The organism is Streptomyces sp. NPDC001606, from assembly GCF_053596835.1.
Window position 1 is genome coordinate 57,672 of the sequence record NZ_JBSFHC010000005.1, and the last position, 57,671, is coordinate 115,342.

At 69.9% G+C, this 57,671-nt stretch carries 46 protein-coding genes, 4 pseudogenes and 1 riboswitch (2 of these 51 cut by a window edge); of the genes and pseudogenes, 16 read left to right on the forward strand and 34 right to left on the reverse strand.

Annotated elements, in window-relative coordinates; all coding sequences use genetic code 11:
* The 4 genes from ACWCV9_RS11840 to ACWCV9_RS11855 form a co-directional block, all read right to left on the reverse strand.
* Positions 1 to 1,043, reverse strand: partial view of a hypothetical protein gene (locus tag ACWCV9_RS11840; protein ID WP_450785842.1) — the 5' portion only. It extends 34 nt beyond the left edge of the window; only the first 1,043 of its 1,077 coding nucleotides appear in the window; the start codon lies at positions 1,041 to 1,043; its stop codon lies off the left edge, out of view.
* Entirely contained in the window at positions 1,040 to 2,053 is a 1,014-nt protein-coding gene (locus ACWCV9_RS11845; RefSeq protein WP_450785844.1) for a hypothetical protein, read from the reverse strand. Before ACWCV9_RS11845 ends, ACWCV9_RS11840 begins: the two co-directional genes overlap by 4 nt.
* 997 nt (positions 2,054 to 3,050) lie before the next feature.
* On the reverse strand, positions 3,051 to 3,809 hold the full coding sequence (locus tag ACWCV9_RS11850; RefSeq protein WP_450785846.1) for a toll/interleukin-1 receptor domain-containing protein: 759 nt from the start codon (positions 3,807 to 3,809) through the stop codon (positions 3,051 to 3,053).
* 13 nt (positions 3,810 to 3,822) lie between these two features.
* On the reverse strand, positions 3,823 to 5,115 hold the full coding sequence (locus tag ACWCV9_RS11855) for a helix-turn-helix domain-containing protein (protein WP_450785847.1): 1,293 nt from the start codon (positions 5,113 to 5,115) through the stop codon (positions 3,823 to 3,825).
* Positions 5,116 to 5,657: 542 nt separating this feature from the next.
* On the opposite strand from ACWCV9_RS11855, the gene ACWCV9_RS11860 reads away from it, so the two are divergent.
* Entirely contained in the window at positions 5,658 to 6,182 is a 525-nt protein-coding gene (locus tag ACWCV9_RS11860; RefSeq protein WP_450785848.1) for a peptidylprolyl isomerase, read from the forward strand.
* 81 nt (positions 6,183 to 6,263) lie between these two features.
* Here the strand turns inward: ACWCV9_RS11860 and ACWCV9_RS11865 are convergent, their stop codons facing one another.
* The 5 genes from ACWCV9_RS11865 to ACWCV9_RS11885 all read right to left on the reverse strand — a co-directional run bounded on the left by ACWCV9_RS11865 (position 6,264) and on the right by ACWCV9_RS11885 (position 13,681).
* Positions 6,264 to 7,142 (reverse strand): carbohydrate ABC transporter permease, encoded by an 879-nt coding sequence (locus tag ACWCV9_RS11865; RefSeq protein ID WP_385845958.1) that lies wholly within the window; start codon positions 7,140 to 7,142, stop codon positions 6,264 to 6,266.
* Entirely contained in the window at positions 7,139 to 8,122 is a 984-nt protein-coding gene (locus ACWCV9_RS11870) for a carbohydrate ABC transporter permease (RefSeq protein ID WP_450785849.1), read from the reverse strand. The genes ACWCV9_RS11865 and ACWCV9_RS11870 overlap by 4 nt, the downstream gene beginning before the upstream one ends.
* 99 nt (positions 8,123 to 8,221) lie before the next feature.
* Positions 8,222 to 9,532, reverse strand: a complete 1,311-nt coding sequence (locus tag ACWCV9_RS11875) for an ABC transporter substrate-binding protein (RefSeq protein WP_450785850.1) — start codon at positions 9,530 to 9,532, stop codon at positions 8,222 to 8,224.
* Between the two features lie 79 nt (positions 9,533 to 9,611).
* Entirely contained in the window at positions 9,612 to 12,578 is a 2,967-nt protein-coding gene (locus tag ACWCV9_RS11880; RefSeq protein WP_450785851.1) for a glycoside hydrolase family 2 TIM barrel-domain containing protein, read from the reverse strand.
* A 92-nt stretch (positions 12,579 to 12,670) separates the two neighbouring features.
* Positions 12,671 to 13,681, reverse strand: coding sequence for a LacI family DNA-binding transcriptional regulator (locus ACWCV9_RS11885; RefSeq protein ID WP_385845954.1), 1,011 nt, complete (start codon positions 13,679 to 13,681; stop codon positions 12,671 to 12,673).
* 338 nt (positions 13,682 to 14,019) lie between these two features.
* On the opposite strand from ACWCV9_RS11885, the gene ACWCV9_RS11890 reads away from it, so the two are divergent.
* From ACWCV9_RS11890 to ACWCV9_RS11900, 3 genes are all read left to right on the forward strand, one after another.
* Entirely contained in the window at positions 14,020 to 16,812 is a 2,793-nt protein-coding gene (locus ACWCV9_RS11890; RefSeq protein WP_450785853.1) for a DNRLRE domain-containing protein, read from the forward strand.
* 175 nt (positions 16,813 to 16,987) lie between these two features.
* Positions 16,988 to 19,885 carry a glycosyl hydrolase family 95 catalytic domain-containing protein gene (locus ACWCV9_RS11895; RefSeq protein ID WP_450785855.1) on the forward strand — a complete coding sequence of 966 codons (2,898 nt, stop codon included), beginning with the start codon at positions 16,988 to 16,990 and terminating at the stop codon, positions 19,883 to 19,885.
* A 96-nt stretch (positions 19,886 to 19,981) separates the two neighbouring features.
* A complete protein-coding gene (locus ACWCV9_RS11900) occupies positions 19,982 to 21,538 on the forward strand; it encodes an alpha-L-arabinofuranosidase B (RefSeq protein ID WP_450785857.1) in 1,557 nt (518 codons plus the stop codon).
* Between the two features lie 51 nt (positions 21,539 to 21,589).
* On the opposite strand, the gene ACWCV9_RS11905 is transcribed toward ACWCV9_RS11900, so the two are convergent.
* The 9 genes from ACWCV9_RS11905 to ACWCV9_RS11945 all read right to left on the reverse strand — a co-directional run bounded on the left by ACWCV9_RS11905 (position 21,590) and on the right by ACWCV9_RS11945 (position 33,412).
* Entirely contained in the window at positions 21,590 to 23,455 is a 1,866-nt protein-coding gene (locus ACWCV9_RS11905) for a family 43 glycosylhydrolase (RefSeq protein WP_450786246.1), read from the reverse strand.
* Positions 23,456 to 23,663: 208 nt separating this feature from the next.
* On the reverse strand, positions 23,664 to 23,819 hold the full coding sequence (locus ACWCV9_RS11910; RefSeq protein WP_450785859.1) for an RICIN domain-containing protein: 156 nt from the start codon (positions 23,817 to 23,819) through the stop codon (positions 23,664 to 23,666).
* Entirely contained in the window at positions 23,780 to 26,776 is a 2,997-nt protein-coding gene (locus tag ACWCV9_RS11915) for an RICIN domain-containing protein (protein WP_450785860.1), read from the reverse strand. The genes ACWCV9_RS11910 and ACWCV9_RS11915 overlap by 40 nt, the downstream gene beginning before the upstream one ends.
* A gap of 111 nt (positions 26,777 to 26,887) precedes the next feature.
* Positions 26,888 to 27,772: an amidohydrolase family protein gene (locus ACWCV9_RS11920; protein WP_450785862.1), complete on the reverse strand. Its 885-nt coding sequence runs from the start codon at positions 27,770 to 27,772 to the stop codon at positions 26,888 to 26,890.
* Complete coding sequence (locus tag ACWCV9_RS11925) at positions 27,769 to 28,113, reverse strand: L-rhamnose mutarotase (protein WP_450785864.1); 345 nt, start codon at positions 28,111 to 28,113, stop codon at positions 27,769 to 27,771. The genes ACWCV9_RS11920 and ACWCV9_RS11925 overlap by 4 nt, the downstream gene beginning before the upstream one ends.
* Positions 28,113 to 30,098 (reverse strand): hypothetical protein, encoded by a 1,986-nt coding sequence (locus ACWCV9_RS11930; protein WP_450785866.1) that lies wholly within the window; start codon positions 30,096 to 30,098, stop codon positions 28,113 to 28,115. Before ACWCV9_RS11930 ends, ACWCV9_RS11925 begins: the two co-directional genes overlap by 1 nt.
* Positions 30,099 to 30,172: 74 nt before the next feature.
* Complete coding sequence (locus ACWCV9_RS11935; RefSeq protein WP_450786247.1) at positions 30,173 to 31,027, reverse strand: carbohydrate ABC transporter permease; 855 nt, start codon at positions 31,025 to 31,027, stop codon at positions 30,173 to 30,175.
* 112 nt (positions 31,028 to 31,139) lie between these two features.
* Complete coding sequence (locus ACWCV9_RS11940) at positions 31,140 to 32,054, reverse strand: carbohydrate ABC transporter permease (RefSeq protein WP_450785868.1); 915 nt, start codon at positions 32,052 to 32,054, stop codon at positions 31,140 to 31,142.
* Positions 32,051 to 33,412: an ABC transporter substrate-binding protein gene (locus tag ACWCV9_RS11945; RefSeq protein ID WP_450785869.1), complete on the reverse strand. Its 1,362-nt coding sequence runs from the start codon at positions 33,410 to 33,412 to the stop codon at positions 32,051 to 32,053. Before ACWCV9_RS11945 ends, ACWCV9_RS11940 begins: the two co-directional genes overlap by 4 nt.
* A 343-nt stretch (positions 33,413 to 33,755) precedes the next feature.
* Between ACWCV9_RS11945 and ACWCV9_RS11950 the strand changes: the two genes are divergently transcribed.
* Complete coding sequence (locus tag ACWCV9_RS11950; protein ID WP_450785870.1) at positions 33,756 to 34,523, forward strand: FadR/GntR family transcriptional regulator; 768 nt, start codon at positions 33,756 to 33,758, stop codon at positions 34,521 to 34,523.
* A gap of 25 nt (positions 34,524 to 34,548) precedes the next feature.
* Here ACWCV9_RS11950 and ACWCV9_RS11955 read toward each other — a convergent pair whose 3' ends face one another.
* The 7 genes and pseudogenes from ACWCV9_RS11955 to ACWCV9_RS11985 form a co-directional block, all read right to left on the reverse strand.
* Positions 34,549 to 37,557: a hypothetical protein gene (locus ACWCV9_RS11955; protein WP_450785871.1), complete on the reverse strand. Its 3,009-nt coding sequence runs from the start codon at positions 37,555 to 37,557 to the stop codon at positions 34,549 to 34,551.
* 43 nt (positions 37,558 to 37,600) lie between these two features.
* The gene (locus tag ACWCV9_RS11960) at positions 37,601 to 37,849 is read right to left on the reverse strand and encodes an LUD domain-containing protein (protein ID WP_450786248.1); all 249 of its coding nucleotides are present in this window, start codon (positions 37,847 to 37,849) and stop codon (positions 37,601 to 37,603) included.
* A pseudogene (locus tag ACWCV9_RS11965) lies at positions 37,838 to 38,326 on the reverse strand (LUD domain-containing protein); the annotation flags it as partial. The gene ACWCV9_RS11960 and the pseudogene ACWCV9_RS11965, both read right to left, overlap by 12 nt.
* A gap of 52 nt (positions 38,327 to 38,378) precedes the next feature.
* A pseudogene (locus tag ACWCV9_RS11970) lies at positions 38,379 to 38,762 on the reverse strand (heterodisulfide reductase-related iron-sulfur binding cluster); the annotation flags it as partial.
* A gap of 52 nt (positions 38,763 to 38,814) precedes the next feature.
* Positions 38,815 to 39,819, reverse strand: a complete 1,005-nt coding sequence (locus ACWCV9_RS11975) for an aldo/keto reductase (protein WP_450785873.1) — start codon at positions 39,817 to 39,819, stop codon at positions 38,815 to 38,817.
* Positions 39,816 to 40,574: an SDR family NAD(P)-dependent oxidoreductase gene (locus ACWCV9_RS11980; RefSeq protein ID WP_450785874.1), complete on the reverse strand. Its 759-nt coding sequence runs from the start codon at positions 40,572 to 40,574 to the stop codon at positions 39,816 to 39,818. Before ACWCV9_RS11980 ends, ACWCV9_RS11975 begins: the two co-directional genes overlap by 4 nt.
* Positions 40,575 to 40,910: 336 nt before the next feature.
* Entirely contained in the window at positions 40,911 to 41,762 is an 852-nt protein-coding gene (locus tag ACWCV9_RS11985; protein ID WP_450785875.1) for a fumarylacetoacetate hydrolase family protein, read from the reverse strand.
* Positions 41,763 to 42,041: 279 nt separating this feature from the next.
* Between ACWCV9_RS11985 and ACWCV9_RS11990 the strand changes: the two genes are divergently transcribed.
* The gene (locus tag ACWCV9_RS11990; protein ID WP_450785877.1) at positions 42,042 to 42,743 is read left to right on the forward strand and encodes a FadR/GntR family transcriptional regulator; all 702 of its coding nucleotides are present in this window, start codon (positions 42,042 to 42,044) and stop codon (positions 42,741 to 42,743) included.
* 57 nt (positions 42,744 to 42,800) lie between these two features.
* Here ACWCV9_RS11990 and ACWCV9_RS11995 read toward each other — a convergent pair whose 3' ends face one another.
* The 5 genes from ACWCV9_RS11995 to ACWCV9_RS12015 form a co-directional block, all read right to left on the reverse strand.
* Complete coding sequence (locus tag ACWCV9_RS11995; RefSeq protein ID WP_450785879.1) at positions 42,801 to 44,075, reverse strand: COG4705 family protein; 1,275 nt, start codon at positions 44,073 to 44,075, stop codon at positions 42,801 to 42,803.
* 38 nt (positions 44,076 to 44,113) lie between these two features.
* The gene (locus tag ACWCV9_RS12000) at positions 44,114 to 45,382 is read right to left on the reverse strand and encodes a sensor histidine kinase (RefSeq protein WP_450785881.1); all 1,269 of its coding nucleotides are present in this window, start codon (positions 45,380 to 45,382) and stop codon (positions 44,114 to 44,116) included.
* The gene (locus ACWCV9_RS12005) at positions 45,373 to 46,026 is read right to left on the reverse strand and encodes a response regulator transcription factor (RefSeq protein ID WP_385845932.1); all 654 of its coding nucleotides are present in this window, start codon (positions 46,024 to 46,026) and stop codon (positions 45,373 to 45,375) included. The genes ACWCV9_RS12000 and ACWCV9_RS12005 overlap by 10 nt, the downstream gene beginning before the upstream one ends.
* 68 nt (positions 46,027 to 46,094) lie before the next feature.
* Positions 46,095 to 47,171, reverse strand: coding sequence for a sodium-dependent transporter (locus ACWCV9_RS12010; protein WP_450785883.1), 1,077 nt, complete (start codon positions 47,169 to 47,171; stop codon positions 46,095 to 46,097).
* A 196-nt stretch (positions 47,172 to 47,367) separates the two neighbouring features.
* A complete protein-coding gene (locus ACWCV9_RS12015; RefSeq protein ID WP_450785885.1) occupies positions 47,368 to 49,017 on the reverse strand; it encodes a purine-cytosine permease family protein in 1,650 nt (549 codons plus the stop codon).
* Between the two features lie 289 nt (positions 49,018 to 49,306).
* Between ACWCV9_RS12015 and ACWCV9_RS12020 the strand changes: the two genes are divergently transcribed.
* The 3 genes from ACWCV9_RS12020 (at position 49,307) to ACWCV9_RS12030 (ending at position 50,863) form a co-directional block, all read left to right on the forward strand.
* Positions 49,307 to 49,597, forward strand: a complete 291-nt coding sequence (locus ACWCV9_RS12020; RefSeq protein ID WP_450785886.1) for a hypothetical protein — start codon at positions 49,307 to 49,309, stop codon at positions 49,595 to 49,597.
* A gap of 89 nt (positions 49,598 to 49,686) precedes the next feature.
* Positions 49,687 to 49,831, forward strand: a riboswitch (cobalamin riboswitch).
* 35 nt (positions 49,832 to 49,866) lie between these two features.
* Entirely contained in the window at positions 49,867 to 50,088 is a 222-nt protein-coding gene (locus ACWCV9_RS12025) for a CbtB domain-containing protein (protein ID WP_385845928.1), read from the forward strand.
* Positions 50,089 to 50,110: 22 nt separating this feature from the next.
* A complete protein-coding gene (locus ACWCV9_RS12030) occupies positions 50,111 to 50,863 on the forward strand; it encodes a CbtA family protein (RefSeq protein ID WP_450785888.1) in 753 nt (250 codons plus the stop codon).
* 180 nt (positions 50,864 to 51,043) lie between these two features.
* On the opposite strand, the gene ACWCV9_RS12035 is transcribed toward ACWCV9_RS12030, so the two are convergent.
* Both ACWCV9_RS12035 and ACWCV9_RS12040 read right to left on the reverse strand, forming a co-directional pair.
* Positions 51,044 to 51,304, reverse strand: coding sequence for a hypothetical protein (locus ACWCV9_RS12035; RefSeq protein ID WP_450786263.1), 261 nt, complete (start codon positions 51,302 to 51,304; stop codon positions 51,044 to 51,046).
* 30 nt (positions 51,305 to 51,334) lie between these two features.
* Entirely contained in the window at positions 51,335 to 52,198 is an 864-nt protein-coding gene (locus tag ACWCV9_RS12040; RefSeq protein ID WP_450785889.1) for an SDR family oxidoreductase, read from the reverse strand.
* 152 nt (positions 52,199 to 52,350) lie between these two features.
* Here ACWCV9_RS12040 and ACWCV9_RS12045 point away from each other — a divergent pair, with 152 nt between their 5' ends.
* From ACWCV9_RS12045 to ACWCV9_RS12070, 6 genes and pseudogenes are all read left to right on the forward strand, one after another.
* Positions 52,351 to 52,728, forward strand: coding sequence for a winged helix-turn-helix transcriptional regulator (locus tag ACWCV9_RS12045; RefSeq protein ID WP_450785891.1), 378 nt, complete (start codon positions 52,351 to 52,353; stop codon positions 52,726 to 52,728).
* A gap of 74 nt (positions 52,729 to 52,802) precedes the next feature.
* Positions 52,803 to 53,080, forward strand: a pseudogene (locus tag ACWCV9_RS12050) (hypothetical protein); the annotation flags it as partial.
* Positions 53,077 to 53,319, forward strand: coding sequence for a DUF5302 domain-containing protein (locus ACWCV9_RS12055; RefSeq protein WP_450785892.1), 243 nt, complete (start codon positions 53,077 to 53,079; stop codon positions 53,317 to 53,319). The pseudogene ACWCV9_RS12050 and the gene ACWCV9_RS12055, both read left to right, overlap by 4 nt.
* Positions 53,320 to 53,861: 542 nt before the next feature.
* The gene (locus ACWCV9_RS12060; RefSeq protein ID WP_450785894.1) at positions 53,862 to 54,065 is read left to right on the forward strand and encodes a cold-shock protein; all 204 of its coding nucleotides are present in this window, start codon (positions 53,862 to 53,864) and stop codon (positions 54,063 to 54,065) included.
* 292 nt (positions 54,066 to 54,357) lie between these two features.
* Positions 54,358 to 55,836, forward strand: coding sequence for a DEAD/DEAH box helicase (locus ACWCV9_RS12065; protein WP_450785896.1), 1,479 nt, complete (start codon positions 54,358 to 54,360; stop codon positions 55,834 to 55,836).
* A gap of 45 nt (positions 55,837 to 55,881) precedes the next feature.
* Complete coding sequence (locus ACWCV9_RS12070; RefSeq protein ID WP_450785897.1) at positions 55,882 to 56,283, forward strand: CBS domain-containing protein; 402 nt, start codon at positions 55,882 to 55,884, stop codon at positions 56,281 to 56,283.
* Positions 56,284 to 56,377: 94 nt separating this feature from the next.
* On the opposite strand, the pseudogene ACWCV9_RS12075 reads toward ACWCV9_RS12070, so the two are convergent.
* Positions 56,378 to 56,534 (reverse strand): annotated as a pseudogene (locus tag ACWCV9_RS12075) (IS30 family transposase); the annotation flags it as partial.
* Between the two features lie 605 nt (positions 56,535 to 57,139).
* Here ACWCV9_RS12075 and ACWCV9_RS12080 point away from each other — a divergent pair.
* Entirely contained in the window at positions 57,140 to 57,484 is a 345-nt protein-coding gene (locus ACWCV9_RS12080) for a MerR family transcriptional regulator (protein ID WP_030176886.1), read from the forward strand.
* A gap of 149 nt (positions 57,485 to 57,633) precedes the next feature.
* Here ACWCV9_RS12080 and ACWCV9_RS12085 read toward each other — a convergent pair whose 3' ends face one another.
* Positions 57,634 to 57,671 carry the final stretch of a fatty acid desaturase family protein gene (locus ACWCV9_RS12085; RefSeq protein ID WP_450785899.1) on the reverse strand. Its footprint extends 1,081 nt past the window's final position, so the window shows 38 of its 1,119 coding nt (coding positions 1,082–1,119); its start codon lies beyond the right edge, outside the window; it ends in the stop codon at positions 57,634 to 57,636.

A 57,671-nucleotide genomic window follows, 5' to 3' on the forward strand; every position in this document is an offset into this window, starting at 1 on the left:
TCCGCTCCCGCTCCCGTCTCGGGGGTGGAAGGCCCCGGCGGATCGAACCGGCGTAGCAGGTCCTCCGCTGTCTCGTGGCGGTTGTGCTGCTCGATGAGCTGCGAGAACTGTCGGGCCAGCATCGCCCGCCGGTCGTCGTCCTCCGTGAAGCCCATCCCCTCGAAGAATCCCGACAGATGGTCCGCAGCCGACGGTTCACGGGCCAGGAGATCGCCAGACTCCATGCCCCCGTCCGGCGTGCCGGGTCCTCCCGGCCAGTTCGGCAGCATCTCGAGCAGGCGCTCGGGGATGTCGGTGTCGTTGGCAGCGGAGGTCAGCTGCGCCAGCAAGGGGAGGTCGGCCACGGTCTTCGCCACCTGCTCGTCGTTCTTGGTGAGCCACCACACGACGGCGCTGCCGGTGTCCTTGAGGACGTCCTCGCCCAGATACCGGCGCTTGCTCTGCTCGTACTTGCGCTGGTGCTCCCAGACCGCCTCGTCCTTGCGCACGCCGGCGAGCCGGTCCAGACGCTCCTGGTCCTCGTCGGGCAACGTGAGGCTGATGTCCTCCGCCATCGCCCGGAGGTGGCCCGTGGAATCCGGGCACATGCGGCTGAGGGCGCCGCCGAGTTCGTGCTGAAGGAGCGAGGCGTGGCCGGGGTCCCGCTTCTCGGCGATCGCGCGGGCCCGGCTGAGGACCGCGTCGATGGCGAGGCCGGCCGGGTTGACGACCGGGCCGCGCCCCGGATCGTCGGCGAAGCACCATCGCACGGTCGCCGAGAAGACGAAGTGGTAGTCGTCCCAGAGGCTCGGAAGCGTGACTCGGTTGACGCGGCACTCGGTCCGCTCCACGGGGGCGGCCGTGAGCTGCTCCTCGAAACTGACCGGCACCGGCCCGCGGCGCTGTGAAGCCACCCGGAAGGTTGCCGCGGGCAGCACGAGAAGAAGCGCGGCCAGCACCAGCCAGGACCAGCCGGGCCATCGCTGCACCAGGCCGACGATGGTCAGCAGCAGGCCGCACAGAACAGTAAGGAACACGGTCGTCGTCTTGCGCGCGGTCGTCATGATCGCCCCCCTCTGGCCGATGCCGGCGGGGCGGCAGGACCGAGGTTCTGTGCCACGCCGATCTTGTGGAGCAACAGGTCGGTCGTCTTGACGGAGTGGGAGCCGGAGCCCGGAGAAGCGCACTCCGCCCGGCGCGCGGACGCGTACAACGCGGCGAACGCGGCGCCCCGGTCCTCCCCGCATCGGTCGGCGGCAGCGACCAGCAGGTCGAGGAGGACCTCCCCCCGGTCACCGGCGCCCTCGGCCGCCCAGCGCAGCCAGCTCTGTATCCCTGTCCGTGGTGTCATGCGTGGTCCTTCCGTCCGCGACACGGCGTGGGTCAGCACGGCGCGCCAGCACGTGATCAGGGCGTGTCGTACCCCCTCCTCGTCGACCAGGGCGCGGGTGGTGACGGAGCGGTCCGTGAGCGGCTCCGGATCGCTGACACGCAGAAAGATGGCCAGGTCGGCCGGCGCGAGGTTGCCGCGTGCCAGCCGGTCGAGCAGTCTTCGGCGCAGTCGCCGGCTGCCGGCCACCAGGTCGCACAGGGACTGCAGCGCATGGGCCGTACCGCGCTCACGCCGGGCGAGATGGTGCAGCCGGACCAGGGCGTGGTCCGGATGGTCCAGCGCGAGGACGTCGGCGCAGACCTGGACCAGCACCTGCGCGAACTCATCGGTCAGCCGGCCGTACGCGCACCAGTTGTAGATCCGTTCGCGGAAGTCCCTGCCATGGGCGGGATCCGCGAGACCGCAGGTGAGCGCCTGGACCGCGGCCTCCGCCCCGGCTCTGCCCGCTGCCTGCGCGCTCCACCGCTCGGCGAGCGCGGCGAGCGCGTCCGCCTGCCCGGTCCGCAGGTACTCACCCGCCAGCCGGGCCACCAGTCCGTCACGGACGTCCGGCACGAGATGCGGGTCGCTCGACTTGACGACCCGTGCGGCCCACGCGCCGAGGTGCGGCCGCAGGTCGGGCATGTGGTCCCAGAAGTGGGCGCGGACGGCGGAGTCGTAGTCCAGCTCGGTGAACCGCACGCGACCGTCCGGCCCGGAGCGGGCCGAGATCTCCGACAGCCGCTGGCAAGGTCCTTGCGCTGGAGGAGCGGAGTCTCCTCCTCGGGGGCCCCGACCGTGCTCAGCAGAAGCGCGGCCGCCTGGTGGACGACGTCGGCGTGCGCGCCGTGGAGCATGGACACGGCGATCATCAGGGCGCGTTGGGAGGCGTCGGGTAAACCGGCGACGCGGTCGGCGACTTCGGCGCGGCGCCCGGCGCGCGCACGTTTCGCGGCCGTACACCACTCGGGAAACCCCTCGCCGGGGCCGGCCGTCTCGCGGGCCCGGCGTATGCGGTCGGCGAAGTCGGCGATCTCCCGCATGGGTTTGCGTTCGCTCAGGAACTCGTCGACGGTGACGTCGTTCCGGAGGAACTGCTCGCACGGCACGCCGTGGGTGCGCAGGTGGCGTCTGAGAACCTCCAGGGGAAAGGTCGGCGGTCCGATTTCGACACGGTAGTGCTGGAGGTCGGGGTCGAGGTCCCCGTGGTGCGGCATGACGACGACGAGATGGGCCCGTCGCTCGTGCACCGTCTGGCGCAGGGCGGGCAGGTTGCCCCGCGCCTCATTCCACGGTTCGGCCTTCGCGGTGGACAGGTCGAGCAGCAGCCGGTCGCCCGGGTCGACGAAATCCGGGTCGTGCCGCGACAGCTCGTCCAGCTCGTCGGGGAGGAGTTCGCGGAAGGCCCCGCCGGGACGGTGGAGTTCGCGCAACAGTACGCGAGCCGTGGCCGAGCGGCCGCTGCCGGGAGCACCGTCGAGGATGACGGTGCCCGTCTCCTCGAGCGTCGTCCGGGCCTTTCCCATGTTGACCGGAGCGACCAACACGCGTCGGACCCAGCGAAGTTGGTCATCGGGAAGTTGCCGGAAGACCGGCTTTCGCGGTTCGTGGGCAGCGGCGTCGAGGTTGACGTAGATGTGGCCGCCGCCCGTGTGCGTGACGCCCCGCGTGCTCTCGACCCGGGTGGTGTGTTCTGTGCTCACCGTCGGTCGTCCCGGGGCCGCTCCGGCTCCCCGAACCGCTGGTGGACGTCCCCGTGGTGGTCCCCCTCGGTGTACGTCGTCCCGGTGCCCGAGATGTAGCGGTCGCCCGACACGTGGCGTGAGTTGTTGTAGACGCTGCCGCTGCCCGTGTGGACCGTGCCGTGGGAGTTCTTCACGATCGTGCCGCCGACGTCACCGCTGAAGTCGCCTGCCTGGACGGACGTTCCGCTCACGTCCCCGATGGAGTTGTGCACGGTGGTCGACGCCGGCGACGGCTCGCCGGGCTCGAGCAGGTCCCGCAGCTCGGGCACCAGCTCGGCGACCAGATCACCGATACGCCGGACGCCGGCCTCGGTGTTGTGGGTGCTGTCGAACGGTACGAACTGTAGATCGGCGAGCCGCGCCAGCTCCGGCGGCAGGACCGCGTTGCTCAGCCGGTCGGTCTTGCGGCCGTCCAGCACGGGAACGACGATGAGCCCCCACTCGAACGCGGCCTCGATCTCCTTGCGCACCCAGTCCTCGGGATCCTCCAGCCGACTGCGGAAGTTCGTCCAGTCCGGTCCTACGACGGCCAGCAGCACGGAGCTGTGACGTAACGCGGTCTCGAGAGCCTCGGGGTAGGCCTCCCCTGGGGTGATGGACCTGGACGCGCGGAAGACACGGTCCTGGCCGAAGCGACGTGACAGCTCCTGGTCGAGGAGGGCCGCGGTCCGCTCGCCGTCGCCGGTGCGGTAGTTGATGAACACGTGGGGCATGCCAGTGACTCCTTCAGATGGTGGACGGGCGCGACAATGTGCCGAGTCGCGGTCCCAGACGGCGTACGGAGGAATGGTTCGCGTGGCGCGCCAGGGCGCGGGCGAGCCGCCTCAGGTCGGTCGTTACGGTGGCGGAACCCACGGCCTCCACCCCGTCGAGCAGCGGCGCCGCCAGGTCGCAGGCGTGGTCGATCTCGCCGGCCGACGCGTAGGCGAGTGCGCGGCGGACGCCGTACCTGACCTGGGTGCGGACCGCGTCCCCGCCCACCAGGGCGAGTTGTCGGTCCAGTTCCTCGCTCGCCTCGCGCGGCCGCCCGAGATCGACCAGGCACCAGCCGGTGACCATGCCGACCGGATCGGGAAGGTGCATGGTGCCGATCACCGGCTCGTCAGTCCCTTCGTCCTGGAGAGCAAGAAGTGCACGCGCGCGGTCCAGCGCCTCCAGACAGGCCCGGTGGTCACCCGCAAGGGCGTGGCCCTGGGCTTCGCGCTGTGCGGCGAGCCCGCGGATGCGCGGGGGCAAGGCCCCGCTCTGCGCGCGCCGCGCCAGAGTGACCGTCTGCTCGGCGTCGTCCCGGTACAGCGTGATCAGGGCCCGGCGGACCAGCGCGTAACCCGCCAGTGCCCGGTCACCGCCGGCGGCCGCCAGATCGACCGCGCGCTGCGTCCACCACAGAGCCGCCCGCTCGTCCCCGGTCTCCTGCACCAGCCAGCCGACGTATTCGGCGTACCGGGAGCCGAGGGCCAGCAGGTGGCGACGGGTGCCGCTGTCACAGTGGGTGGACAGTTCCCGCAGGGTATGGGTCTGTGCGATCAGAACGGGCAGGAGCAGACCGGGCGCCACCGCCTGGCCGAGTCTGCGGTAGTGGGTGAACAGCGAGCGGGAGGCTTCCAGCATTTCCGCGCCCGCGGCCGGTGAGGCCGGGCCCGCGCTGTCGGACCGCCACGCCATCAGCGAGGCAGCACCTGCGCCCATGGCTTCCCGTCGGCTCAAGGGCTGGAAGGTGTTCGGTCCGTCCGGCGACAACTGCATGATCCAGTCCTCCTCGTGGACATGGCCCGGCGCCGGATCGACGGGCGGGTCGGCGGTCTCGGGTGCGAGCAGGGCCAGCAGGGCCCCGCCGGCCCCGAGGGCGGCGTCGCACAGGCGGGCGAGGTCACGGCTGGGGGCCTTCAGGCCCCGTTCCACCTTGCTCAACTGCGCCTTGCTGTAGTGCACGGAGCCGGACAGGGCGGTGAGGCTGAGCCCTGCCTCCAGACGACGCTTCCTCAACTCCTCGCCGAACCCGGTGGACGGCTGTGGCACGGAAACCTCCAACTCCTCCTGCCCTTGGCCGAGTCGGCGCTGCACGAAAGCGTGCGGCAGTCGGGCCGAGGCGGACAAGGTGATCGATGCTGTTTCCCGTTTCCTTCTCCGGCTCGGGAACGCCACATGCGCCCGTGGGTGACGCAGTTGGTCATGAGCGTGTGAGAGCGGCGCCCGACGAAAGCCCCGTCGACGCGGCCCGGCGCGGATTGCGCAACCGTGGCCCGCGCCGGGCCCAAGGCCGGGAGCGGATGTGGCTTGCGGACGGGTGCTCGCCCGCCGGGACGCGCTCTAGACTGCGACCGCTCCGAGATCTGACGATGTTCTGGAGGGTGTGCAGGATGAACCGAGCTCTCACGACCGCACTGGCGGCAGCAGCGTTGGTCGTGTCCGGGGGTGGCACAACCGCCTACGCTTCCGATGCCCCGCCGCGAACCACGCACGGTCCTTGCCAGTACACCCAGACACCGGACGAGCCGGCGGCGCGGCCGGTTCCCCTGCCGCCCGACCCGGGGCACACCCCTAGTCACGGCACGGTCGGTGTGGTTGTCCGGACCAGCCAGGGCCCGCTCCCGCTGAGTCTGGACCGGGCGAAGGCGCCGTGCACGGTCCAGAGCTTTCTGCACCTGGCGCGGCACCGGTTCTTCGACCGTACGGTGTGCCATCGGCTGACGGCGTATCCGACGCTGAAGGTCCTCCAGTGCGGCGACCCGACCGGTACGGGCGAGGGTGGGCCGGGGTACGCGTACAAGGACGAGCTGCCGGTGGACCTGCCGCCGGCACCGACCGATCCGACCGGCACCCGTCGCCTCTACGGGCGCGGTCTGCTGGCGATGGCCAACGCCGGGCCGAACACGAACGGCTCGCAGTTCTTCGTCGTCTACGGCGACTCCGCGCTACGACCGAACTACACGGTGTTCGGCACGGTCGGTACCGTCGGCCTGAAGACGCTCGACAAGATCGCTGCCGGCGGAATCGAGCCGACCGGCCAGGACCCCGCGCCTGTCGACGGCACGCCCGCGCTGAGGACCGAACTCCTCAGCGTCCGGCCGTCCTGCCGGCCCTGATGGACTGGGGTGCGGCGAAGCCGTACCGGAACGCTCCGGTGCGGCTTCGCCGCGCGTTCGACTGCACGGGCAGCGGACGCGTTACTTGAGCGACCCTGCGGTCAGGCCCTTGCGCCAGTACCGCTGGAGGCTGATGAAGGCGATGAGCAGCGGGACCAGCGACAGCGCCGCACCGGTGATCGACAGCAGTGGCGGCACGCCGTTGGCGAACTCCGAGCGCCACTGCACCAGGCCCACCGTGACGGGCTGGAGTGAGGAGGAGTTGAGCATGAGCGAGGGCAGCAGGTAGTTGTTCCAGATGCCGACGAACTGGAACAGGAAGACGGTCACCAGTGCGGGGGCCATCAGCGGCAGGGCGACCTGGAAGAAGGTGCGCTGTTCGCCTGCTCCGTCCAGCCGTGCGGCCTCCAGCAGCTCGTCCGGGACGGACGCCGCGGCGAAGATCCGGCAGAGATAGACGCCGAACGGACTGACACAGCTGGGCAGCAGCACCGACCAGTAGGAGTTGGTGAGGTCGAGCTTGGCCATGAGCAGGAACAACGGCAGCGCGAACATCGGCGCCGGGATGAGAACCGAGGCGAGGATGACGTTGAACACGCTTTCCCGGCCGCGGAAGCTGAACTTGGACAGCGCGTAGCCGGCCATCGCGGACAGCAGGGTGCTGACGGTCGCACCGACGAGGCTGTACAGCGCGCTGTTGGCGAGCCAGGTGGAGAAGATGCCGCCCTCGAAGCTGAACACGGTTCTGACGTTGGCGACCAGGTCGAAATGGGAGAACCACAGCGGCGCACCGGTGTAGAGATAGCCCGAGCCCTTGGTCGCGGAGACGAACAGCCACCACAGCGGGATCAGCGTGTACACGGCCATCAGGCCCAGCACGCCGTTGACGGCGACCTTGCTCGCGATCTCGGTGCCGCGCGGGGCCGGTCGGATCGGTCGGCTGGCCCGGGTCACGCTCATGCCGTCGCTCCCTTGCGTTGGGTGTACTTGAGGAATCCGAACGAGAGCACGAGGGTGAGCAGCGCGAGTACGACGGACTGGGCGGCGGCCAGGTTCTGGTTGCCCATGTCCATGCCCAGGGTGGTGTTCATGATCGGGGAGAACGTCGGCGAGACGCCCGGGACGCGCGCGCCGACCAGCACCGCCGGCTCGGTGTACAGCTGCGCCGTCCCGATGATGGAGAAGACCGTGGTCAGCACCAGCGCGGGACGCACCAGCGGGATCTTCACCGCCCACGCCAGGCGCCATCCGGTGCAGCCGTCGAGCGCGGCGGCCTCCATCACCTCGGCGGGGAGCGTCTGCAACGCGGAATAGATGATCAGCATGTTGTAGCCGGTCCAGCCCCACGTGATCATGTTCCCGATCGAGACCGGTACCCACGACGGCGACAGGAAGTCGACGTCGATCCCGATGCGGGACAGCGGCCCGGTGAACGGCGACAGGCTCTTCGCCAGGAGGAAGGACCACATCACCGCGGCGATCGCGCCCGGCAGCGCGTAGGGCAGGAAGAACGCGAGCCGGAAGGTCTTCCGCAGCCGGGCCGAGCGGGAGTCCAGCAGGAGCGCGAGAAGGAGGGCCAGGCCGAGCATCACCGGCACCTGGACGCAGCCCAGCAGTACGACCCGGACGATCGACGCGATGAAGTCGTGGTCGCCGAAGGCATCGGCGTAGTTGGACAGTCCCGCGAACTCCGTGGACTGCGTACCGCCGAACAGCCCCGCGCGGTGGACGGTGAAGAAGCTCTGGTAGACGGCGTAACAGATCGGCGCGACCATCATGGTCAGGAAGAGCACCGCGAACGGCGCCAGGAAACCCGACGCGGTCAACGCGGTACGGCGGCCGGTGCCGCGCCGAGGCCGGCCGGCGGGGGAGACGCGGGGGGTGACCGCGGGCACCGGCCGCGGCGGCGACGCGGTCCGGGCGTTGCTGGGACTGCTCATGGAAACCTCGCTGGGCGGATCGTCGTCAGGGAGCGGGCTCCCGCGGCACCGGGTACGGGCGGCCGCGGGAACCCTTCGGGCGGCTGAAGTGCCGCTGCCTCAGCCGTTGGTGACGGACAGTCCGAGCTTCTTGATCGCGGCGACCGTCGAGGCCTGGACCTTGGTGACCGCGTCCGGATAGGTGCCGGAGCCGATGGCACCGGTGAAGTCCGTCTCGACCTGCTGGTAGGTCGGACCGTTGGTCCAGGTGGTGGGGACCTGCCCGGCGGAGGTCTTGTACAGGTCGCCGACCTTCTGGCCGCCGAAGAACGGGTCACCCCCCGTGAGCGACGAGTCGTCCTGCCCGGCCTTCGACGCCGGGTACAGGCCGCCCTCGATGCCGGCCTTCACGGCCTGCGGGTCGCTGGACAGGAACACGGCGAACTGTGCGGCTTCGCGGGGTGTCTTGCACCCGGTCATCACCGAGGTGGCCGAGCCGCCGTTGCTGGAGCTGGTGCCGTCGCCGGCCTTCCAGGTCGGCATCGGGGCGACCCGCCACTTGCCGGCCTGGTCCTTCAGGTCCGACTTCAGGCCGCCGGCGGCCCAGGACGCGTTGACGAACGTCAGCACCTTGCCGGCTTCGGAGGCCTTGTCGAACTGCGGGTCCCAGGCGTTGCCCGTCTTCGTCACCAGCCCCTTGTCCTTCATGCCCTGCCAGAAGGCGGCGACCTTCCGGGTGCCGGGGTTGTCGATGCTGACGGTCCAGCTGCTTCCCTTGGTCGAGTACCAGGACTGGCCGGTCTGGAGGCTGTAGGCCGCCAGATCGTTGCCGTCGCCGGGCGGGGTGCCGAACTTCACGCTCGGATCGGCGGCGGCGACCTTCTCGGCGTCGGCCTGGTACTCGGCCCAGGTGGCCGGCGGCTTGCTGATGCCGTACTTGGCGAACAGGTCCTTGCGGTAGAAGAGGACCATCGGGCCGACGTCCACCGGTACGCCGTAGATCTTGCCGCCGATGCTGGAGGCCGAGACTGCCGACGGGACGAACTTGGCCATGTCGGCGCTGGCGTACTTCGTGATGTCCATGATCGTGTTCTTCACGAGCATCGACGGGATGGTCTGGTACTCGATCTGGGCCAGGCACGGGCCCTGGCCGGCGGTGATCGCGTTGCCGATCTGGGTGTAGCCGCCCTTGCCGCCCGACGGGATCTTCTTGAAGGTGACCTTGGCGTTCGGGTGCGAGGCGTTCCACTGGTCGACGATCTTCTCGTACGGAGCCCAGCCCCAGAACTCCATGTTCACCGGCCCGGCCTGGCTCTTCTCCGAGTCGTCGGAGGTGCTCTTGGTGCTGCTGCACGCGCCGAGGCCGGCCACGAGGAGCGCCGCGGTGGTGATCGTCAGGAGTCTGCGGGTGCGTAGGGCGGTGCTGACCATGTGAGGGAACCTTCTGTGACAGGGGCTGACGAGATGGATGGCGTGACGGAGGGCCGGTGGGCGGGCGGGCAGGGCCCGGCTACCGGCCGGTGCCGAACTCCACGCCGAACGCGGTGGGGACCGCGGCCAGGACGTGCGGTGCCGACGGCCCCGGGCCGCAGGCCGTGCTGCCCAGGCCGTGGTGGGCGTGATCAAGGTGCAGATGGAGTCTGCCGTCGCGGACCAGGTCGTACTGGTGCGTCGCGGCGGCCAGTGCCTCGGTGCTCCACGGACGAACGGTCAGGTCGATGACCGGGTCGCCGGTGATGAGCAGGGTGCCGTCCGGGGTGGTGATCCTGGCGCGGCGGACCTGGTGCCGGTTGCCGTTCTCCTGCGGGCGGACCTGAGGGGTCTGCATCGCCGAGACGGTCGACAGATGGCGGCCGACGCGAGCCGCGGCGCGGAAATCGCGGTACGCCTCACCGGGGCCAGGACCGAACCACTCGACGTCGGCGTCGGTGCCGGGCAGCGACATCGCGACCCCCAGTCGGGGCAGCGGCACCGGCCATGGGCCGTCGGGGGTGACGACGGCGTCCAGCCGGAGCCGCGCCCGGCCCGCCTGCGGTGTGTCGCAGGCCGACCAGCGGTAGACCACGCCGAGCCCGGAGGAGGACCCGGCGGCGGCCAGCCGGGCGGTGACCGTGAGCCCCGACGCGTCGGGCTCGACACCCAGGACATCGTGGCGCATCCGGTGCAGTCCGGCGGCGAACCAGGCGTCGGACTGCGGCTCGCCGAAGGCGTTGAGCAGGTCGTTGTCGATCGGGGCCCGCCAGACGTCCAGCCTCGGACCGTCGAGCTCCAGGTCGCCGAGCCGGATCAGCACCCCCGTGCGGGCGTCGAACCGCGCGGGACCCAGGGCGATGTACCCGTCATGGGCGAAAGCCGGCGCCGGCGCGAAGGGGACGGGCGAGGCGGCCGGGGCCACGACCAGCCCCTGGGCCCAGGCGATCTCGTGACCGGCCGCGGCCCAGGTCTCGTCGGCGGCGAGCACCGCGGTCACGGTCAGCCACACCTCGTGGCCGGAGTCGTTCTTGCGCGCCGCGTCGAGCGCGGCGGTGACCTCGGCGGGCCATGCGACGGTGGTCGTCGTGCCCGGAGCGGTCGCGGGCACGGGCAGGTCGCCGGAGCCCACCGGCTCGCCGCCGTCCTCCACGGTCCACCGGAAGTCCAGGTAGCCGCTGTCGCGGACGTGGTGCAGGTTGTGCACGCGGATCTGCCCGGTCGCCGGGTCGATGTGGATCCGGACCGGTTCGATGACCTTCTTGTACTCGACCAGGCCCGGCGACGGCGTGCGGTCGGGGAAGAGCAGCCCGTCGGCGACGAAATTGCCGTCGTGGACCTCCTCGCCGAAGTCTCCGCCGTAGGCGTAGAACGTGGGGGAGTCCTCCTGCCCGGTGCGCCGGGCGATCCCGTGGTCGATCCACTCCCAGACGAATCCACCGGCCAGGCGCGGATGTGCCTCGATGACCTGCTGGTACTCGGACAGCCCGCCAGGGCCGGTGCCCATGGCGTGGCCGTACTCGCACAGCACGGCCGGCAGGGCGCGGCGGTGTGCGTCGTCGGCCGGATCGGCCGTCGGTGCCTCCTGGCCGCGTCCTACGGCGGCCAGCTCGTCCACACCGATGTACATGCGGGAGTACAGGTCGACGTACGCGCAGCTCGCGTGGTCGCCCTCGTAGTGGATCAGGCGGCTGTCGTCGCGCTGCCGGATCCACGCGGCCGCGGCAGCCAGGTTGGCGCCGGTGCCGGACTCGTTGCCCAGCGACCAGACGATGACCGAAGGGTGGTTCTTGTCGCGTTCCACCAGCCGGGCGGCCCGGTCCAGGTAGGCCTCGCGCCACGCGGGGTCGTCGCTCGGGTTGCGCCGCCAGCCGCCGGGTTCGAAGCCGTGCGTCTCGAGGTCGCCCTCGCAGAACACCCACAGGCCGTGCTCGTCGCACAGGTCCAGGAAGCGGTGGTCGGGCGGGTAGTGGCTGGTGCGCACCGCGTTGATGTTGTGCTGCTTCATGAGCAGCACGTCGGTCAGCATGGTGTCCTCGGTCAGGGTCCGTCCCGTCAGCGGATGCCATTCGTGGCGGTTGACGCCCCGCAGGGTGATCGGCCTGCCGTTCACGGTCAGGACGCCGTCCACGACGGCCACGGAGCGGAAGCCGATGCGCAGCGGTATCCGCTCCCCGGCTTCGGATACCAACTCCCCCGTGTACAGCCGCGGTTGCTCGTCGGACCAGGGCTCGACGGCGTCGATCAGATGCGGGCCGGCCGGATCGGCGGCGGTTATGCCGAGTTCGGGCACCGACAGGGACACCCGGGTGGGGGCGGTGACCTCGACGGACAGGGTGCCCTGCACCGTCGTGCGGTCGTAGGCGGCGTGGACGAAGAAGTCCTCGACACCGCGGGCGGCTACCGTCACCGACCGGAAGATCCCGGACAGCCACCACATGTCCTGGTCTTCCAGATAGCTGCCGGACGACCACTGGTCCACGCGGACCGCGAGTACGTTCCGGCCGGGCCGCAGACTGCCGGAGACGTCGAACTCGGTGGTCAGGCGGCTGCCCTTGCCGTCGCCGAGCCGGATCCCGTTGAGCCACACCGCGAACGCGGAGTCGACGCCCTCGAACCGGAGCACCGCAGCCGCCGCCGGGAACCCGTCCGGAACCTCGAACACCCGGCGGTACTCACCGGTCGGGTTCTGCCGGGGCACCCGTGGCGGGTCGACCGGGAACGGGTACAGGATGTTGGTGTAGGCGGGGGCGCCGTAGCGCGGTTCGCCGGGCAGACCGGTCATCTGCCAGCAGGACGGCACGGCGAGCAGGTCCCAGGCGGCGTCGTCGAAGTCCGGCGCGGCGAAGTCCGGGGTGAGGTCGTCCAGCCCCGACGCCAGCCGGAATCTCCAGGTGCCGTCGAGCGTGAGCGTGGGCAGGTCGGAAGAGAACGCGGCGCGCGGTCGCAGCCGTCCGGTGCCCGGCGACCGGTCTTCGACGTAGGCGTTGGGGTCGAGGCCGTTCACAGTAAAGGTGTTTCCTCTCGACATGCCCCCGTGGTGGCGGGAACCGGCTGGGAAGGACTGCGCCGACGGCTCATGGGGTGTGCCGTGGCAGGTCAGGCGGTGCCGGGCGGCAAACGGTCGCCCCGGGCGGGGCCGCTGCTGTCCCGCACGGTCAGGGTCGGGCGCAGCAGCGTGACGGCGTTGGTCGGCGGCCGGCCGGAGTCGACGGCTCGCAGCAGGAGTTCCACGGCCTGCTGGGCCATCTCGCGTTTGGGGAAGGTGACCGTGGTCAGCGCCGGTCGGATCCGCCCGACCTGGGCGATGTCGTCGAAGCCGACGACGCTGACGTCCTCGGGGACCCGCCGCCCGGACCGGACCACCGCCTCGACGGCACCGACGGCCAGGACGTCATGGGTGGCGAAGATCGCCGTCAGCTCCGGATCCGCCTCCAGCGCCGCGCAGGCCGCGGCGAACCCGCCTGCGGCGTCGTCGCTGGTGCAGGCGAACACCTTGCGGTCGTCCAGTCCGTCGGCGGCGAACGCCCGGCGCAACCCCACGACGCGCGGTGTGTGCGCGGGGAGGTCGGCGATCACCGCGACATTCCGGTGGCCCAGATCCCGCAGGTGGCACCCGGCCAGAAAACCCGCGTGCTGGTAGTCGATGGACACCACCGGGAGGGTGGTCGGCGGGTCGCCCTCCCAGGCGAACAGCGCGACCGGGAAGCTGGCCGCGGCGAGCATCGGCAGTTGCTGTTCGACGCCGTTGTCCCCGGCGACCAGCAGTGCGTCCACCGAGCGGGCGGTGAGGTTCTCCAGGTGGGCCCGGGTGTAGTCGGGATCGTCGCGGGTCGTGGCGAGCAGCAGGTTGTATCCGTGGCCGACCAGGAGGTTCTCCACCTCCTCGACCACCTCCGAATAGAAGGCGTTGGCCACCGACGGCACGAACAGGCCCACCGTCGACGTGCTGCCGGTGCGCAGTGAGCGCGCCACCAGGTTCGGCTTGTAACCGAGTTCGGCGATCGCCTTGTTCACCTTCGCCAGGGTCTCCGGCCGCACCTTCTTGCCGGACACCACGTTGGAGACGGTCTGTTTGGTGACCCCCGCCCTCGCGGCTACATCCGCCATTGTCACCACGTCGACTCCCCGAAACATTTATCGATCCACGAAAGTGGCGTCAGCGTAGGGCGGCTGTCGCAGCAGGGCAAGTCCTCGTGCCGTGGCCGTAATTCAGCCGTTACGGCGCACGGCGAGGGCGCGGCAAGCAAGTTACGGCGACTTCCCGTGAGTTGCGGCGCACGGAGCATTGACGCCTCCAGAAATACGGCAGTAACGTCCCCGCCACGCCGATTCCTTGGATCGGTCCACGTAGTGGCGCCGGTTTCGCGCATGCTCCGCGCCCTCTCCAGCAGGCGGCGAGTGCCTGAACAGGCCTGGAGGGGTCTCGTCCTGAGGAGATGACAGACATGACCAGACCGGCCGGCGGCGACGTCGACCCGAACCCCGTCCCGGCGCGACGCGGCTCGCGCGTGATGCGCTTCCTCGCGGTCGCCGCCGGCGCCGTCATCACGGCGGCGAGCCTCATGCTCACCGGCGTCGCCCCCGCACACGCCGCCACCACCGTCCACACCTACGCGCCGACAGGAGTGGGAGGCGGTACGACGACGTCCCCGGACGTGGCGTCCACCACGTACCAGGTGCAGGTCGCCGGCACGCCCGTCCAGGCTGTCCAGTACACCGAGAACGGCCACAACTTCGACATCGCCCGATTCGCCTCGGACTCCCGGACCCCGACGATCACGGTCACGCTGCCCAGCACCACGATCGACACGGTGAACGTCTACCCGGCGCGCTACTACCCCGCCGGCAGCGTCTCGGTGAGCACGGACAAGCACACCCTGACGTTCCGGATGTCAGCCGCCGCCGGGTTGAACCAGGCGATCGTGATGGTCAACGGCGACTCGACCAACGCCACGGGACAGCCGTACCTGGCGGTCGTCAACGACCCTCTGGAGGACCCGGCGCAGCGCCCGGACACCACGAGCGCACCGGACGGCTCCGGCGTCAACATGCAGACCGGTGTCCTCAACTTCCAGGAGTTCGCCGCGAAGTACCTCGCGGCGCACCCGAACAGCGCGGCCCAGAAGGCTCCCGCCGCGACGACCAGCTCCATGGCCGGCAAGAGCGTCGACGGCACCGCCATCCCCGCCGGTCAGAAAACCTCGGCCGGGAGCCTGGTGAGCGCGAGCAGTGTCAATGTGCGGTACCCGAATGTGCGGATGATGGCCGCCGACGACGTCACCTACGCCCTTCAGGCCGCCCTCGACACCATCAAAGCCCACCCCACGGCGCTCAACACGCTCTACTTCCCGAACGGCACGTATGTGTGGTCCGGTCTCCGGGTCAACGGTCTGGACGGCAGCAAGCTCAAGGGCGGCAAGCTGAAGATCTACACCGCCGAAGGGGCCCTGCTGAAGAACCGCGTCCAGGCGTACATGGAGGCGTTCGAGCCGGCGATCGGGATCATCAACTCGAGCAACATCGAGATCGACGGCCGCGGCATCTTCGACGGCAACGGCGTGGCGAACTACCGCAGTGACTCGCACGACGCCTACCGCAGCCAGCACCAGGGCGGCGTCATGGTCATGCACTCGTCGGACATCACGTTCAACGACACCTACGAGCGCAACGCGAAGCAGTGGAACTACGAGACCCACACGGCCAACAGGGTGAGGTTCAACAACATCAAGGCCCTTACCCCGTACCGCCAGCCGTGGATCGACGGGACGGACTTCGCGAGCGGCCAGGACATCACCGCCAACGGCGTCTTCACCCTCGGCAACGACGACGCGTTCGCCTCCGGCCACTACAACCCCAGCGACGGATTCACCCCCCTGGCCTCCGGCGTGTGGAACAACTTCCAGCTCGGCACCTCCACCGCCGACGTCCAGGGCTATGTCAACGCGGTGGCCGCCCACGACGCCGTCGCCGACGATCTCGGGTTCGACTCCTACCACTGGGACCACGAGGACTCGAAGAACATCTCGGTGAGCAACACGCTGAACTGGTCGGTCGCCGCCGGCAACGCGATCCGGCTCGGCTGGAGTTCGTACGGGTACCGGCTCACGAACTACACGTTCGACAACTTCAACTCCGTGGCGCCGGCAGCCGGGGGAATCTTCACGCACAACAGCCCCAATCCGTACCCGCACATCCAGAGCATCGTGGTGAAGAACAGCTCGATCGACACCTCCCGGTTCACCCAGGGACCGATCGGGCTCAACGGCGGCAACGGATCCACCCAGACCATCACCGCCGACCAGCAGGCGACCTACGGGTACGCCCCCAACCCCGACGGGTCGGGCACCACGTACACGTACACCAGGGACCCGATCGGCACCTTCGACCTCGACAACGTGTGGTTCTCGCAGCAGAACACGAGCAGCACGCTGAACGGCGCCACGAACGTGACGCTGAACAACATCCGCGTCGCCGGCCGGCTCGTCGAATACACCAGCCAGCTCCCGCTGAAGACGAGCGGCACAGGCACGCTGACCACCACCTACACGGACGCGAACGGCCAGACCCAGAACGTCAAGGCCGGCGCCCTCACCAGCGGTGACACCTGGGTGGGTGCGTGGACGGGCGACCAGACCACGAACAACTCCGCGGACCTGACCCTCGTCACCCGCAACACCGGGGCCGGCTTGATGGGCGAGCAGTACACCACGGGATCCGGGGACGGAAAGCTCTCCTACATCCAGTTCCCCCTCGCCGGCCTCACCAGGGCACCGAGCCGGGCGACACTCCATCTCACCTACGTCGGCCACCGCTATGCGACGGTTCCGTCGAGCGACACCGACCAGCTCCTCGTGCAACCCGTCAGCGACACCACCTGCACCGGCGGCGGCACATCCTGCCCGGTCACCACGATGACCTGGCAGAACCGGCCGAGCTTCACCGCCACGACGTCCTCCGTCGCCAAGTCGGCCACCTTCACCCTCGGTTCGACCGTCATCCCGGAGGGCGGCGGAACCCACCAGGACAACGCCGTCGACGGCCGCGACATCACCGTCGACATCACCTCCTTCGTCCAGAACGCCTACGCGGCCAACCAGTCCACGCTCCTGCTCGCCGTCTGCAACGCCGGGGGCACCAACCACGAGCTGCGCTTCGTCAGCTCCGAAGGCGCCACCGGCTCCGGCAAGCTCACCCACGGGACCGCCGAGATGGCGCCCGGAATGACGGTGACCCCGTAGCCATCCGAGGCCGGTCCGTCCCCGCGGGGCGGGCCGGTCTCAGCCGTCCGGTTCCGCCGCCGACGGCCGATCCCGCCACCGCATGTCCGACAGCGCGCTGTTGTCCGCCACCGCACCCGCACCGGTGGCACCCCTGGTCCCAGTGGTCCTCACCGTCCGACAACGGAGTCGCCCCATGTCACTGCACGGCCTTCCCCTCAACCGTCGGCGTTTCCTCACCGCGGCCGCCCTCGCCGCCGGCGCCACGGCCCTGCCCGGCCTCGTCCTGGCCGACCGGGCTGCGGCGGCCGTACCGCCCCAGGTCACCCTGCCCGACCGCGGCATCTGGGACAACGCCACCGCCTCGGCCTGGACCGACGGGTTCCTGAGCGGAAACGGCGAGTACGGGGCCGTCTACTACGGGGCGCCGACGCTCGAAAAAGTGATCTTCAATCATCACCGGTTCGTGCTGCCCAACGGCAGCCGGAACGTCATGCCCCCGGTGATCGCGCCGTACCTCGAGACCGCCCGGGACCAGGCGCTGGCCGGCGACTACTCCGGTGCCTCCGCCGCCTTCGCCCACGGATGGAGCCTGCGCTGGACCCAGACCTTCCACCCCGGCTACGAACTCCAGCTCAGCACCCCGGGCATGACCACCGTCAACGACTTCGCCCGCATCACCGACTTCCGCACCGGAGAGGTCACCCACACCTGGACCGACCCGTACGGCACCTGGAAGCGCCACCTCTTCGTCTCCCGCGCCGACCAGGTCGTCGTCCACGAGCTGCTGCCCGCCACCGGCCGCACCGTGGACACCACCATCAGCGTCGACACCGCTCTCACGGGCGTGCCGACCGGCGTGTCCTTCTCCACCACCGCCACCGTCACCAGCGGCGACGGCTACCTGAACCTGCGCGGCACCTACCCCTCCGGAGGTGCCTACGGCTACGAGGGCGTCACCCGCGTCGTCGTCTCCGGCAGCGGCTCCTCCGTCACCGCCGACGGGCAGACCCTGGTGGTCGCCAGGGCCACCAAGGTGCTGCTGCTGACCAAGCTCGCCCGATACGAGACCTCCACCGGCTGGAACAGCCGGCCCTTGCAGACCGCCCTCGCCGCGCTGACGGCCGACTACGCCACCCTCCTGGGCCGCCACGCCCCCAGACACCAGGCCATGTACGACCGCTCCGGCATCGACCTCGACGTCCCCGCCGCCGACCGCCGACTGGCCACCAGCGAGCTCATAGCCCGCCAGAACAGCAACGCGTCCGCCATCGACGTCGCACTGCTGGAGCGGATGTACGACTCCGGCCGCTATCTCTTCATCAGCTCCAGCGGAGTCCTGCCACCACGCCTGACCGGCATCTGGACCGGCACCTGGAACGGCTCCTGGGCCGACGACTTCACCACCGACGCCAACATCAACCTCCAGGTCGCCGGCGGCAACATCCTCGACCTCACCGACGCCATGCAGGGCTACTTCGACCTCATCCTCGGCCAGCTCGCCCACTGGCGCGACAACGCCACCAACCTCTACGGCGCCCGCGGCTTCCTCGCCCCGTCCCGGACCGACGGCGAGTACGGGCACATGCTGCACTTCAACAGCGGCAGCTTCCCCGGCGAGGCCTGGACCGGCGGCGCCGACTGGCTGCTCCACCCGCTTCTGGAGTACTACCAGGTCACCGGCGACAGCGCCTTCCTGAAGAACAGGCTCGGCCCGGCCCTGATGGAACTGGCCCTGTTCTACGAGGACTTCCTCACCCGCACCGACTCCCGCGGCAAGGCGGTCTTCGTCCCCTCCTACTCCATGGAGAACACCCCGACCAGCACCGGTCAGGCGTTCTCCATCAACGCCACCGGCGACATCATGGCCGGCCGGCACGCCCTCCAGGCCGCGATCGACGCGGCCGACACCCTCGGCCTGGAGCAGGGCAGCGGCCAGGGCGTGCAACGCTGGACCGCCCTGCTCGCCAAGCTGCCCGACTACACCGTCAACAGCGACGGGGCGCTCGCCGAGTGGTCCTGGCCGGGCCTGACCGACCGCTACGACCACCGGCACGCCCAGCACCTGTACGGCGCCTGGCCGCTGCACGAGATCAACCCCGAGGACAGGCCCGACCTGGTCACATACGCCCGCACCGCCCTGGACAAGCGAGGCGACCAGAACTACTCCGCCCACGGCAGCCTTCACCGGGCGCTGGCCCGCGCCCGCCTGAAGGACGGCCCCGGCGTCTACGCCAACCTGCTGAAGATCTACGGCAAGAACATGGTGTGGCGGTCCCTGATGACCTCCCACAACCCGGACCTGACCACCTACAACTGCGACGCCGCCAACACCATCCCCGCCGTCCTCGGCGAAGCACTCGTCTACACCCGCCCCGGTGTCCTCGAGATCCTCCCCGCCCTCCCCGACCAGCTCCCGAAAGGCACCATCAACGGCGTCCGCGGCCGCAACCGGATCTCCATCCAGTCGCTGTCCTGGGACACGGCGGCCCGCACGGCCACCGTCACGCTCACCTCCGCCATCGACCAGGACATCACCTTCATCTGCCGGCGCGGCATCACATCCATCCGCACCGGCGCGAGCGTCACCACGTCGTCGCTGGGCAACCACGCCCGCACCGTGTCGCTGACCGCCGGCACGAGCACCACGCTCACGATCGGCCTGCTGACCGGCCCCTTCAAGCTGGTCAACCGCAAAAGCGGCAAGGCCCTGGACGTCTCCGGCGCCTCCACCTCCGACGGCGGGCCCGTCATCCAGTACACATGGTCCGGCGGCGCGAACCAGCAGTGGAAACTGCTCCCCGACCACGACGGCTCGTTCCGCCTCTCCAACGTCCACAGCGGCAAGGTGCTCGACGTCCCGGGCGGCTCCACCAGCGCCGGCACAGCCCTGGACCAGTCGTCGGACACCAACGGCACCATCCAGTGGTGGAAGCTCGTGCCGGCGCCTACCAGCGGCTACTACCGCCTCGTCAACGTCAGCAGCGGCCTGTGCGCAGACGTACAGAGCGGCTCCACCGCCGACGGCGCCAAGGTCATCCAGTGGCCCGCCAACGGCGGCGCCAACCAGGAATGGCAGCCAGTGGGGCTGTGACGGTGCACCCGTGCGTTGACACATAGCGACAGACCGGACCTGGACGATCCAGTGACCGGGTTGCCGTCCCCGCATCGACGAACAAGGGAGTTCACTGTGCCTGTGCTGATCAGGCTCCGACGACTGCGCCAGGGGGTGGTTGTCTGCCTGGCCGCGGTGGCGCTCGCCTTCGCCGGCCTTGGCGCCTTCAGCGGCGCCGCGCAGGCCGCCACGCAGGGACCCTGCGACATCTACGCGGCGGGCGGCACGCCGTGCGTGGCGGCGCACAGCACCACCCGCGCGCTGTTCGCCTCCTACGACGGCCCGCTCTACCAGGTGCAGCGGGCGTCGGACAACACGGTGCAGAACATCGGGGTGCTGTCCGCCGGAGGTGTCGCCGACGCGGCGGCCCAGGACTCGTTCTGCGCGGGCACCACCTGCACCATCACCCGTGTGTACGACCAGACCGGCGGCGGCAACACCCTGGTCTACCAGGGACCCGGCGGGACCGGCGGCGCCGACACGGCGGCCACCGCGACCACCGAAGCGCTCAGCGTGGGCGGCCGCAAGACTTACGCGCTGTACATCAACCCCGGCAACAGCTACTTCGCGTACAACTCCACCGGGGGCGTGCCGACCGGCAGCTCACCCGAGGGCGCGTACATGGTCACCAGCGGCACGCACGTCAACAACGGCTGCTGCTTCGACTACGGCAACACCGAGACCGACCACAAGGCCGACGGCAACGGCGCCATGGACGCGATCAACTTCGGCACGGAATGCTGGTTCGGCGGCTGTAGCGGGACCGGGCCGTGGGTGCAGGCGGACCTGGAGAACGGCCTGTTCTCCGGCGGCAGCAAGACGTGGAACCCCCAGCAGGTCTCCCGGACCAGCCGCTTCGTCACCGCGATGCTCAAGAACGACGGCACCACCCGGATGGCACTCACCGCCGCCGACGCCCAGTCCGGAAGCCTGACCCAGCTCTACAGCGGCGCACTGCCCACCGGCTACAACCCGATGCACAAGCAGGGCGCCATCATCCTCGGCAGCGGCGGCGACTGCTGCCAGACCAACCGCAACGCGAGCGCGGGCACCTTCTACGAGGGCGCCATGGTCAAGGGCTACCCCTCCGACGCCACCGACGCCGCGGTCCAGGCCGACATCGCCGCGGCCGGCTACAGCACCGACACCACCACCCCCTTCACCCCGGGCGCGAAGGTGTCGCTGAAGGCCACCACCTCCTGCTGCACCGGCGACTACCTCAAGCACGACACCAGCGACGACAACGTCGTGATCGCGCCGGTGACCTCCAGCAGTTCCGTCACCGACAAGGGCAACGCCACCTGGATCGTCCGCGCCGGCCTGGCCGACCGCACCTGCGTCTCCTTCGAGTCGGCCGACGCACCCGGCCGTTACCTCAGGCACTACGCGTTCCAGCTCCACCTCCAGCCCGACGCCGGCACCAGCCAGTTCGCCGCCGACGCCACGTTCTGCCCCAAGCCGGGGAACAGCGGCACGGGTTACTCCCTCCAGTCCTTCAACTATCCGGCCAAGTACATCCGCCACTACCGCTTCACCGGCTACATCGCGAGCAACGGCGGTACCAACGCCTGGGACACGTCGTCGTCGTGGGCCCAGGACACCAGCTGGCTCGCCGCATCTCCCTGGAGCTGACGAGCCTCCGGCACGCGCAGCCACCCGGCCCGGCCGGGTGGCTGCGCGAGGCTAGCCGGTGGCGCGGTGGAAGGTCCACCGTTGGTTGGAGCCGCCGGTGTCGCGGTACTGGATGAGCGCGGCGCCGTCGGCCGTACTGCCTCCACCGACGTCGAGCACCTTGCCGCTGTTGCGGTTGACCAGGACGAACTCGCCGCCGGTCTGCGGGCGCAGCTGCCACTGCTGGCTCGTTCGGCCGTCGGCGGTCGCCTGCACGACCCGTGCGCCGTCCGCCGTCGAGGACCCCGCCACGTCGAGGAACTTGCCGCTGTTGACGCACCTGATGGTGTGGTAGCCGTCCTCGGTGGACTGGAAGGCCCACTGCTGGTTCGGTCTGCCGTTGTCGGGCCACTGGATCACGGCGGCGCCGTCCGCCGTGGCGGCGCCGGAGACATCGGCGACCTTGCCGCTGCGCACGCTGACGCATGTGTAGGACCTGGTGGGCGCGAGCGTGTACTGCACCGAGTCCACGTCGACGTGGCCGGTGTTGTTCGGGTTGTAGGTGTAGAGGCCGACGCGGTCACCGCGGTACCCGCCCCAGGAGAGCTGGTAGGTGCCGCCGAACGAGGTGAACGAGCTGCCGTCGAGGCTGTAGGAGAACTGGCTGACCCCGTTGACGTCCCAGGTGGTACGCAGCCACACGGCGTTGTCTGTGACCACCGGACCGTAGGTCAGGGTGCCGCCGGCGTTGTGCGCGAGCGTGGTGTTGGTCCCCGAGCGCCGCACGCCCAGCCCGGCGTAGGCGCCCGCGTAGTGGCACAGTCCGGCGTGCTGGCCGTCGGCGAGCCCGGCCAGTTCGAGGCGGACCGTCACCGTCGCGCCGCCCGCCGTGCGCAGCACCCGCTGGGTGAGGGTGTTGCCGACCTTGGTCAGGTTGTCGGCCACCAGCGGTGCGAACGCCTTCAGCCGCAGGTAGCCCGGGCGCTCGGTGAGCGACCAGTGGTCCGCGCGCGGTTGGTAGTACCACTCCCACTGCGGCTTGAGGCGGGTCTCGGTGAACAGGTCGCTGGTCACCACGGGCGGCAGCGCGTCGACCGGCAGACCGGGCGTGCCGCCGGCGGGCACCTTGCCCGTCCACACCATGGTGCCGATGCCGTCCGCACCCACCTGGCCCAGGATCGGCCAGCCGTCCACCCAGGTCACCGGCAGCAGGGACAGCGGCCGCCCCTCCCACGCACCGTGGCCGTGGTGGGTCACGAAGTACCAGGTGCCGTCCGGGGCCTGCACCAGCCCGCCCTGGTTGGGCTCGCGGTCCACCGAGGCGTTGACGTGCTCCAGCTGCCGGGTCTCGAAGGGGCCGTAGAGGCTGGAGCCGCGGTTCATCATCAGCACCCGGCCCTCGGACTTCACCTCGCTGTACAGGTGGTAGTAGAGGCCGTTGATCTTGTACAGCTTGTTGGCCTCGCTGCCCGGCGACTGGTGGATGACGGTGGGCGAGCCGACCAGCGACTTCCCGTCCTCGGACAGCTTGAACAGGTTGATCTTGTAGCCGTCCGCGTAGTGCGAGCTGACCAGGTAGCCCTGGCCGTCGTCGTCCCAGAACGGGCACGGGTCGTCCCAGCCGGAGGTCCGCCACACCGAGGTCAGCGGGTCCCACGGCCCTTCCGGCGAGGGGGCCGACGTCATGAAGAAGCCTTCGTCGGGGGTGTTGAAGTACACCCAGAACCGTCCCGCGTGGTAGCGGATGGCCCCGGCCCACACACCACGGCCGTAGCGGTTCATCTGGTCCCAGTTCAGCGCCGGTCCGATACGGGTCAGATCGTCGACCGCGCCGCCCAGCGTCCGCCAGTTGACCAGGTCCTTCGAGTGCAGGACGGCCACGCCGGGCGAGTACCCGAACGTGCTGGTGATGCCGTAGTAGTCGGCGCCGACCCGGATGCAGTCCCAGTCGCTGAAGTCGCCCGGGAGGACGGGATTGACATAGGTGCCGTCGCCCTGGTCCCCCCATGTGCCGGCGGGAGGTGTGGCCGCCGCGGCCCTGCTGGGGGGGCAGCAGCCCCGGCAGCAGCACGGCCCCGGCGCCGACTGCGGCGAGCCGGCCGAACTGTCTTCTGGTGATGTCCACGATGTCCCTCCTTTCCGGGAGTCAGTCCGCGCTCACGGCCTGCCACAGCTGGCTGTCGGCGTTCGTGTCCGTCGTCTGCACGAGCTGGGCGCCTGCCGATGTCGAGGAGCCGGACACCGCGAGCAGCTTGCCGCTGTTCACGTTCTTGATCTTGTAGTAGCCGTTTCCGGCGGCCACCAGGGTCCAGTGCTGGCTTGCGGCGTTGTCGTCGGGCTGCTGGACGACGGTATCGCGTCGTCCGTGGTGGAACCGCCGGTGACGTCCAGCAGCTGACCGCTGTTCTCGTTGACGATCTCGTAAGCGCCACCACCGACCGGCACCCACAGCCAGCGCTGGTTCTGCCCTGCGGTGTCGTTCCACTGGATGGCGTTCGCCGCTGCGGCGGTCGACGCGCCCGAGATGTCGATCACCTTGCCGCTGTTCTTGTTGAGGACCTTGTAGAGCACGCTCGTGGTGGGGAAGGGGATGGAGGCGAACGCGTCCAGGGCGCAGACGGTGTTGGAAGAGGCCGTGTTCTTCGTTCCGGTGCACACGACCTTGATCGTGTGGGCGCCCGCGGCGAGATCCGTCTTCTCGAACAGTGGCACCTGCTTCGTCACCGTCGAGGCATAGGCGTCGATGCCCGACTGCGCCAGGGTGCCGTCGATGTAGACGTCGACCTTGCCCATGTTCGGCTGCTTCATGCCGAGGTACCGGACGCCCGAGCCGGTGAACGCGTACTGGACGTAGTCGCCCGCCCTGTTGGTGTAGCTCTCGGACCCCTTGAAGTCCTGCGAGTCGCTCCAGCTCGACCAGCTGGAGGAGTAGCCGAGACCGGAGTCCTTGTCGTCGACGTAGGTCCATCGCTGGCGGACCAGCGACTTCGACGCGGCGGACGCGTTCCCCCGGGCGTCCACGACGTAGAGGCGGTAGTCACCGGGCTTCGGCGGGACGGCGATGGCCGTCGCGGTTCCGGCCGCCTTCGTCATGGTCGGGCCGACGGCGAACGTCGTCGTACCGGCGGGAGCCAGCCAGAGCGACCTGGTCGCGTCACCGAGGGGGCGGACGGGGATGGACGACATGCCCTTGCCGGTGAACGTGCTGGCGGGCAGGGCGTAGTCCTGGAGCGCCAGGTTGCTCCGCGGGACGAGGTCCTTGTAGGCGTCCTCGAGGCCCGCGTTCACGGCGATGCCGTACGCCTGCGACGGCCACACCTTGTCCGGGTACGCGTGCACGTCCTGGATCGTGCTGTTCGGGACGCTCTTGCTGAAGATCTTGTTGAGGGTGCCGTAGGTGTTGGTGATGGTGAGGTCGTGCTGCCGGCCCCAGGTGCCGGAGTTGATGGTGTACGCGACATTCGGGTCCACGTCGAGGACGTTGTCGTGCTCGTTGAGGTAGGCGGAACCCTCGTCCGGGTGCATTCCGTACGTGTGGCCGGCCGGCACACCCTGGATGTAGTTGTTGCTGATCTCGGTGTTCGGCTGGCTGCCCAGCGTGTAGATGGGTGCGGAGTCGCCGAGCACCTGCATGGTGTCGACGATCTCGTTGTACTTGACGGTGTTGTTCCTTGCCGTGGTGGTCGGGTTACCGGGATTGACGGAGTTCGCCGAACCGTCGAAGTTCCACCATCCCCAGCCGAGGGTGATGCCCGCCCACGGGGACTTCTCGATCCGGTCGTGCTGCACGGACAGGGAGTCCACGAAGTACGCCGACACGGGGCTCGACCCCTGGAACAACACGGCGCTGTCGTAGAGGTAGTTGTCCGTGACCGATATGTTCTTGCAGACGCCCTCGACGTTCACCGGGTACTTCTCGTGGTTGGTCGAGGTGTAGTCACCGATGTACACGTGCTGGGGGTGCCCCACGGTGACGGCGGATCCGGCGATGTCGTTGGTGACGTTGCCGGTCAGCTGAGTGTCCGTCACGTCGTTGGCCAGGGTGATGCCGTCGGCGCCGGTGTGCTGCACGGTGTTGCGCGACAGGACGATCCCGTCGGCGCTCTCGATCTGGACGGCCGCGGGCGGCAGGTCGACGTTGCGGTAGGTGTACGCGTGGAAGTTCTGCCTGGCGTACACGTTCGAGCTGGCGTTGCCCTGCGTTCCCTGCCGGAAGACAGAGCCCGCGACGTTGACCAGGTTCCAGTCGGAGTGCTCGACCGTGAGCCCGGAGAACGTGATGTTCCGCGCGTGGTCGCTCGTGGACTTCCCGGCGATCTTGAGCAGGGTGGACACGTTGTTCGGCGCGAAGACATCCGCCGTGGTCATGTCCTCGGAGCCGGACTTGTAGTAGTAGAGCGTGTGCTTCGCCCTGTCGAAGTAGAACTCCCCTGGTTGGTCCAGGAATTCGTACGCGTTCATGAAGGTGTGGGTGCCGTCCGCCTTGAAGGGGCCGTACGGCGGCGCCTGGGCGATGGCCGCCCCTGGCTGCTGGAACAGGGCCACGCGGTTGGCACCGTCCGAGCTCGTGGTGATCTGCCGGACCCCCACGATGGCCGTGGTCCAGGTCGTCGCCGACTTGATCTCGACGTCGTCCTGGTTGGCGGCGACGGCGGGCAGGTCGGAGAGGCTGTACTTGGCTCCGTCGCACTGTGTACCCGACTCCCAGGCCCAGGGAGCCTGACCGGCCGTGACGCTGTAGGTCCCGTAGCAGCCGGCCGAGTTGATCGTCTTGGAGGCCATCTGGGCGCGCTTGCCGTTGACGTACAGCGCGCGGAGCTTGTCGTCGCGGTTGAGCGTGGCCTTCCAGATGTTCCCGCTGTGCTGGGTCCAGCCGGTCACCTGAACACCGCCGTCCAGGACCGGCTTCTCGTTCTGGTAGGCGGCGTACACGACATGGTGGCCGTTCGTCCCGGAGTCGGCCGACGTGAAGTCGATGGTGCTGCTCACCGGGTAGGTGCCGCCGCGGAGATAGACGGTGATGTCTCCGGTCATGTTGTCGTTGACCGTGCGGACGACGTCCCGTGCGTGCTGGAGGGTCTTGAACGGCGCGGTGATCGTGCCGGGGTTGGTGTCGCTGCCGTCGGGGGCGACGTAGTAGGTCGCCTGGGTCGCTGCCGCGGCCGGGGTCGGCGTCGTGAGAGAGGTCAGCAGCACCGCGGAGAGGCCCGTCGCGAGCGCTGCTGACACCGTGCGGGTGGGGGAGGTGCCGGGCTTCATCGCCTGCCCCTCCTGTCCTGGGGGCGGGCGGTCGGGCATGCGTTCATACGGCGGCTCCGAGGGTGGGGTCAGTGCGGTGACACGGTCCTTCAGCACGAGCGCCGACGGAGGTCAGCCGGAGACGGGGAGGCGGTAGAAGGCGGTCGCGGTGCCGGCGAGGACTGCGTGGATCTCGGTGGCGGAACAGCCGTCGAGCAGCTCGTCCACGGTGGCGGCCCAGCGGTTCCAGCCGCCCGCGAGGTTCGCGACGGGCCAGTCGGACCCGAACATCAGGCGGTCGGGGCCGAACGACGACAGCAGTACGTCCCACACCGGGCGGATGTCGGCGGTGGTCCACGTGTCGTGGTCGGCCTCGGTGATCAGTCCCGACACCTTGCAGACCACGTGCGGGTGTGCGGCCAGCTGACGCACCTGCCGTTCCCAGTCGGCCAGGTCGCCGTCGGCGATGTCCGGCTTGCCCGCGTGGTCGAGGACCTGGGGCAGGTCGGGGAAGCGTTCGGCCAGCCGGATCGCCTGGTCGAGCTGGTGGCTGCGGACGAGCACGTCGTAGCCGAGCCCGCGGTCCCGGAGGGCCGCCAACCCCCGTTCGACCTCGGGGCGTTGCAGCCACCCCGGGTCCGTCTCGCCCTGGACGAGATGGCGCAGGGACCGCAGATATGTCCCGCCCGGCCCGGCGAGGAGCCCGTCGAGATCGTCGCCGATCGCCGGGGACGTCAGGTCGGCCCAGCCGACGACGGCCTCGATCAGCGGCTCCTGTTCCGCGAGGGCGAGCAGGTCCTCGGTCTCGGGCAGGTCCGGGATGCACTGCACGGCCACCGTGCGGTGCAGACGGCGGCCCGCGATGGTCCGGGTGGCGGTGGTCCGCAGGTCGTCGGGGGTGAAGGTGCGGCGGATCGTGGTCAGGGCGGGGTCGTCGAGCCAGGGCTGCGGACGCTGGTCGAGGTCCCACAGGTGGTGGTGGGCGTCGACGATGCCCGGGACGGGGGCGGCGGTCATGACGCGGTTCCGGGGAGCGGGCTCAGGTGCCAGATCTCGGTGAGTTCCGTCCACTGGCGGGAGTCGCCCCGGTCGGGCCACGGCTCCTGGCAGGGGTCGGTGAGCTTCCACCACCTCTGGGTCTCGGGGTCGGCTTCGAGGGCGGCCATGTCGGCCTCGAAGTCGTCGCCGTGGTACTCGAGGTAGGCGAACAGCACATCGTCGTGCAGGAAGATGCTGTAGTTGCGGATGTTCGCCCGGTGCAGGGCGGCCTCGACGCCGAGCCAGACGGCCGAGTGGAGTTCGAGGTACTTGTCGCGGTGCTCGGGCCGGAGCCTGATGGTCTGGGCGATGCGTCTCATCACGCACCCTCCTGAGGGGTGAAGGGGGTCCGGTAGCTGGGAGTGTGGGCACGCAGCCGGAGGCCCAGGGTGAGCCGGATGCGGGTGGAGGCGGGCAGCCGGACCGTCAGGTAGGCGCCGTCGCAGTCCTGCTCCTTCTCGGTGACGACGGGCTCGGTGTGGCCGTAGTCGTACATGTCGCCGATCCAGCCGTCGTCCTCGCAGGTGGTGTACCGGACGGAGGTGATGGCGTGCTCGGCGAAGGCGCCCGCCTGGACGATCACCGTGCGGTCCGTCTCGGGCGCGAGGTTCACCAGTTCGACGGTGGTCGCCTCGGGGTCGATGGAGGTGACCAGTGCGGCCACGTCCGGCGGCAGGCCGGCACGGCGGGCCTCGGCGTCGTGATAGCGCAGCCGGGCCTGCTGCATGCCGCCGTTGTACAGCACCTGCGGGCCGCCCCAGGTCAGCTGGACGAGGGCCTCGGTGACCACGGGGTTGCACAGCTGCCAGACGTGGATGTCGGCCTCGGGCACGTCCAGGTCGCGGTAGCGGTCGATGCGCCGCAGCCGGTGGCGGACCTGGGCCTGGGCGGCGGCGAGGATGCGCTCGGGATAGCCGGGGTCGTCACCGGCGAGGAAGGCGAACCAGGCCTTCTCGTGCCCGGACTCCTCCTTGGCCCGGAACGGCCGTACGGTGCGCCAGTCGATGCCGTCGGCCTCGCGCAGCCGCTCCAGCCGGGCGCGGTCGGCGTCGGAGGCCGTGTGGTGCCACAGGGCCACCGGGACCGGCGGGGTGGCCGGGTTGAAGTCGAACCAGCCGGAGTCGTTGTGCCGGAACGGCAGGTGCGGGGTGGGCGTGTGGACGTCGGGGCCGAGTTCGACCGCCCACTTGGAGGGCAGGCTGGAGTCCGCCTCGGTGTGCGGCATCACCTTGGCCTCGTCGATGAGGGTGTCGAGGGAGGTCGCGACCATGCAGAGGTAGGCGTCGTCGCCGGTGACCGTGGCCGCCGCGAGCGCCGCCACGCAGGCCGCGTGGCCGACGCTGTGCCAGCCGTGCGGCCAGGACCAGCCGTAGTGGCCGCCGTACCAGCGGCCCTCCAGGAGGCTGCCGACGACGCCGTCCGGGCCGACGTTGTCCGGGATCAGGCCGCCGTTGGCGCGGGTGCGCTCGCGCCACGCGCCGACGTACTCGACGATCCAGTCGCGGTAGCGCTCCTCGCCGGACAGGATCCAGGCGTTGAGGACCAGCCCGGCCGCGGCGAGGTTGACGGCGGTGTCGCCGACGCCCATCCGGTCCCGCATCTGGTCGCCCAGCCGCGGGTCCGCCGACAGCGGGAAGGGACCGCCGTCGGCCGCCTCGGGGATCCACTCGAGGGGGAAGCCGTAGGTCTCGGCCTCCTTCGGCAGCCAGGGGTAGACGTCTCCGCCGAACAGGCCGGTGCGGTCGGGGTCGCTGCCGTTGTGGGGGCGGGTGATGATGCGGTGGACGGGGTCGTAGTTGCCCTTGGCCGGGTCGACGTACAGCTCGGCGAAGCGCAGGGCGCGCTCGCGCCAGCGGTCGGGGGCGGCCATGCACAGGAAGTAGAGCAGCAGCAGGCTCTCGCCCTGGTGGAACCAGTCGTAGCCACGCTCGTACTCGTCGCGCAGCATGTCCAGTTCGGTCAGCTGGCGGGTGACGCCCTCCCAGTGCTTCTCACTGGCGGGCAGCAGGTCGTCGGCGCCGCCCAGGAGGTACAGCTGGGGCCAGTTGAAGAACACCTCGTAGAAGTCGTCCACACCGTCGCGGGTGGTCAGCGGGCCGGTGTAGTTCAGCCGCCCGTCCGGGCCGGTGAAGTCGCGGGCGAAGCGCCGCCAGGCGTGGTCGAGGAGGTCGAACAGGGACCGCTGGGCCACGGCCCAGCCGGGGGGTTCGAGCAGCGGCACCCCCGCCTCGATGTCGGGTGGCGCGACCGGCTGGTCGCGGGGGGCGTCCTCGGCCGAGGTGCGGTCGGCAGGGCTGAAGGGCATGGGAGATCTCCGTTCGGGGCGGGCTGCGGGGACGGCGCACGCCGGGGACGACGGCCGGGCGGACGAGGCCGGTGTCACTCCTTGGTGGCGCCGGCGAGCATCCCGCTGACCAGGAAGCGCTGGGCGAAGAGGAAGACGATCAGCACGGGCGTGATGGCCACGAGCGTCGCCAGAGCCAGCTGCGGGCGCTGGATCGCCAGGTCACCGACGGTCGGATTGAACGACGGTACGTTGCTGAGCAGGTTGCCGACGCCCACCTGGACGGGCATCTGACTGCTGTCGGGGAGCATCACGTACGGCAGGAAGTAGTTGGTCCAGTTGGCGACGAAGCTGAAGAAGCCCACGAGCGCGATGACCGGCGTCGCCAGCGGCAGCGCTATGTGCCGGAAGACGCCGAACTCCGAGCAGCCGTCCATCCGCGCGGCCGCCAGCAGGTCCTTCGGTACGGCGGTGGTGAAGTAGATGTACGTCAGGTACACGCCGAAGGGGTAGAACGAGTACGGCAGGATGATCGACCACATCGTGCCGATCAGATGCACCGCGTTGATCTCCAGGAACAGCGGCACCACCAGCGTGGCGTTCGGCATCAGCATCACCACGAGGGTCGAGACCAGCAGGGTGTGCCGGCCGCGGAACTCGGTCATCGCCAGCGCGTATCCCGCGGGTACGGCGACGCACAGCGTGATGACCAGCGAGATCATCGCGTACAGCGCGGAGTTGCGCAGCCACAGCAGGATCGCGTCGTCCTGGAACGCCGTGAGCGCGTGCCAGTTGGCCTTCAGCGCGTGCCAGGAGCCGAAGGACAGCGGGCTGTCGTGGACCAGTTGCTGGTCGGTCTTGGTCGCCGCGAGCAGCAGCCAGAGCACCGGCAGGACGAAGAACACCGCGAAGACGGCCAGTACGGCGCCGGTCAGCAGCCGGGATGCCATGCGTCGCTGGGGGCGGGTGCGCCGCCGCTCCGGAGCCCCCTGGTGCGTGCCGCTCATGACGGGTGATCCCCCCTTCGCGGGCCGGGTGGCGGCGACCGGGGTGGCAAAGGACTTATTCGGCATCGAAGAACCCCGACCGTGCGACGAATACTGCGGCGGCCGACACGCTGACGACCAGGAGCTCCACCGAGACCGCGGCGGCGCCGTTGATGTTGTTCATCTGGAAGGCGAAGTCGTACGTGAGCTGGTTGAGCGAGTAGTCGCGGCCGGCCACCCCCATGCTGGCGAGGGAGAGCAGCTGTGGCTCGACGAAGAGCTGGGCGCCGCCCGCGAACGCCAGGATCACCATGTACACGATCCACTTGCGGAGCATCGGGATCTGGATGTGCCAGGCGGTCTGCCAGGCGCCCGCGCCGTCGATGCGCGCGGCTTCCATGACGTCTTTGGGGATGTTGTTGAGGGCGCCGTACATGACGACGATCCAGCCGCCCGCGCCGGTCCAGAACGCGATGATCGTGAACAGCAGGGGCAGGTTGCCGGGCGCGATCACCTCGCCGAAGGTGTGGAAGCCCAGTGCGCCCAGCAGCGAGCTGACCGGGCTGACGGTCGGGTCGAGCATGAACAGCCACACCAGCACGCTCGCGGCGCCGGCGAGCGCTCCCGGGATGTAGTAGAGGAAGCGCAGCGCCTTGCCGGCGGGGGCCGAGGCCAGGCGGTGCAGCAGCAGCGCCAGGCCCACCACGAACACCACCAGGGACAGGAGCCAGAAGACGAGGTAGACGGCGACATGGCTCACGGCGTCCAGGAAGCGGAAGTCCTGCGCCGTGGTGACGAAGTTGGAGAAGCCGGTGAACGTGCCCCCGGCGTCGGTGAAGGCGAAGTAGATCGCGTAGGCGGTCGGCAGGACGCCGAAGGCGATCAGCAGGATCACATAGGCGGCGACGAAGGCCACACCGGCCCGGCTCTGCCGTGCGGTGCCGCGAGGGCGCCGGGCAGCAGAGCCGGCCGGGGAGTGGGTGAGGGTCACGGGGAGACCTTGTATCCGTTGGACTTGGCGTACTTGGTGATGGAGTCCTGCCAGGCGGGCAGCATGGAGACGATGGACTTGCCCTGGGTCAGGCCCGGCTTGACGGTGGCCGCCCAGATCGCCTCCTGGCTGAACTGGCCCGATCCCCACTCCGGCCAGACCTGGGTGGACGCGGCCTTGAGCGCGCTCAGGTCACTGGCGAAGTATCCGGAGGCGGCCTGCCCCTTCAGCCATACCTCGGCGGCCGGCGCGTACGCGGGGAAGCCCGGGGCCTTGGCGCCCTGGTAGGCGTTGTCGGTGGTGACCCACTTCAGGAAGTCGGTGGCCGCCTTGATGTGGGCGGAGTGCTTCGACAGCAGCCAGGTGCCGCCGCCGACGTTGCCGGTGGACGGCGACGCGTCCCCCTTCCATTGGGGCATGGGCGCTGCCGCGATCTGCTGGGCCGGGATCTTGAGGCCGTCCTTGAACACCGCGCCGCCGTACCAGGCGGGGCCCGGCATGAGCAGGACCTTGCTCGCCTTGTTCTTGCTGAAGTCGGTGCTGAAGACGCCGCTGATGGACATGGACTTCGCCTTGATCAGCGTGTCCATGAGCTTGGCCATCCTGGTGCAGTTCTCGCTGGTGGTGTTCACCGACACCGACTTGGGGCCGGTGATGTGGTTGGCACCGCACTTGCTCGCCCACAGGTAGATCTCCGGGGTGAAGGAGTCGCCGGCGTCACCCACCAGGTAGCCGGGGTGCTCCTTGGCCACCTTCTCGCCGAGCTGCTGGTACTCCTCCCACGTCGTGGGCACCGTGTAGCCGAACTTCTTCAGCAGCGGCGCGTTGTACCAGAGCACCGCCTGGGAGAGATCGTTGCGCAGGCAGTAGACGGTGCCGTCGACGGTGCAGACGTCGTTGGCGCCCTTGGCGAAACCGGCCAGGGTCGCGGAGGGGATCAGGCCCTTGTCGAGCGGCGCGGCGAAGCCGGCGTCGACCGCCCAGGTCACCTCGTTGTTCTGGGAGCTGAAGACCACGTCCGGCCAGCCCTTGCCGGTGCGGTTGAACAGCTGGACCTTCGTCTGGAGGTAGTTCGAGCCATTGGCGTCGCCGTCGTAGCTGACGATGTTCAGCTTCACGTTCGGGTGCTGCCGCTGGTACAGCTTCGCGGCATCCATCCGGGTCGCGTCCACCCAGACGGTCAGCGCACCGTCCGTCTGGCGCACCTGTGCGAAGCCGTCCTTGTTCGTCGTGGCCGTGGCGCCGCCGTTGCAGGCGGAGACGGTAAGCAACACGGTGGCCGCGCAGCCGGCCAGCAACGTCGCACGCCTCCTGCTGGACGCTCTCTCCGGGCCGGACGACGGCTTGTTGACGGTCATGTGCGACTCCAGTGGCGCATGTATGGGGGCGACGCCGGGCCGTACCGGTCGGGCGTCCGGGACCTCGGACGGCCGTGCCGCTTGCCGTCGCGGAAAAAATTAGGCGCCTTATCGAGGGATCAGTCAAGGGTGTGAGCAGGCTCTTCCTCGTGACGTATGGCTGATGCCCCGTATCGACGTGGGAAAAGTCTCTGATATCAGCTTATGGGTCAGTGTCTGGCTGCACTTCTACGGTATGGACCTTCCCTCGATGAGTACGACTCATTATGGAGTTGGGATACGATGAGCACGGCTCCACATCGATCAACCGCCCTCGCAGCAGGTCATCCCGAAGGCAGGACAGATGAACGACACACCCGCGACCGCTGCGGCAGAGACGGTGAACGGTGCGGACGCGCGGCCCGAGTACCGGCCCGGCTACGAGGTCGTGGCGGAGCGGATTCTCGAGTTCATCGCCGAGTCGCGTCTGGTGGCGGGCGACCGGCTGCCCACGGAGAACGATCTGGCCCAGCGGCTGAACACCAGCAGGGCCGTGGTGCGGGAGGCCGTGAAGATCCTTTCGGCGCTCGGCCGGGTCCGGGCGCACAAGGGGCGCGGACTGTTCGTCGCGGACGACGAGGGCCTGCTCAGCACCAGCCGCTGGGGCGGCTTCTTCCGCCCGGTCGACCTCGATCACGTGCTCATGCTGTTCGAGTTCCGCAGGGTGCAGGAGATGGCCGCGAGCAGTCTGGCCGCCACCCGGGCCACCCCCGCCGAGCTGCGGACCATCGAGGTGGCCATGCAGCGGTGCCGGCACGGCTTCGTCCACGGTCAGGTCGAGGAGTTCAACCAGGGGGACGAGGACTTCCACGGGGCCGTGGCCGCGGCCTCGCACAACGCCTTCCTCGTCAGCGCGGTGCGGGACGCGCGACGCTTCCAGCGACAGTCCAGCGCGATCGGGATCCATGACACGTTCGGTGAAGGCACCGAGTCCGCGGTCGTGGAACACGAGGTGATCTACCGGGCCATTCGGGACGGCCGCCCCGACGAGGCGGCCGAGGCCACGGCGGCACATCTCGACAGGACGCTGGAGGACTACCGGCGGGAGATCCAGCGGCGCCTGTTCGGATAGCGAGACCTCGCCGCGGCCCTGAGCGTCACCGCACGTCGAACCGGTCGACGACCAGCCAGCTGCCTCCCGTCTTGGTCAGGGTGAGGGTGTGGCGCCCGCGGGGCAGGTCGCTGACGGAGTACACGGTCCGCTGGGCCTGGCGGCTCGCGGAGGCTGCGTTGACGGTGCCCTGGGAGGCGCCGTCGAGGGAGACCGCGAGGGAGCCCTCGTCGGAGTTGGTCTCGGTGACGAGGCTGATCCCGGTACCGGTGAAGGTGACGGTGGCCGAGTCGCCGTTGGCCGTGGTGGCGTGGACGTCGTCCTGGTGGTCGCCGAAGCCGCGGTTGGCGGAGTAGCGCCAGGAGGCGCCGGTATAGGTGAGGGAGGGGTCGGTGTCGTTGTGGACGCCGGTGACCTCGAAGCCGTCCAGGGAGGCCCAGGTGCCGCTGCGCTTGACGAATTGGACGGTGTGGCTGCCCGGGCTCAGTCCGCCGGTGCTGTAGAGCACCGCCTGGGCCTGGCGGCTGGTGGCATGGGTGTCGACCAGGCCCCTGGAGGTTCCGTCGATGAAGACCTCGGCCTGTCCCTGGTCGGTGTTCCTCTCGCCGATGACCGAGACACCGGTGCCGGTGAACGTCAGCGAGGCGGTGTCGCCGTCGGTCTTCGTGGCGTGTACGGCGTCCTCGTGGTCGCCCACGCCGCGGTTGCCGTTCGCCGTCCAGCTGCCGGTGTAGGAGATCGCGGTGTCGTCGTCGTCCATCCAGCCGGTCAGCGGCCTGTGCGCGGCGTCGGGGCCGGCGGCCGCGACGATGTCCCGGGCGGCGGAGGGCCAGGCGCCACCAGAGACGATCGTGGCCTGGGTGAAGGTGATGTCGGTGCCGCTGTTCCGGTAGGTGGCGGTGTCGGAGTAGTTGTCGTGGATGTCGATGTCGTGGATGGTCGGCGTCCACATGCCGATCCAGTTGCCGCCGACGATGCGGGAGACGTTGTCGTGGGTGTTCCAGTACGAGCTGCCCTCGTCCTGGTACAGCATGTTGTTGGTGTGGTTGCCGACCTCGACCAGGTTGCCCGCGAGGACGGACGTGGTGGAGCCGTCGCCGTTGCCCTGGCCGCCGTTGGTGTAGATGGGGCCGCCGTCGTGGAGGACGTTCATCACGTCGTGCACGTGGTTGTCCAGGATCTGGTTGGCGCCGGCGTAGATGGTGCCGTGGGCGCAGGTGTGCAGGCCCTGGGCGGACTGCATGGAGCACGGTGAGGCGTAGCCCCAGCCCCAGCCGACCGACATGCCGGAGTAGGGGGTGTGGCCGATGTCGTTGTGCGAGACGGTGAGGCCGCGGGTGTAGCCGGCCCAGATGCCGACCGCGTCGGAGTAGTCCCGGCCGACCTCGGAGATCCAGTTCTGGGTGACGGTGTCGCCGGTGGTCATGCGGTGGGTGTCGGTGAGGTAGTAGTCGTCCACCTCGCCCACGGAGACGCCGCCACCGGAGGTGTCGTGAATGGAGTTCCCGGTGATCGTGGAGTCCTGGGTGCCGTCGGCGAGGTCGATGCCGGTGCCGCCGGTGTGGGTGATCTCGTTGCCGGTGAAGGTGATGTGGGATCCGCGGTGGACCTGGACGGCGGCGGGGATGCGGAGGGGGGCGTTGTCGCTGCCGGGGTCCCAGAGCACGCCGGCCTGGTTGTCGATGTAGCCGGCCGTGGAGGGCAGGGTCCAGGTGGTGTAGGCGAAGGTCAGGCCCTGGAAGGTGAGGTCGTGCGCGGGCGTGATCGCGTCCGGCACCACGGTGAAGCCGTCCAGGAGCATGGTTGTCCCGCCGGTCTTGACCAGCTTGATGGTGTGCCGGCCCTTGGTGAGGCCGCTGACGGAGGCGACGACCTGCTGGGCGAGCCGCGACGAGCCGGAGGCGGACACGCTCTGGACCTTGGCGCCGTCGAGGTAGACGTCGATGCCGCCCTCGTCGGTGTTGGTCTCCGAGAGCACGTCGATCCCGGTACCGGTGAAGGTGTAGCTCACCGAGTCGCCGTTGGTCGTGGTGGCGTGCACGTCGTTGGAGAGGTCCCCGAGGTTGCGCCCGCTGGAGGAGCTCCAGGAGCCGGTGTAGGTGATGGCCGGGTCCGTGTCGTCGACCGGGGCGAGGTGGCCGGGCGTGCCCTGCACGTTCAGCAGCGTCTCGGTGGTGGGCAGTTCCACGTCGGCGGTGCCGAGGTCCTCACCGCTGCGCGGCTTGTAGTACAGGTAGCCCGCCGATCTGTCGAGGTAGAACTCGCCGGGGGAGTCGAGCAGTTGGTAGGCGTTCTCCACCGAGGTGATGGAGGTCAGCTTCGGCAGTCCGGCGCCGTTGAAGGGGAAGCCCCGGTTGGGCACCGAGGTGTTGTTGTTCCTGAAGCAGGCCGGGTCGACGTCGAGGCTGGACCCGCCGCCACTGGGCGTGGTGATGCTCGCCAGCGGGCAGCGCATCTGCTTCCAGGCGTTGTTGTCCACGATCTCCACCGAGGAGGCGTTGGTGAACGACGTGTAGGAGGAGTCGCTGGTGGTGAAGCTCGACCCGGAGAGGGTGAAACCCGAGGGGTTCAGCGGACCGCGTGCGCGCTGGGCCCGTACCCCGTCGACGAACAGCTGCCGGCTCCGCGTGCCGGCCGGCACGGCGGCGCGGTAGATGTTCTTGCCGCTGTCGAAGAGGGAGAAGCCGCTGACCTTCGTCGCCCCGCTGAGGACGGGTTTCTCACCCGGGTAGGCGGCATAGACCACCTTGTGGCCGTTGCGCCCGGAGTCGGACGCGCCCAAAGTGAACGCCTGGGACAGGCGGTAGGTGCCGCCGCGCAGAAAGACGTCGATGTCGGCGGCCATGGCGGGGGCGAGGGCCGCCACCTTGCTCTTGGCGCCGTCCAGGCTGCACGGCGCGCTCAGTGAGCAGGTGCTGCCGGACCCGGAAGGCGACGCGTACAGCACGGTCGGCGTGGCGGCGTACGCCGGACCGGCCGAGGACAGCGCGGCGCAGACGACCGCGCCGACTGCCCCCAGCGCGCCGTAGAGACCGGTGACTCTGGAACGGAACATGCAGGGGTGCTCCTTCGGGAACGCGGACATCGGATGTATGCGGCTACGCGCCCTCCACCACGACGATGTCGAGGGCCCTCGGCCCGTGCACGCCCTCCATCCGGTCCAGCTCGATGTCGCTGGTCGCCGAGGGGCCCGAGACCAGCGTCAACGGACGGTACGGGTCCAGGCGGTGCAGCGCCTCGGGCACGTCGGGCGCGATCTGATCGGCTCGGACCACGCAGATGTGCTGGTCCGGGAGGAGCGTCAGGGCCCGGCGCCCTGGCCGGGGCCGTGGTCGAATGGCCGGCACCAGGATGTGGGACGGGCGTTCGCCGCCCAACTGCGCGATGAGTTCCGCGAGATCGGTCTCGTAGGCGCGGATGCCCGCTTCCGCCGGCGCCTCGTTGAGACCGATCTCCTGGGTCGTCATCGACTTGACCTTGACCACCTCGTCCTCGCCGGTCTGCTTCACCAGGGCGGTCACGATGCGGTTGGCCTCGGCGGCGTCCGCCGCCCAGTGGACGACTCCGCCCGCGGCGGTCACCGCCTTCTCCAGGCGCAGCAGTTGGTGGTCGAGATGGCGCAGGGTGTGGCGTTTGACCGCGGTGGCCGTCTCCCGCAGCTCCTCCCAGTCCGCCAGTTCGGCGGTGACCGCCAGCCGCTTGTCCCGGATGGTGCCGGTCGCCCGGCGCAGGTTCGCCCGCAGCCGGGTGTCGGCGAGCGCGGTGCGCGCCGCCTCGGGGAAGGCCGGGGTGCCCAGCCATACGACGTTGTCGGCGCCGCTCACCGTACGTCCCCTTCCGCGGAGGCCAGGATCTCGGCCAGGTGCAGCGTGCCGACGCGCCGACGTCGGTGACGCCGAGAACGTCGACGAGGAGTTCCGACAGCTCGTACACCCTGGGCACCACGTGCTCGACCGCCTCGGCGAGGGCGGCGTCCCCGTACTGGGCGGCCACCACGCCGTGGTGGTCGAGCACCATGGCGGTGCAGGACCCGGAGGGGGCGACGACCGCGTCGTAGCCCGCGAAGACCTCGGCGAAGCGGCGCACCATGGGCAGGGTCTCGGGGCGGTAGCCGGTGTTGAGGTGCATCTGACCGCAGCACGTCTGGCCTTGCGGGAACTCGACGGTGTGGCCGAGCCGTTCCAGCAGCAGGGTCACGGCCTGGCCGGTGTGCGGGAACATCGTGTCGTTGAAACAGGTGATGAAGAGGGCTATGCGCATGGCAGCCCCTGCCGAGCGGTGTGGGCGCGGACCTTGGTGTGCGGGGAAGTCCTCATGACGGCTCCCACGTGGCCGGCGGGACGGGGGTGTCCACGTCCAGCAGGCCCTCGGCGCGCAGTTCGTCCCACAGGACGGGCGGGAGGGGGCGGCGCAGCTGCTCCACCGTGTCGCGCACCTCCTCCGGCGACCGTGCGCCGGTCAGGACGCTCGCCACCGCGGGGTGGCCGAAAGGGAAGCGCAGGGCGGCGGCCCGCAGCGGCACACCGTGGCGTTCGGCGACCGCCAGCAGCCGCAGCGCCCGGTCGAGCACCGGCTGCCGGACAGGCGCGTAGTCGTAAGTGGCGCCGGGCCGGGGCGCGGTGAGCAGCCCGGAGTTGAACACGCCGCCGATGATGACGCTACGGCCGCGGGCGGCCGCCTCCGGGAGCAGTTCTGTCAGCCCGTCCTGGTCCAGGAGGGTGTAACGGCCGGCGAGCAGCACCACGTCGATGTCGGTCTCGCGCAGGAACCGGGCGGGCAGCGCCGACTGGTTCATCCCGACGCCGATCGCCCCGATCACGCCTTCGGCGCGCAGCCGCTCCAGCGCCGGGTACGCCTCACGCAACGCCTGCTCGGCGTGGTCCTCCGGGTCGTGCAGGAGGACCACGTCGACGCGGTCGACGCCGAGGCGTTCCAGACTCGCCTCCAGGGAGCGCCGTACCCCGTCGGCGCTGAAGTCCCAGACCCGGCGGTGGGTGGCCGGGACGGCGAAGCCATGGGCGAGGTCGTCACCGGCCTCGCCCTCCGGATGCGGCACGAGAATCCGGCCCACCTTGGTGGAGAGGGTGTACGTCTCCCGGGGGCGGCCGCGCAGTGCCGCACCGAGCCGCCGCTCGGACAGGCCGAGACCGTAGTGGGGTGCGGTGTCGAAGGTGCGGATGCCGGCGTCCCAGGCCGCGTCCACCGTGGCATGGGCGGCCTCCTCACTGACCGGCTGGTAGAGGTTGCCGAGGGCGGCACAGCCCAGTGCCAGCTCCGAGACCGGTACCGCGCTGCCGCCCAGCGTGGTGGTTCTCACGACTGCTCCACCGGGCGCAGCCGCAGTCCCTGCATGCCCCCGTCCACCGCGAGTGCGGTGCCGGTGACGGACGCGGCGGCCGGACTCGCGAGGTAGGCGATGGCCGCGGCGACCTCGTCGGCGGTGACCAGACGTCCCATGGGCTGCCTGGCGTTGAGGGCGGCGCGCTCGGCCGCGGGGTCGTCCGCGGCGTCGAGGAGCCGGGAGACCCACGGGGTGTCGGCGGTGCCGGGATTGACGCAGTTGACGCGGATGCCCTCGCGGACGTGGTCGGCGGCCATGGCGAGCGTCAGAGAGAGGACCGCGCCCTTGCTGGCGGAGTACAGGGCGCGCTGCGGCAGGCCCGCGGTGGCGGCGATGGAGCAGGTGTTGACGACCGCCGCGTGGGACGAGCGCCGCAGATGGGGCAGGGCGGCGCGGGTGGTACGGACGATGCCGAGGACGTTGACGTCCAGCACCCGGTGCCAGTCCTCGTCCGGGTTGTCCTCGATGGTGCCGATGGCGCCGATGCCCGCGTTGTTCACGAGGATGTCCAGGCCGCCGAGCCGATGGGCGGCCTGTTCCACGGCGGCGCGCACCGAGGCGTCGTCCGTGACGTCGGCCGTGATGCCGAGCAGCGGTGCGGGGACTCGGTCCGGATCGAGGTCGAGTACGGCGACCCCCGCGCCGCGGTCCGCCAGTGTGCGGGCCGTGGCGAGCCCGATGCCGGAGGCGCCGCCGGTGACGACGGCTCGGAGTCCTGAGAGATCGGTCATGCTGTCCCACTCTGTGCAGCGCGGTCGGCCACCCAGAACGTGCCGTCCGGGTAGCGGTATGCGGTGATGGACTCTTTCTCTGGGTGAAGCCGTCGGCGACGGCCCGCACGGCCAGCCGGGTCAGCTTGTCGTCGGAGTAGCCGAGCCAGCCGGGGGGGGTGTAGCCGGGGTAGCCGCGCTCGAGCAGGATCGCCTCGCGCTCGGCGAGTCCCGTCCGCCCTCACGCAGGAGGGTGAGGGCCTCCTCCCGGGGTGAGGACGTCGGCGATGTACCGGAAGTCGACCGTGTCGACCGCGGTGATCCGGGCGGAGGTTGCCGTCACGGGGGTGCTGCCCCTCACGCCTGGGCGAAGGTCTGGCGTTGGCTGCCGAGGCCGTCGACGGAGAGTTCGACCGTGTCGCCGGGGCGCAGGAAGGGGGTGCCGGGGAGACCCAGGGCCACGCCCGCAGGGGTACCGGTGTTGATCACGTCACCCGGCTCCAGGACCATGTACTGGCTCAGGTACGACACGATGTGGTCGACCGGGAAGATCATGTCGCTGGTGTGGCCGTCCTGCCGTTTCACGCCGTTGACGCTCAGGTGCAGTCCGAGGTTCTGGGGGTCGCCGACCTCGTCGGCGGTGACCAGCCAGGGGCCGAGGGGATTGAAGGTCTCACAGGACTTGCCGAGGTCCCACTGCGACGAGTACTCCAGCTGGAACTCCCGCTCGGAGACGTCATGGCTGATCGCATACCCCGCGATCACGTCCCGCGCGGCCTCGGGGCCGTCCAGGTAGCGGGCCCGGCGGCCGATGACGACCGCGAGCTCGACCTCCCAGTCGGTCTTCGCCGAGTGACGGGGTATCAGCACCTGGTCGTACGGGCCGACGACCGTGCCCGGGTCCTTCATGAACACCACCGGGCGGGCGGGGATCGCCGCGCCGGTCTCGGCCGCGTGGTCGCGGTAGTTCAGACCGATGCAGACGATCTTGCCGGGGCGCGCGAGGGGTGCGCCGATCCGCAGACCGTCCGCATCCAGCTCGGGCAGCTCTCCCGCCATGACGGCCGCGCGGGCCCGGTCGACTCCGCCGGACGCGAGGAAGGCCCCGTCGATGTCGTGGGTCACGGAGCTCAGCTCCAGCAGCCGGCCGTCGTCGGTGCGGACGGCGGGCCGCTCCTGTCCGTGGGCTCCGACGCGTAGCAGTTTCACCGGGCAAGCCCCCCTGGTCATCGGATGTATGACGCACCGCGACCTTAAGATGCGGCTGTCGCCGCTGGCAATGGATTCATCGGGTGTATTTTCCCAGCCGTGCAGGCCGGGCACCTGAGTGTCGCCTCTCTTCGCGGGGGTGACGTCTCGGTATCCGAGATACATCGGATGAATAGCCCCGGGATGAGGTGGATCGTCATCATCGGCGCCCCTGATAGCCTCCCGAACCGGGCCCGGCGGGGCTCGCCCCACTCATCCCCGGCACGGAGAGGCCTGCCCGTGGCACTGACGGACGATGCGATCGACAAGATCAAGTCAATGATCGTCAACGGCGAACTCGCGCCCGGCTCCCGCCTGCCCAAGGAGGAGATCCTCGCCGAACAGCTCGGCCTGTCCCGGAACTCCCTGCGCGAGGCCGTCCGGGCGCTGACCGCCATGCGCATCCTGATCACCCGTCAGGGCGACGGCACGTACGTCTCCAGCCTGGAGCCCCACCTCCTGCTCGAGAGCCTCTCCTTCGCCGCCGACGTCTCCCAGGGCCGGACGGCGCTCCAACTGCTCCAGGTACGCCGGCTGCTCGAACCGCAGGCGACCGGAGTGGCCGCCGCGCTCCTGACACCGGAGGACCTCCAGGAACTGCGCGACATCCTCGACCGGTCCCGGACCGTCGCCACCGTGGAGGAGTTCGTCGCCCACGACACGGCCTTCCACCTCAGGATCGTCGAAGCCGTCGGCAATCCCGTCCTGTCGATGCTGCTGCAAGTGCTCTCCACCCGAACCCAGCGGGTGCGCATCGCCCGCGGCATCAAGACCCGTGACGCCCTGGACAACGCCCACCACGACCATGAGCAGATCCTCGCCGCGCTCCAGTCACGCGACGCCCTGCTGGCCGCTTCCGCCGCGACCGTCCACATCACCGCCGTGGAGCAGTGGCTGGCCGCCAGCCTGACCGACGCCCCCTCGGGAGCCGCCGAGGAATGACCACGCCCGGCCGGGTGGGCCGGCCGGGCGCTGTGCGGGTCTGTCAGCCCATGTCCGTCAGCCCATGTCCGTCAGCAGGGCCTTCAGTTCCTTCTCCTGCTGCGCGGGCGACATCGGCGGGTTCGAGTGGTCGATGCCGAAGGTCTTGAGCATCTTGTCCATCTGGGCGTCGATGGAGTCCCAGCCGGTCTGGTCCAGCGGCTGCAGCGAGTCCTGGTCGGCATCCCACAGGTCACGCAGCTTCTGGGCGGCCGCATGGGCTCCGGCCGCGTCCCCCGAGCGTGCGTCCTTGAGCGAGGTCGACGCGAGCTTCTTCAGCGCGGCGACCTTGGCGGGCGGGAACTTCTTCACCGCCTGGCCGGGAGCCATCTGGACGGCCGAGGTGTTGTCCTCCTCCGGCGCCGGACCGACGTGCGGCTGGGCGTGGGCCCAGACCAGCAGGCCCGCGGTGGCGACGGCGAGCAGCCCGAAGCAGGCCAGCGCGATGCGCTCCTTGCGGGGGTCGCGGTTGGCCGGTGCGGCGTGGGTCGCCTCGTGGGTCTCGGCCACGTCCGAGCGCGTCACCGTCAGGTAGACCACCGTCGCCAGGATCAGGCCCAGGAAGATCAGGCTGGTGGTGAAGGTGCCCAGGTCGAGACCGGTCGGGTCGCCCGGGTTCTGGGCGACCTTGGGGGAGGCGAGCCAGTCGCCGATGTTCGCGCCCAGCGGGCGGGTCAGGATGTAGGCGAGCCAGAAGGACAGCACCGGGTTCGCGCCGAACTTCCACAGCAGCGTGATCGCCGCGATGAGGCCGAGCGGCAGCAGGACGGAGACTCCCGGGCTCCAGCCGGTGAGTTCGAGGGTCCAGTCGCCGGTCGCGGTGCCGAGCGCGAAGGTGACGAGAACGGCGAGCCAGTAGAACGACTCCCGCGGCAGCGTCGTGACCGAGTGGATCGAGAGGGTGCGCTCGCGCAGCCACCACACGCCGAAGACCACCGCGAGCAGCACCGAGAAGACCGCGGAACTGATCCACAGCGGCACGTTCTGCTGGTCGGTCAGGATGTCGGTGTAGAGGGTGCCCGTGACGCTGACAACGACCACGGTCAGCCAGTAGGGAAACGGGACGTACCGCTTCAGCCGCAGCTGGACGGCCAGGACCACCGCGAACACCGCGGTGAAGATCCAGGCCGTGTTCACCAGACCGACGCCCAGCTTCATGTCGATCCAGTCGGCGAAGCTCTCCCCGACGGTCGTGCACAGGACCTTGATCACCCAGAACCAGATGGTGACCTCGGGAACCTTGTTGAGCATGAGACGCCCGCTGCGCGGGCGTGCTTCCGTTGTCGTTGTCATGCGGGGAGGTTTACGCCGGGAACCTGCACATAACCTGACTACGCGGTGGCACCGGCGGCCGGGAGCGTCACCTCGACATGACCGCGGCCGTCCGCGATCGCGCGGACCTCCGCACCGGCCGAGGCGGCGATGCGCCGGACCACCGGCAGCCCCAGCCCGTACCCGTCGCCGCCGGTCACCCCCGCTTCGAAGACCCGGTCGACATCCGCGGGATCGAATCCGGGCCCGTCGTCCAGGACATCGACCACGACGGCCTCGCCCTGGTTGCGGGCGGTGATCCACACCCGGGACTTCGCATGCCGCAGGCCGTTGTCCAGCAGGGGTGACAGCAGCGACACGGCGACGTCGGCCGCGACGGCGACCTCGACCTCCGCGGGGAAGGCGACCTCGACCGCGCGGCCGGCGATCGCCTGCCGCGCGGCGGAGCGCAGATCGCACCGGGTTCCCTTGTCCGTCCGTGCGCGCGCGGCGCGCAGCAGCGTCGTGATCGCCGCATCGAGGCGGTCCACCTCGCTCAGCACCGCCTCCGTCGGCACCGGCTCGCCGGACAGCTGCGCCAGCTGCGCCTCGGCCCGCAGGACCGTGAGCGGTGTCCGCAGCTCGTGGGCGATCTCGTCGGTGAGCCGGCGCTCGTCCGCCAGCGCGTTGTCGACGCGCTCCAGGAGGTGGTCCAGCGTCCGCCCCAGCTCCCCGAACTCGTCGCGGGGGACGCCGAGGTTGAAGCGGCGCCCCGGTTCGTGCTGGCCCCAGTCGTCGGCGAGGGCGGCCATCTCGTGCACGACCCGCAGCGCACGGCGCACCACGAGGTGGGCGACACCGCCGGCGAGCAGGATCGTGAGGCCGCCCAGTATCAGGGACAAGGCCAGGCTGCGCTGCTCGGATGTCTCGTACGGCGTGAGGTCCACCCGGACGATCACCATGACGTGATGGCCGTGGACCGGGACCCTCCGCGCGTACAGGAGGTAGTCGCCGACCGTCGCGGTCTGCGGTCGCCCGGAGTCCGCGAGCTTCTCGACACGATCGACCAGGCTCGGCGGGACGTCTCCGTCGAGCAGACGGCCGTCGGCATACACCCAGGCGACCTCGTCCAGCGCCTCGCTGCTGTTCTCCGTCAGTACGACGCGGCCGCCCACGGTGGTCACGTTCGCCGCGACCGCCTCGGCGCGCGTCCGTGCCAGATCGTGCGCGTCGGCGTCGGTCACCCGGCTCAGCAGCACATGCGAGACGACGACCAGGATCGCGACCACGGCGGTGGCGATCAGCACGGTGAGGGCGACGACCCGCTTACGGAATCCCGTCACTGCCATCGGTAGCCCACACCGCGCACGGTCGCCAGCCGCTCGGCCACCCCCAGCGGACCGAGCTTGGCCCGCAGCCGGCGCACATAGGAGTCGAGGGTGTTGTCGCTGACCTGCGCCCCGTGCGGCCAGCCGGCAGCGATGAGGGCGTGCCGGCGCACCGCGTCGCCCTGCGAGGCGATCAGGCGGCCGAGCAGCCGGAACTCGGTCGGGGTCAGGCTCATGCTCGCCGCATCGTAGGTCACCACGTGCTTCGCCGGATCGAGGACGACCTCGCGCGGTGCGGGCGCCACGGTGGCCCGGCGCAGCAGCGCCCGGACGCGGACCAGCAGTTCCGGGATGTCGAAGGGTTTGGTCATGTAGTCGTCGGCGCCGGCCTCGAAGCCGCCCACCTTGTGATGCAGGCCGTCCAGGGCGGTGAGCATCAACACCGGCGCGTCGACGCCGCGGGCCCGCAGGGCCAGGCAGACGTCGCGGCCGTCGGCGTCCGGGAGCCCGAGATCCAGGACGACCAGATGAGGCGCCGGTGCGAGCTGCCGCAGCAGGCTGTCGGCCGTGGCGGCGACGGAGACGGTGTGGCCGTCGTGCTCCAGGGCGCGCTTGAGGACGCCACGGACCGCCGCGTCGTCTTCGCACACCATGATGAAAGCCACGGGCCGACCCTAGATACTCCCGGCCCGGTTCTCCATCTTCCCAGGTCAACCGCCTGACGGCCGATGTTCTAGGCGACCGGACGCAACACCGTGGGCGGCCGGAGCCGTACGACTCGGTTGGCGGCCGTCTTCTGGAGCAGGCCGTAGGCGAGGACCGGGAGCAGCAGGTGTGGCTTGTCCGGGAGCACGGCGGTGATCAGTACGGCGCCGGCGCTGCTGTTGTTCATGCCGCAGGCCAGGGTGAGCGAGGAGGCGGCGGGCGGGTCCAGCCGCAGCAGCCGCGCGGCGCAGCGGCCGAGCACGAACGACAGATGGCAGACCAGTGCGGCCACGACCAGCGCGGCGCCCAGCAGCAGCGGGCGTGGCCGAGCGACGAAGGAGCCGAGGGCGCCGCTGGCGTTGACGTACGTCAGGACCAGCGAGCCGGCGAGGGCCACCGGCACGACCGCGCCCAGCGCCCGGCCGAGCGAGGACGCGGGCAGGGCGAGCCGGACCAGGATGCCCCCCGCGCAGGGCAGCACCACGCCGACGAAGGTGAAGCCGCCGCCCGCAAGGTGGATACTCGCGGCGAGCGAGCCGGCGTAGCCGCCGCTGAGCAGCGGAGCCAGCAGCTCGATCACCAGCGGTGTGGTGAGGGGGCTGATGAGGGTGGAGGCGAGGACCAGGCCGACCATGGTCGGCTGGTCGCCGTCGCCCTTGCCGGTCCACACCGTGGCGCCGGCCGCGACGGGCATCGCCGTGATCAGGATCATCGCGGTGACCAGGCCGCTGCCGCCGTCGGAGTCGGGCGAGGCGTGCAGCAGGACCACGATGAGCGGGATGACCAGCAACGGGATCGCCAGGTGCAGCGCGAGCCCGGCGAGCAGGGCACTCGGGCGCCGCAGGACCCGGACCAGCTCACGGACGGGGACCTGGAGTCCGGACGAGAACATCACCAGCCACAGCAGGCAGGGTGCGGTGGACACCGGCAGTCGGATCAGTGGTCCCAGCGGCAGTGCGTGGGGGTGGCGCAGCCACAGGCCGGGGCCCGGCACGAGCAGGGCTGCGGCGTAGCACAGGACGACGGCCCGGCCCAGACGGCGCCGCAGCCAGGCGGTCGCACGGTCAGTGGGCGCCGGTGTGGCGGTGGGAGCTGGTGCATGCATGGCGGTTTTCTTCCGTCGTGGGGGCAGGGGCGGGACGGAAGACCGTTATGCGGAGACCATGTGCGTGCGTGTGCATGGAGCCATGGTGCGGGCACGGAACCGGCGGGGCGGGTGATCCACGGCGGCAGTCAGGATGTGTTCAGGCAGCCGCCCCTTCCCGCCTCCGCACGGCCGCCCGCCCACGCACGACCCCTGGCTAAGCGGTGGAAGGCAGCACGTGGTCGCCGATCTTGTCCGTGCTCAGGCACAGGGAGCAGACGGCCGCGTCGTGTGTGGCGCAGGCGGTCAGGTCCGGGCGTTCGTACGGCCGTTGGCAGACGTGGCAGTCGAAGGTGCGGGCGCTGGGGTTGCCGTGGGCGTCCAGCAGGGGCTCGTCCAGGCCGTCGTCGGTGCGGCGGAGGTAGTACCCGCCCTTGGTGACGATCGCCATCAGCGGGGTCAGGGCGAAGGCGATGACGGCAGAGGCGACGGGGGAGTACGGCTGGAGGGTGTCGCCCAGCAGGTGGAAGTACATGGCGATGGACAGGCCGGAGGCGGCGACGAAGGCCACGACGCCGACCGGGTTGACGGCATGGAGCATGCCCCGGCGGAACTCCGGCTGGAGCGGGGAGAGCTTCAGCAGGTACTTGTTGACGCCGATGTCGGTGGCGACGGTGACCACCCAGGCGATCGCGCAGTTCGAGTAGAAGCCCAGGATGCTGTTGAGGAAGCTGAACATGTCGGCTTCCATCAGGGCGAGCGCGAAGCCCAGGTTGGCCAGGACGAAGACCATGCGGCCGGGGTAGTGCCGGGTGATGCGGGTGAAGGAGTTCGTCCAGGCGAGCGAGCCGGAGTAGGCGTTCGTGACATTGATCTTGATCTGGCTGATGACCACCAGCGCCACGGCGAGCGGGACGACCATCCAGGAGGGCATCATCGCGTCGAAGGCACCGCGGAACTGCTGGATGGGCTCGGTCGCGGCAGCCGGGCCGACCTTGGCGAGGATGTACACCGCGAGGAAGACGCCGATGGCCTGCTTCAGCGCGCCGAGCACCACCCAGCCGGGGCCCGCCATGACGACGGCCGTCCACCAGGTGCGCTTGTTGCTCTCGGTCTTGGGCGGCATGAAGCGCAGGTAGTCGATCTGCTCGCCTATCTGGGCGATGAGCGAGAGACAGACGCCGGCGCCGAGCAGGACCGAGGCCGTGTTGACGCCGCCGTCGCCGTCCGTGCCGGTGTAGGCGAGGAAGCGGTCGACGGTGCCGGGGTCGGTGGCGATCAGGTAGACCAGCGGGCCGACCATCAGCAGCAGCCAGACCGGGGTGGTCCACACCTGGAGCTTGCTGAGCGCCTTCATGCCGTAGATCACCAGCGGGATGACCATGAGCGTGGAGACCAGATAGCCCAGCCACAGGGGCAGCCCCAAGCCGAGTTTGAGGCCCTGGGCCATGATCGAGCCTTCGAGGGCGAAGAAGATGAAGGTGAAGCTGGCGAAGATGACGCTGGTGAGGACCGAGCCGTAGTAGCCGAAGCCCGAGCCGCGGGTGATGAGGTCGAGGTCGATGTTGTAGCGGGCGCCGTAATAGGCGAGCGGGAAGCCGGTGATGAAGATGACCACGGCAGCCACCGCGATGGCCACGAGCGCGTTGCCGGTGCCGTGCGCCAGGCCGATACCGGCGCCGATGGAGAAGTCGGCCATGTAGGCGATGCCGCCCAGGGCGGTGGTCGCCACGACCATGGGGGTCCAACGGCGGTAACTGCGGGGAGCGAAACGGAGGGTGTAGTCCTCCAGCGTCTCCCTGACCGCCTGGTCGGCGGCGGCCTTCGGCGCGCTTGCCGTTTGCGTGCGTGACTCGGTGGTGCTCATGCCGCGCCTCCCGATGCTGCTGGTGCGGGTGCCTCTGTGGGGAAAGCCCCGCTTGGCGTCATCGGCAGGACGGGGGAGCCGACGGACCGTCATATGTACCGTTCGGCCGTGTAGACGACTCTGATCCCACGGCCGGTCACGCTAGAAAGCGGCTGTTACCGCCGGCGCCCGCCGTCGTGAACGCGAAGTTTCCGAGAACTCACCTGCTGCCGTGCGGCGTTGGTCCAGCCCCGGTGACGCGCCACCACTCCTCAGGGCCGGCCTCGCTCGATGAGATCATGACCGTGAGGTGACCGGAGTGGATCACGCCGCACAGACTGCGCGACTGCGGGCGGAGGTGCCGGTGCGCATCTCGGAGTGCCTCGACGTGTGCGATCAGGCCAACGTCATCGTCGTACAGCCGTCTGCCGCGGGCCGTGCCGCCGGTGCCCGGCCGGTCTGGCTCGGGCTGGTCAACGACCCGGACGCGACCGAGGACATCGTCACCTGGGTCCGTGCCGGTGGTCCAGGCGTGGCGCCACTGCCGGACATCCTCGACCTGTACGCCTTCACCCCACGGCGGCGCTCCGCGGCTCCCTGAACTGAGGGCGAACCCTATTCCCCGGAAGCCCGTTCCGCCCCGCCCGGTGCGAGAGGAGGATCGCGCCAGACTGAGGCGGTCTTGGCCGTGCTCGTGCCACGCGGTACGGTCTGTCCGATATCGACGACGGCGAGACGGAAGCCGGTGGGAATCCGGCACGGTCGCGCCACTGTATGCCGGACACCGCGGGGTGTCCGGTGAGTCAGACCCGTGGCCGTCGTCCAGTGCACCACCGAGATGGGACGCGAACTCCCAGAGGAGGTTCTGCCATGGCGCAGACCGTCGCCCAGCCGACAGCCACCACTCCCGCCATCCCCGCCACGCTGCCGCTGAAGGCGATAGCTCCCTGGGCGGTCTTCTTCGGCATCCTGATGCTGGTCCTGCTGTACTTCGTCGGCGCCGAGCAGGGCGCCACCTCCGTGTTCAACGGCACGGACGTCCACGAGTGGGTGCACGACGCCCGCCACCTGCTGGGCTTCCCCTGCCACTGACGCGAGGGACGCCCCGACTCCCATGAACTCCGCAACGGTAAGAAACCTCCTCGTGCGGGGCATGCTCGCCGGCCTCGCGGCCGGCGTGCTCGCTCTCGTCGTCGCCTACCTCCTCGGCGAGCCGAACGTCGACAAGGCGATCAGCTTCGAGGCGGCGCACTCCCACGAGCACGGGATGGAGGTCGTCTCCCGCTCCCTCCAGTCCACGGCGGGCCTCGCCACCGGCGTCCTCGTGTACGGGGTCTCCTTCGGCGGCATCGCCGCGCTCGCCTACTGCTTCGCGCTCGGCCGCGTCGGCCGGTTCGGGCCGCGGGCGACCGCGCTGCTGCTGTCCGGCTGCGCGCTGCTCGCGGTGTACGTCGTCCCGTTCCTGAAGTACCCGGCCAATCCGCCGTCGGTCGGCGAACCCGACACCATCGGCAAGCGGACCACCCTGTACTTCCTGATGATGCTGCTCAGCGTCCTCCTCGCGGTCGCCGCCACCATCCTGGGCAAGCGCCTGGCGCCCGGCCTGGGCACCTGGTGGGCGACGGTGGTCGCGGTGGCCGCATTCGCCGTCGCCATCGGCCTGGCCTACCAGTTCCTGCCCGCCATCAACGAGGTGCCGAGGGACTTCCCGGCCACCTTGCTGTGGCGGTTCCGGCTCTCGGCCCTGGCGATCCAGCTGAGCCTGTGGACAGGTTTCGGCCTGCTCTTCGGTGAACTGGCGGAACGCCTGCTGAACCCCAAGCCGGCAACGGCCGCGAGCAAGCGCGTGGTTCCGGCCGCGCACTGATTCCTTCCGGACGCCAGAGGGCCCTTCGGAACCATCCGAGGGCCCTCTGGCGTTCCCTGGACACCGCCTGCGCTGCGAGTTGGCTGCGCTGCTGCGCCGACACCGCGATACGACGTCCTGAACCACGGTGCTGTCGGCCGAGGGGGGGACACCCGGCCGTCAGCGTTCTGCCCGGCGGACTCATCCCGGCCGGGGCCCTTGCCCGTGGCACCCCGGTCCGCAGCATGGTCCGGTCACGGTCAGGAGGCGGGCAGCTCCCCGCGGACGATGCAGGGAGCAGGACGCGGAGACGTCGAGGCCGTCCAGGTGGGCGGCGCCGGTCTCGGTGAAGTCCAGGGCCAGGCCCTGGACCGCGGCTGTGGCGAGCACCGGCGGGGCCTCGCCGAGCCGGCCGAAGTAGGACGTCTTCAGCGGCGCGACGTCCTGGGTGCCGCGGGCCATCGATGACGGGGCTTCACACCTACGGGCGTCTCAGTGATGCAGGGCGGCCGCGAGTGCCTCGGCCAGGGTCAGGGGCGGGCGGCCGATCAGGCGGCGCAAGTCGCCGGAGTCGGTGTACATCTCGCCGTGGCTCATGCCGCGGTCGGCGTCGGCGAGGACCTCCGCCAGCTCGGTGGGCAGGCCCGCGGCGGCCAGCGCCTGGGCGAAGTCGGTCACCGGGAGGTCGGCGTAGGTCACCTGCTTTCCGGCCGCAGCGGAGATCGCGGTGGCGAGCTCGGTGAGGGTGAAGGATTCGTCGCCGCCGAGCTCGTACACGGCGCCGGTGTGGCCTTCGGCGGTGAGGACGACCGCTGCGGCCTCGGCGTAGTCGGCGCGGGCTGCGGCGCTGATCCGCCCCTCGCCCGCGGCGCCGACGACGGCGTCGTTCTCCAGGATCTGCGGCAGTTGGCTGGTGTAGTTCTCCAGGTACCAGCTGTTGCGCAGCAGCACGCTGGGGATTCCGCGGTCCCGCAGATACTCCTCGGTCTCCCTGTGCGTGGCGCCGATGACGGTGGTGGCAGTGTCCGCGTGGGTCGTGCTCGTGTACACCACCAGCGACACGCCTGCGGACACCGCGGCGTCGATCACGCGGCGGTGGTTGGCGACCCGCTCGCCCACGGGGACCGAGGCCGAGACCAGCAGCAGCCTGTCCGCCCCCGCGAATGCCTCCGCCAGGCCGTCGGTGTCCGCGAAGTCGGCGCGGCGCACCGTGATGCCTCGGTCGGCCAGGTCCTTGATCCTGCCGATGTCCCGGCCGGTCGCGATGATGTCCGCGGCCGGAATCCCGCGCCGCAGCAGTGCCTCCACGGTGAGCCTGCCCAGCTGGCCGGTGGCTCCGGTGACGACGATAGGCATGAGGGTCGTTCCTTCCTTCCGCGCGTGCGTCGCACGCCTGCCGCGGTTCGTCCGCGGCGGGATGGAACAAGACTGACCTGGACACTCTCTGCTGGGAAGTAGCCACTTCTTGGTAGGGTACTTACCCGACCGATAGCATTGAGGTGAGCCGTATGGCTGCGTCATTCGATCCGTACGAGCGCGGCTGCCCGTCGCGGGACCTGCTCGACCAGATCGGCAGCAAGTGGGCGGTCCTCGTGCTGGGCGAACTCGGCCGGAACGGAACCTCCCGGTTCGGCCAGCTCCGGCAGGCGCTGGCGGGCGTGAGCGAGAAGATGCTCACCCAGACGCTGCGCACCCTCGAACGCGACGGGCTGGTCAGCCGGACCGTCTACCCAGAGGTGCCGCCGCACGTGGAGTACGAGCTGACCCCGCTCGGCCAGACGCTGCGGGAACCGCTGAAGGCGCTCACGGAGTGGTCCGTGCTGCACATCGAGGAAGTCATCACCGCCCGCGAGGAGTACGACGACCGCACGGGACGCACCAGGTAATCGGCACCGACCGTCTTCGGGCGTCCACGTCAGTCCGGGGCGGGTGTGCCACAGCTCCGGCGTCGGCACCGCTGCCCCCGGGTTCTCCTCCCTGCCCGGGCTATGTGCACCGGGCGGGCCGCACCGCCCGCGCCGGTGAGTCCGGCAGCGTGGTCACGCTCGTGCTGGCGGCCAGCGCCGCCCGCTCGACGGCGGGCCCACCGTCCCCCGACCCAAGAACACCAACGCTCCCTTGGCCGCGGGAAGGACGCCCGCCGAAACGGAGCAGGATGATGTTGCCGGCGCCTCGCACTGCGCCCGGCATGACAAGCTGTGCTTGCCCACCCCCCCCGAACCCAGGAGGTCACCATGACCGCAGAGCCCGTATCTACGGAAGGTTCGGAGCCGGCTGCCGCCGAGACGTCCCCTCTGGAGCCGGACAGCGACGGCAACTACGACCTCAAGCGCAAGTTCCGCGAAGCCCTGGCGCGCAAGCGCGGTGTGCAGGCGGATGCTGCTGATGTTGCCGCCAAGTCCGATGCATCGAAGGTGCGTTCTGCGCACGGCCCGGCTGCGAGCCAGCGGTCGTTCAGGCGCAAGAGCGGCGGCTGAGTCGCTGAGGCCCGGTTGCGGGCGGGGCATCGCCGGGGGCTCGCGTGCGGGAATGGCCCAGATGCGGTTGGCTCGGGTCGGTGGCGCCGCCTGCGGCTGTCGAAGTTCCTCGCCGTCCGGGCCTGAGGCTCGTACGGCGGGCCACAGCACCGTACGTTGCCGCACCAGGATGCTGCTGTTTCCGCCCGCACCATCCCTTGGGGGAGCAGCCCTTGCGCTGGGCGCGCCCCCAAAAACTTCCCGAAGCGTTGCGCTTCGGCTGGGAAAATCTGTGCCCGCGGGCTGAGGTTTCAACGGGACAGGCAGACAGATTCTCTATCGCATTAAGTGGGGTGGGATTCTTCACCGTACACCGGCCGCTTCGGCGTGCTACTGTCGATCTCAGTTGCAGTTGTGGTCCCAAACTTCAAGTGCCCTCCGGGCGGCGTCTGTGCCACTGGAAGCACTTTTGTTATCCGGTCTTTTTCCCGGCGGGCGATCATCGCGGCGACACGGGGTCCGTGCAGTGCGGATCCCGATGCACTGCCCAGAGGAGAAATGACATGGCTGCTGGCACCGTCAAGTGGTTCAACGCGGAAAAGGGCTTCGGCTTCATCGAGCAGGACGGTGGCGGCCCTGACGTGTTCGCCCACTACTCGAACATTGCCGCCCAGGGCTTCCGTGAGCTGATCGAGGGCCAGAAGGTGACCTTCGACATCGCGCAGGGCCAGAAGGGCCCGACGGCCGAGAACATCGTTCTCGCCTGACGCCGACTGTCGCATACTTGTAGCTGGGGCCCGCGTCCTTCGGGGTGCGGGCCCCAGCTACTCGCGTTTTCCGCAGTGGTTTCACCTGCGGACGGCAACCAGGAAACCCGTAGCGCGGTGGACGCCCTAACATTGCGTCCGCTTCGCGCCACTCATTCCAGCGCCTGTGCCCGCACGGATTTTCCGTGGGTCAGATTCGCTGTCGCATTCCACCGGTCCATTCTTGCAATTCTCTCTGCTGCTGATCGCCGCGGGAATTCCTTGATATGTGCCGCATCGAGGAAGGTTCCGCATGAACCGCACACGCACGAACGACCGCTTCACCCGCACCCGTAACGGCAGTACCGACTCCGGCAGGGGCGGCAGCCGATTCGGCTCGTCGGCCAGGAGCCGCTCCGGTGGTTACGGCCGCCGGCCCGCCGCGGCCCAGGGCGAGTTCGCGCTGCCCAGGACGATCACACCCGCGCTCCCCGCCGTGGAGGGCTTCGCCGATCTCGACATGCCCGGGGCACTGCTGGCTGCGCTCACCTCGCAAGGCGTGACCGTACCCTTCCCGATCCAGGCCGCGACCCTGCCGAATTCCCTCGCCGGCCGGGACGTACTGGGCCGTGGCCGCACCGGCTCCGGCAAGACCCTCGCCTTCGGGCTGGCGCTGCTGGCCCGTACGGCCGGGCAGCGCGCCGAGGCCAGGCAGCCGCTGGGGCTGATCCTCGTACCTACCCGTGAACTGGCGCAGCAGGTCACCGACGCGCTCGCCCCGTACGCCCGCTCCGTGAGGCTGCGGCTGGCCACGGTGGTGGGCGGAATGCCGATCGGCCGACAGGCGAGCGCGCTGCGCGGTGGTGCCGAGGTCGTCGTCGCCACGCCGGGACGCCTCAAAGACCTCATCGATCGTGGCGAGTGCCGGCTGAACCAGGTTTCCACCACCGTCCTCGACGAGGCCGACCAGATGGCCGACATGGGCTTCATGCCGCAGGTCACCGCCCTCCTCGACCAGGTCCGCCCCGAAGGGCAGCGCATGCTGTTCTCCGCCACTCTCGACCGCAACGTCGACCTGCTCGTGCGCCGCTACCTCAGCGACCCCGTCGTGCACTCCGTCGACCCCTCGGCCGGTGCGGTCACGACGATGGAGCACCACGTGCTCCACGTTCACGTCGCCGACAAGCACGCGGCCACCACCCAGATCGCCGCACGCGACGGCCGCGTGATCATGTTCCTCGACACCAAGCACGCCGTCGACGGCCTCACCGAACACCTCCTGAACAGCGGGGTACGGGCCGCCGCCCTGCACGGCGGGAAGTCACAGCCACAGCGCACCCGCACGCTGGCACAGTTCAAGACCGGACACGTCAACGTGCTGGTAGCGACCAACGTCGCGGCGCGCGGCATCCACGTCGACAACCTCGACCTCGTCGTCAACGTCGACCCGCCGACCGACCACAAGGACTACCTCCACCGCGGCGGCCGTACCGCCCGTGCAGGAGAGTCCGGCAGCGTCGTCACCCTGGTCACCCCCCACCAGCGCCGCGGCATGACCCGCCTCATGGCAGCGGCCGGCATCGTCCCGCAGACCACCCAGGTCCGCGTCGGCGAAGAGGCCCTGCACCGCATCACCGGCGCTCAGGCACCCTCCGGCATCCCGGTCGTCATCACCGCACCGGTGGTCGAACGCCCCAAGAAGCGCGGCGCCACCTCACGCGGTCGGCGCCGCCCCGTCTCGGCGGCTCGCCGTGCGCTCGTACGACAGTCCACCGCCCGTCCGGCGGCATAGAACCTTCGTGTCAGGAAGCCCGCCCAACTTCGCAGGAGGCACCCTTTGACGCTGGATCAGACGCAGTTCCGCTCAACACGTACCGACGCCGTGCAGACGGCGGCCGATCCCGCGGACGCGGCCGGACCGCAGGTCTGGGAGGACATGACCGTGGAGGTGGCACTGTGCGTGATGACCGCCGCCCGTACAGCTCATCTGGTCGTCTGCGACGAGGACGGTCTGCGCACCGGCCTGGTCACCCGGGACCGGCTCACGGCCGTTCGTGACGGCTCCGGATACACGGACCGGATCCGCCTGCGGGACATCGCCGACGTCATCGGGCCTTTCGCCTCGCCGCTGGCCACGAGGGCCGAAGCCGAACGTGCGATGCGCTGCCGCCGGCTCGGGGCCCCGCCCGTGGTCGACGGACACGGCAACGCTCTGGGCGTCCTCGCCCTCTCTCGCTGAACCGCCGTCCTGTCTGCCTGACGTACGGACAGGTGTGAGCCGAACCGAACCGTGAGGCCCCACCGGCGTGGGCGAATTCCAGGCGGTGAGTTGATCAAGCCGCGAGCAGTTGAGACAGACGCTCGGCTGGGGTCTCCCAGCCGAGCGTTTTGCGTGGGCGGCTGTTGAGTTCGGTGGCGGGGGCGTCCAGGTCCTCGCGGGTGTGGCGGGACTTACGGTGCCCTTGGGCAGGACTGCCGCAGCAGGCCGTCGTCGGGGCCGCCATCGTGCCGGCCGACGACCCCGGCGGAGATCCGGCCGGCCGCCTGCTGTGACCGTCCCCGGGCGCCGGTCATCCCATGGCCCCTTTGGCGCGTACTTCGGGCCCAGCAGGTGGTCGCCGAGCCGGGAAGCAGCCAGGGACAGCACTCTTTCGAGTGTATCTGCGGAAGAAGTTCAGACACTGGCCATGGAGAAAACCTGTCGTGACGACAGTAGACGTTGGCCCGTCGCAGGATTACTGTCTTTGTCGTACCCAGGAAGTCGAAGTGGGCACGGCAGACACGAACTGCCGTGCCGGCAGCGGGCTCAGCAGTACCCGCGGTATCCAGCAGTACCCCCGAGTAACCGAAGGTGAGGAGCGAGACGCCATCAGGATCGCCCGGGCGAGGAAGCAGTCCGCCCGGGTACCGCAAGGCCCCGGATTGGAAGGTGGTCCCCGGTCACGCATCCGCGATCCCCGCAGTCCTGCCCTCCCAGGCGGACCCTGCGGACATACGAGGCCGGCGCAGTTCGCCGGTAGATGGTGTTGAAAGCTCGGGGCCCGGGTGCCAGTGCGGCGCCCGGGCCCCCCGACGTCCCCCGGAAGAAGAGGTCTATGCCCCCTGGCAGTTCCCGCGCCGTCACCCCTCTCGATGACGACGACTATCCCGCCTACACCATGGGCCGGGCCGCCGACATGCTCGGCACCACCCCCGCCTTCCTGCGTGCCCTCGGCGAACACCGCCTGATCACACCTTTGCGCTCCGAAGGCGGCCACCGCCGCTACTCCCGCTACCAGCTGCGCATCGCTGCCCGTGCCCGCGAACTCGTCGACCAGGGCACCCCCATCGAAGCTGCCTGCCGCATCATCGTCCTCGAAGACCAACTGGAAGAAGCGCAGCGCATCAACGAGCAAATGCGCACACAAGGCCCCGAGCCGCAGTCGAAGACCTCAGCCTGACCGGGCGCCGGCACGAAGACACGGACGACGCTCCCGGCCCGCCACCGACTGACCCCGCCATCGGCCCCTGAAGCGAGCGCCCCTGACTCCCCCAGGGCAAGGACCCCGGCGATCACCACGCTGGGGTCCTTGCCAGGCGTTTGTGACAATCAGGCGGCGACGAGCTCCTGCTCGCGGTCCGGCGTCT

Bases quoted from the DNA above. Each gene is read 5' to 3' on its own strand.
- ACWCV9_RS12035 (WP_450786263.1), bottom strand. From the start codon at position 51,304: ATGGCCCGCGGCACCCAGGACGTCGCGCCGCTGAAGACGTCCTACTTC.
- ACWCV9_RS12065 (WP_450785896.1), top strand. From the start codon at position 54,358: ATGAACCGCACACGCACGAACGACCGCTTCACCCGCACCCGTAACGGC.
- ACWCV9_RS11930 (WP_450785866.1), bottom strand. From the start codon at position 30,098: ATGCCCTTCAGCCCTGCCGACCGCACCTCGGCCGAGGACGCCCCCCGC.
- ACWCV9_RS11935 (WP_450786247.1), bottom strand. From the start codon at position 31,027: ATGGCATCCCGGCTGCTGACCGGCGCCGTACTGGCCGTCTTCGCGGTG.
- ACWCV9_RS12025 (WP_385845928.1), top strand. From the start codon at position 49,867: ATGGCGCAGACCGTCGCCCAGCCGACAGCCACCACTCCCGCCATCCCC.
- ACWCV9_RS11920 (WP_450785862.1), bottom strand. From the start codon at position 27,772: ATGACCGCCGCCCCCGTCCCGGGCATCGTCGACGCCCACCACCACCTG.
- ACWCV9_RS12015 (WP_450785885.1), bottom strand. From the start codon at position 49,017: ATGAGCACCACCGAGTCACGCACGCAAACGGCAAGCGCGCCGAAGGCC.
- ACWCV9_RS11915 (WP_450785860.1), bottom strand. From the start codon at position 26,776: ATGAAGCCCGGCACCTCCCCCACCCGCACGGTGTCAGCAGCGCTCGCG.
- ACWCV9_RS12010 (WP_450785883.1), bottom strand. From the start codon at position 47,171: ATGCATGCACCAGCTCCCACCGCCACACCGGCGCCCACTGACCGTGCG.
- ACWCV9_RS11945 (WP_450785869.1), bottom strand. From the start codon at position 33,412: ATGACCGTCAACAAGCCGTCGTCCGGCCCGGAGAGAGCGTCCAGCAGG.
- ACWCV9_RS11875 (WP_450785850.1), bottom strand. From the start codon at position 9,532: ATGGTCAGCACCGCCCTACGCACCCGCAGACTCCTGACGATCACCACC.
- ACWCV9_RS12060 (WP_450785894.1), top strand. From the start codon at position 53,862: ATGGCTGCTGGCACCGTCAAGTGGTTCAACGCGGAAAAGGGCTTCGGC.
- ACWCV9_RS11895 (WP_450785855.1), top strand. From the start codon at position 16,988: ATGTCACTGCACGGCCTTCCCCTCAACCGTCGGCGTTTCCTCACCGCG.
- ACWCV9_RS12000 (WP_450785881.1), bottom strand. From the start codon at position 45,382: ATGGCAGTGACGGGATTCCGTAAGCGGGTCGTCGCCCTCACCGTGCTG.
- ACWCV9_RS12045 (WP_450785891.1), top strand. From the start codon at position 52,351: ATGGCTGCGTCATTCGATCCGTACGAGCGCGGCTGCCCGTCGCGGGAC.
- ACWCV9_RS11850 (WP_450785846.1), bottom strand. From the start codon at position 3,809: ATGCCCCACGTGTTCATCAACTACCGCACCGGCGACGGCGAGCGGACC.
- ACWCV9_RS11955 (WP_450785871.1), bottom strand. From the start codon at position 37,557: ATGTTCCGTTCCAGAGTCACCGGTCTCTACGGCGCGCTGGGGGCAGTC.
- ACWCV9_RS11885 (WP_385845954.1), bottom strand. From the start codon at position 13,681: ATGGCGGATGTAGCCGCGAGGGCGGGGGTCACCAAACAGACCGTCTCC.
- ACWCV9_RS12040 (WP_450785889.1), bottom strand. From the start codon at position 52,198: ATGCCTATCGTCGTCACCGGAGCCACCGGCCAGCTGGGCAGGCTCACC.
- ACWCV9_RS12080 (WP_030176886.1), top strand. From the start codon at position 57,140: ATGCCCCCTGGCAGTTCCCGCGCCGTCACCCCTCTCGATGACGACGAC.
- ACWCV9_RS11865 (WP_385845958.1), bottom strand. From the start codon at position 7,142: ATGAGCGTGACCCGGGCCAGCCGACCGATCCGACCGGCCCCGCGCGGC.
- ACWCV9_RS11870 (WP_450785849.1), bottom strand. From the start codon at position 8,122: ATGAGCAGTCCCAGCAACGCCCGGACCGCGTCGCCGCCGCGGCCGGTG.
- ACWCV9_RS11950 (WP_450785870.1), top strand. From the start codon at position 33,756: ATGAACGACACACCCGCGACCGCTGCGGCAGAGACGGTGAACGGTGCG.
- ACWCV9_RS11980 (WP_450785874.1), bottom strand. From the start codon at position 40,574: ATGACCGATCTCTCAGGACTCCGAGCCGTCGTCACCGGCGGCGCCTCC.
- ACWCV9_RS11925 (WP_450785864.1), bottom strand. From the start codon at position 28,113: ATGAGACGCATCGCCCAGACCATCAGGCTCCGGCCCGAGCACCGCGAC.
- ACWCV9_RS12055 (WP_450785892.1), top strand. From the start codon at position 53,077: ATGACCGCAGAGCCCGTATCTACGGAAGGTTCGGAGCCGGCTGCCGCC.
- ACWCV9_RS11890 (WP_450785853.1), top strand. From the start codon at position 14,020: ATGACCAGACCGGCCGGCGGCGACGTCGACCCGAACCCCGTCCCGGCG.
- ACWCV9_RS11995 (WP_450785879.1), bottom strand. From the start codon at position 44,075: ATGACAACGACAACGGAAGCACGCCCGCGCAGCGGGCGTCTCATGCTC.
- ACWCV9_RS12030 (WP_450785888.1), top strand. From the start codon at position 50,111: ATGAACTCCGCAACGGTAAGAAACCTCCTCGTGCGGGGCATGCTCGCC.